This window comes from Pseudoalteromonas sp. MB47 (assembly GCF_011319765.1).
In the GTDB taxonomy this organism is placed as follows: domain Bacteria; phylum Pseudomonadota; class Gammaproteobacteria; order Enterobacterales; family Alteromonadaceae; genus Pseudoalteromonas; species Pseudoalteromonas simplex.
In genome coordinates, this window is the sequence record NZ_VFBD01000011.1 from 111,695 (window position 1) to 169,365 (window position 57,671).

The window sequence follows — 57,671 nt, forward strand, 5'->3', positions numbered from 1 at the left end:
ATTTAACTTAGGGAAAACCCCAGTTAGCTTTCCTGACATTCTGACCCTAATGGATATTAACTTACTGTATCGAAAAGAAATCGAATCGGCGGTTTTAAAAGCTGGTCAAGAACTAATACTGAGCTTTATGAATCAACGCTTGGTTTTAAAAGCAAAAAGTAATGACTTAGTACTCAGTTACTATAAATTTACCCAGACTGGTGACGAGTTAAGAAAGCTAATCGCATCACCAATAAACAAAGCTTATAAGCAAATACTGGCAACATCATTAGAAGATGAATTTGAAGTTAGCTGGCAAGCTTTAAAGTAAAGCCGCCAGCTAAAAATAAATCGAAAAATTCGATTAGAAATGAACTTGAATACCTGCAAACGGGCCCGATGCATCTAAATCTGTGTAGATATCATCAATATCATCAAGCTCTAACGTCATTGAGCGGTAACCCGCTTTAATATCCATATCGATTGCTAAGTTATCAAGTAAAGCGTATGCAATACCCGCTTGGTAATCTTGGACTTTACTATCGTCAATAGCCAGTAGGCTACCTTCAAAGAAAACGCTTAAACCCGTTAATGGTAAGCCAACTTCAGCCCGGCCATACACTAAAGGTACGAAACCAGAAAAATCAACACGCTCAGTCGTGTTTTGGCCACCTTCTTGAGATGTACCAGTCACAACAATTTCACCATCAAATTGTTTAGCATTTACACCTAAATCAATTGAAACCAAATCATTATCAAAGATTTCGTAGTATAGAATGTAGTCGACATGCGATAAATCACTCACAGTGCCTACTTGTGTGCCTACAACGTAATCAGAACCACCAAAACTAAACGTTTCATCAAGTGTTGTATCACCATTTAACTCAAGTTCAGTGTATTTTAGTTTAATGTTTGGTATTAACGGCACTGGGTGCTCAAGTGCTGCGTAGTAGCTCGTGAACGTTTCATCATCAAATTTAAAGCTTTGTAGATTTCCATCTTGAGCAAAACTACCACTGTTATCTGATTGCCAACCATCAACACCTAGGTATAAACCTAATAATGTATCAGCTTGTGCTGTTGGAGCTAAACAGGCCATTGAAAGGGCAGCTGCTAAACAGTACTTTTTCATCATTTTATCCTTGCGCTAAAAGTTCGCTAAGTTCAATTAGAGCCGCATTGGCTCGAGAAATATAATTCGCCATGACCAGTGAGTGGTTAGCTACAAAGCCAAAGCCACTGCCATTTAAGATCATTGGGCTCCACACTGTTTCTTGCGTAGCCTCTAATTCACGAATAATTTGTTGCAGACTAACACGAGCGTTTTTCTTTTCTAAGACATCGGCAAAATCATATTCAACCGCTTGCAAAAAGTGTAGTAATGCCCACGTTGCACCACGCGATTCATAAAACACATCATCAATTTGCCACCAAGATGTTTTCACTTGGTTCTGTAAAGGAGCATAAGTTGCTTGATGAGCCGCGGTATCACCTGCTAAATCTGTATTCAAACGATCTTGACCAACACTTGCACTTAAACGCTGGCTCAAGCTGCCAAGACGTTTTTCTGCTTCTTTTAGCCAGCCACGTAAGTTATCTGCACGCGCATAAAATTGACTATCACGATCGTTCTGATCGGCAATTTGAGTGCGGTACACAACGAGTAAATCAATGCCTTTTTGATACTCAGTTTCAGCACTTGGCCATGCCCATGCTACCGAGCTAATATTAAATTGCGGTTGTGCTTTTTTTAACGCTTCGTGTTCAGTTGATTGAGACTGCGAACGGCTGAAATCTTTACGCATCGACAAGACTAAATCGCGGGTCATTTCAAGCGCGCCATATTCCCACGCAGGCATGTTATCCATCATTACGCTCGGTGGCATCATATCGTTAGATAAATAGCCGCCAGGCTTATTTAATAATGTACTTGCTACATTGATCAACGTTGTGGTTGTTGTATAGCCTGTTACAAACTTTTCACCACGCATCTGCGCTTCTTGTTTAGCCTTACTTACAACATCCATACGAGCTGGTTCACTACTCCAGTAAACAGCAATCGCGTAAAAAATAATTAATATAATAAGTAATGCACTGGCTATTTTTCCTTTATGCTCAGACATAATATCTCCTAGTGATGTGAGTGCCCTTGACTTTTTTGTGATGCCTGTTCAGACATTTCTTGTAAAGACACAACTTTAGCTTGAGTAAAAACTCGATTGCCGTCATTAAAATATAGCGTGAGTTTGCGCTCTTGCCCTGCTTTTAGCTGCTCTTCAGGTTCAAACACCATTAAGTGATAACCACCTGGTTTAAATTCAACACTGCTGTGACCATCAATTTTTAATGATAAAACCTGTTCCATTTTCATCATGCCATCAACATGAGTATGTTGATGAATTTCAACACGACCTAAACCATCAAGCTCTGCTTTAGTTAACACTGTTGCGTGTTCACTTGGGTTAGTAATGGTCAAATAAGCAACACTTGCTTTACTGGCTGGTAAAAATTCACGTACCTGCGCGTTACTTACAGTAACTTCGGCAACATCGCTGTGGTCATGACCACTATGGGCAGATGAAAAAGTACTAAAGAATAAGCTTGCGGTAAGAAAAGAGAGTGCGGGCCACAGTTTCATTATGTTTTAATCCTTGTTAAGACATTAACTTACCCGCTAAATTTAGCATATTTTATGTATTAAGGCAGTTTATTCGTACCTTAAGCTGGCGATTTTTTGTTATCGGCAATCAACCAGCATAATGCCGCGATAAGTAAAAGTGGCCATGCAATCATTACTGAGCCAAATAAAAACGCAAGCACAACACCAATCAAAGCAACAACACCTGCGCCAAGTAGGCCAATTGTAAATAACGCCACACCTGCAACGACGGCAATGACTGCCACTATTGCACCGATGACTTCAAGCCCAGCCCAACTCATGTCAGCAATTGACAATGGTAATTGCCATGAGTCAAAGGAAACAAATGAAACTGCATCAGTGCATAGTAATAACATTGCCAAAATGATGATAGCTAACGTTTTCATGCTCTACTCCTAATAACCTTTCAATGGTAAAGTGCAATGAGCCACTAAATAACCCACGCCGATTAACAGCGGCATTTGAATAAGTAGTATGATCATGACCAAGCGTGTCGACCATACTGGGAATCCCAAGCGCGCAGCGAGTCCGCTACACACACCCGAGATCTTTTTGTTACTTAGATCACGGTACCAACGTGTCGATGTGTGATAAGTATTCATCATTAACCTCCTAAGCCGACTGCTTCATCATTGCTTTTAAATCAGCAAGCTCTTTATCGATTGCTTCATCTTTCTCAAGGGCTGCGATTTGTGCTGCTGTTGAATTTGCAGCATCACCTTGTGTAAGTTCATACGCTTCCACTTGCGACTCAATGTTTTCAACACGCTGCTCTAAGTAGTCAAAACGTGCTAATGCATCTTCAACTTTACTGCTATGCAGCTGCTCTTTTACTTTTAAGCGTGCTGTAACAACGCGTTCTTTTTGCATGTAAGTCAGCTGTTTGGCTTTTGCATCTGCAAGCTTGTTTTGTAAACGCTGACAATCCTCTGTCAATTTAGCGAGTGACTCTGCCACTTTATCCATTTCAGCTTGTTGTGCTTCGATTTCTGTCGTTAAACGCTGCTTTTCAACTAATGCTGCTTTGGCAAGATCATCACGATCTTTACTCAACGCTTTTTCTGCTTTCGCTTGCCAGTCTGCTACTTTCGCTTGTTTCGCTGCAATTTCACGCTTCATTTGTTTTTCTTGCGTTAAAAATGTCGCAGCAGTTGCACGGCATTCAGTCAGTGCATCCTGCATTTCTTGCACGAGTAGATTAAGTAACTTTTCAGGATCTTCAGCTTTGTCTAATGCTGCAGAAAGGTTTGCCTGAATAATGTCATTTACGCGATTTAATACACCCATGTGACTCTCCTGTTGATTATTGGGTTAATACAGCTAGGAGATTCCAATTCTTGTGCCAACTAACGAATAAATTAAATTTGTTATTTAGATACAATGAGTTGAGTCTATTAAATTTAGATTTAGGCTGACCAGTGACTGAATGAAAAATAACTAATTTGACTAAAAAATTAACTTTTTCACTAAATTTTAGGATCAAAAAAAGCCACAAAATGTGGCTTTTTTAATAGGCTTTGTGATTAGGCTTCTGGGACAAAACTTAAGGCTTTATCCATAACAGATAAATCGGCCGCTTTACCATGGCCTTTTTCTGAAAGGTGGCGTCTGAAACCACGCGCACCAGGTTGGCCTTGGAAAATCCCCAACATATGGCGAGCAATATGCCAAAAGTTAGCGCCTTTGCTCATTTCATCTTCAATATAGTCATACATCGAGCGTACAACCTGATGACGACTTAGCGTAAAGGCTTCATCACCATAAATATTTTCGTCAACCTCAGACAAAATAAACGGATTACTATACGCCTCACGACCAATCATGATGCCATCAACATAATCAAGGTGAGCCACACTATCAGCAATTGTTTTCACGCCACCATTTAAGCTTAAGTGCAGTTGCGGATAATCTTTCTTCAACTGATAAACGCGCGGGTAATCCAGAGGTGGGATCTCACGATTCTCTTTTGGGCTTAAGCCATTTAACCACGCTTTACGCGCATGAATAATAAAGTCATCACAACCAACATCATGACTCGCTTCAATTAAAGCACATAAAAACTCATACGAGTCTTGCTCATCAATACCAATGCGCGTTTTAACTGTAACAGGAATAGTCACTTCGGCCTTCATTGCAGCAACGCAGTCAGCAACCAGTTTAGGCTCAGCCATTAAACAAGCACCAAAACGACCATTTTGCACACGGTCAGACGGACAGCCAACATTTAAATTTACTTCATGATAACCGCGCTCTGCTGCTAACTTTGCACACTTAGCCAACGCTTCAGGATCTGAGCCACCAAGTTGCAATGCCACTGGACCTTCATACTCATTAAAATGTAAGTAATCGCCCTTACCAAATAATATAGCGCCGGTTGTCACCATCTCAGTGTAAAGCACAGCATGCTTAGTCATTTTGCGGTGAAAGGTTCGACAGTGACGATCTGTCCAATCTAACATGGGTGCCACGGAAAAACGGCGGTTTAATGTCGTTGTGCTCATAACATGGCCCCTTTAAAGATCAATGCATTTACTTGCAACTTAAATTACCTAATACGATTAACGCTTAATATAGCGATGACACATACCCTTTAGGTATGCACCGAAATGAAAAATTGCAGCCATTATACCACCGAAGCTAACTCCCGGCATGGCTTAATCGAAGATCAGATGATGAAAAGAGACGAAGAAGTGTACTGCAATCTCACTTCTTTGAAGAATAAGCAAAAATGGAAAGGTTACATCTTCACTTCATTTAGAAGATGTTCAAGATTTTGGCCCGTAAGCTCTAAAACAGTAATTTCGAGCTCTTTGTAATCCTCATTTTTCAGGTTAACTAGCTTAGCACCAACAGCAATTCGTGCGATTTTCTCAACGGGGTCTATTTCTACAATTTCAATTGATGCTCGCGTGTCGTGATCTTTTGATTGCACATAATACTCGCTAAAGAAGGTACCATCAGCACGGACATTTGGATTACTGTCAGACACAGACTGCAGGAGCGTGCCTTTCTTTAAATCACTTTTACGAAGTGAGAAACTATATTCTGCCACATTGGCATGACCAACAATTACAGTTACGGCGCTTTCACCATTAATTTTAAAATCATGGTCTGTTACTTCGATGACTTTTAGCTTACCACTATCATAGGTCGGCTCCATGCAAGCACCTAAACTAAAAATCAGAAAGACAGATAAAACAACGTTTTTGATTAGCATTCTTTGTTCCTTAAAATTTATATTGCCTTCTTTAAAGTTAGATAAAAGAAGGCAATTATTCAAAATTTAAATCACTGAAAATGCACTTTAAATTAAACTACGCGACGACACTTAAACCAAAATAGTGAGCAATACCACCTAAGATATTAGTCACCGCCACTGACGATAGAATTAAACCCATCACCCGGCTAATGATACTTGCGCCACTATCGCCTATTAACTTATGAACATGCGTAGCAAGTAGTAGTAAAACCAACACAATTACTAATACCAAAAGCATGATTGAGGAAGTTATAAGCTGTTCATACCAAGTGTATTCGGTATTTCGGGTCATTAGTACTGCACCAAGCATGGCACCCGGACTGGCAATAGAAGGAATCGCCAAAGGAAAAATAGCGGTTTCAGTGCTATCACGAACGCTTTTTATCTCGGTTTCAGGTTTACTTTCACCAAATATCATCGACAGTGCAAAAAGTAATAGCACAATTCCTCCAGCAATCTGAAACGCCGAAAGAGGAATGTTAATCGCGTTTAAGAGTAGCTCACCTGCAACAACAAAAAATAATAAAACCAGCGCCGAAACGCCAACCGCCTTTAAAGCAACTTTGCGTTTGAACTTAGCATCATCCCAGCGCGTAACAGCAATAAAAACGGGAACTGTGCCTATTGGATCGATTACCGCAAAAAAGAAAATGAATGCCGCTAGCAATTCACTCATTAATCAAACTCCCTAAAAACGTGTTAGCGAATAAAAACACTGCAACTACAATACAGTATGTTAGTATATCACGGTAGCGTAAGGATAAGAGAAGATGAATATAGAATCACTCGTCAGTAAAGCAAAACAAGTATGCGATAATCGTGGTGCTCGTTTCACACCCATCCGTGAAAAAGTATTCCGCCTATTAGCTAGTGCGCAAGGTGGTGTGGGTGCTTATGACCTATTAGAACAACTTAAATTAACTGAATCAGGCGCAAAACCAGCCACTATTTATCGAGCGCTCGATTTTTTATCGGAACTTGGCTTTATTCATAAAATTGAAAGCACCAACTCATTTATGTTGTGCCATCATTTTGATCACATCCACCCTGTACAATTATTAATTTGTGATAGCTGTGGTTATGTAAAAGAATTACATTCAACAGTAATTTCTCATGAACTTAATAACTTAGCAGCAGAAAGTGGATTTATTGTTTCTGGACAAACAATCGAAGCGCATGGTAAATGCGAAAAATGCAAAGAATAAGTGCGGTGTTTGAAACAACCACTACACTTAAAGTATGATTAACGGCATTTCGAAACCTAAGGGAAAATAAATAATGAATGTGGAGTTCATCAACCCTTTTTTATCATCATTATTAAATGTATTGAGCACCATGGCTCAAACAGAATTAAAGCCGGGCAAACCTAGTTTAAAGAAAGACGAATTAGCCCGTGGCGATGTATCAGGTTTGATTGGTATGGTTGGCCCACAAACTAAAGGTTCACTTTCAATCACCTTTGATGAAAATCTAGCTCTGACCATTATGGAAAGAATGCTAGGTGAACGCCCTGATACGGTAAATGAAGAAGTAACCGACATGGTAGGTGAAATTACTAACATGGTAACAGGTGGCGCTAAAAACCTACTCGGTGAAAAAGGTTATGAGTTTGATATGGCAACGCCAGTTGTAGTGTCTGGTAAGGGACATACAATTGCTCATAAATGTGAAGGCGCCAAGGTATTAATTCCATTCACGTCAGCTGATGGTAACGCCAATATTGAAGTTAGCTTTGATAAACTATGAGCTGGCAGCAAAAAACCATTCAATTGAAGCCTCGCTCACGAGGCTTTCACATCATTGATGACGAGCTTCTTCGGCAACTTCCGGAGATAACACAATACAAAGTCGGCTTATTACACCTATTCATTCAACACACTTCTGCAAGCTTAACTATTAACGAAAATGCAGATCCTACAGTTAGAATGGATATGGAAAGTCACTTCAATCATTTTGTGCCAGAACGACAAAGTTATTACCGCCATGATTATGAAGGTGATGACGACATGCCTGCCCACATAAAAAGCAGTACTTTAGGTACTGAACTCACTATTCCAATTAACCAAGGCCGTTTAATGCTTGGTACCTGGCAAGATATCTATTTAGGCGAACACCGAGATCATGGCGGTGTAAGACGCATTGTCGCGACGATTCAAGGTCAGATCTAAAACTAGCTGTAAGCTGTAAGCTGTAAGCTGTAAGCTGTAAGCTATAAGCTGTAAGCAAATCTTGCTATTAACTAAATTATTTAAGAAAGTGTTTTTGGGATTTTTTAGAGATTGGAGCGGCACACGAGGCTCGAACTCGTGACCTCAACCTTGGCAAGGTTGCGCTCTACCAACTGAGCTAGTGCCGCATAAATAAGTTGTAAGCTGCAAGTTTCTAGTTTCAAGCTAATGCTTTCAACTTTCCCCTTGAAACTTAAGCCAATTTCTTTTGGTGAGAAATTGGAGCGGCACACGAGGCTCGAACTCGTGACCTCAACCTTGGCAAGGTTGCGCTCTACCAACTGAGCTAGTGCCGCATTCAAAAGTAGTCAGTAATTTGTCCGTTGTCGCACAACCTGAAGGTTGCGGTGAAACGTTCTGGCAACTGAGCTAGTGCCGCACAATAAGTTACTAGTTTTAAGTTACAAGCTTCAAGTTAGTTACTTTCCCCTTGAAACTTATATCAATTTCTTTTGGTGAGAAATTGGAGCGGCACACGAGGCTCGAACTCGTGACCTCAACCTTGGCAAGGTTGCGCTCTACCAACTGAGCTAGTGCCGCATTCAAAAGTAGTCAGTAATTTGTCCGTTGTCGCACAACCTGAAGGTTGCGGTGAAACGTTCTGGCAACTGAGCTAGTGCCGCACAATAAGTTACTAGTTTTAAGTTACAAGCTTCAAGTTAGTTACTTTCCACTTGAAACTTAAGCCAATTTCTTTTGGTGAGAAATTGGAGCGGCACACGAGGCTCGAACTCGTGACCTCAACCTTGGCAAGGTTGCGCTCTACCAACTGAGCTAGTGCCGCAAATTTCAACTATAAAAGTTTAGCTAAAGACATACCAACCCCGCGGGGGTTAACGTCTTAAGCGGGGCAGGATTCTACAATAATCCGATGTGTTTGCAAATGTTTTTTACAAATTAAAGAATTTTTCTTGGTAAACCTTTAATTCCATGATCGAATCTTTGATATCGTCGAGGGCTAGATGTGAACCTTTTTTGTTCACTTGCGCTAATACGTCAGGCTTCCAACGACGTGCAAGTTCTTTAACGGTACTCACATCAAGGTTACGGTAGTGAAAGTAGTCTTCCAATTCAGGCATGTACTTATTCATAAAACGGCGGTCTTGGCCGATAGAATTACCACACATAGGTGAAGCACCCGCAGGTACCCATTGCTTTAGAAATGCCAAAGTTTGATCAATAGCATCTTGTTCAGTGAATGTGCTTGCTTTACAACGAGCTGTTAAACCAGATTGACCGTGCTGAGTCGTGCACCACTCGTCCATGCCATCAAGCAGTTCATCGCTTTGATGAATAGCAATAACAGGGCCTTCGGCCAAGATGTTTAAATCACTGTCGGTGACAACAGTGGCAATTTCGAGTATTTTATCTGTTGCTGGTTCGAGGCCTGTCATTTCTAGGTCGAGCCAGATAAGATTTGATTTATGAAAAGACATAGTTACCTTAGCGGTGCTTTCCTTTAGATCCAACGCATTTAGATATATCATATTAGTATCATCAGTCGACCTAAAGCTTTTTTTTCAAAAAGCCCGACATTTACTCAAGTTATAGGCCAAAAGTGGCAAAACAAAAGAAATTAAGTAAAGGCCAATCGCGTCGAATTAAGGCCAATCATCAAAAACGCCTCTCTAATGCAGACAAAAAGCAACAGAAAGGGGCAACTGTGCAATGGCAAAATGATAATTTAGGCCCTGCTGAAAATGCGGTTGTGATCAGTCGTTTTGGCCAACACGCCGATATCGAAACCGAATCAGGCGAAGTGCTACGCTGTAATATACGTAGAACAGTATCGAGCCTTGTTTGTGGTGATGAAGTTATTTTTCGCCGTGCAAAAGTTAGCGAAGGCGACTTAGCTGGCGTTATTGAAGCAACCCATGAGCGTCGCTCACAACTAACGCGCCCTGATTTTTATGACGGGGTGAAAGTCGTCGCTGCCAATATCGACCAAATTTTAATGGTCTCTGCGGTATTGCCTGAGTTTACACCAAACATTATCGACCGCTATTTAGTTGCCTGTGAAGACATGGGGATTGAGCCAATTTTAGTGCTTAATAAAATAGATTTGATTGACGATGAAGGCCTTGCTTTTATTGATGAAATTCTCGATATCTATCGTGAGCTAGGTTATCAAGTACTATTAGTCAGTAATAAAACGGGTCAAGGCATTGATGAGCTTAAACAAAAACTGGTCGATAAAAACAGCATTTTTGTTGGTCAAAGTGGTGTGGGTAAATCAACCTTAGTGAACACTGTACTGCCTGATGCTGACATCTTAACCCAAGAAGTATCTGAGAACAGCGGCCTTGGTCAACACACAACAACCGTATCGCGATTACACCATCTACCAAGTGGTGGTAACCTAATCGACTCACCGGGAATTCGTGAGTTTGGCTTATGGCATTTAGATGTTGAGCGCGTTACATGGTGCTTTAAAGAGTTCCGTGATTTTATTGGTGGCTGTCGTTTTCGCGATTGTAAGCATTTAAACGATCCAGGCTGTATAATTCGCCAAGCTGTTGATGATGGTGAAATTTCAGAACTTCGTTTTGACAGTTACCACCGAATTTTAGAAACTATGGCCGACGGCCGTGCTGGTGCACGCGCTCCTCGCGTATAACTATTTAGGAAAAAACAAGTGAGTTTAGATAAATTCAAAATTGCTATGCAATATGCCATGCCAAAACATTTCATTTCGCGCATGGTTGGCAAGTTAGCAGCAGCAAAAGCGGGTGGCTTAACAACGGCCTTAATTAAATTGTTTATCAAACAATACAAAATTGATATGACTGAGGCTAAATACCCAGATCCAGCTCATTACAAAACTTTTAATGAGTTTTTCACTCGCCCGTTAAAAGAAGGTATTCGTCCACTTGCTGAAGAAAGCGACATTATTACTCACCCAGTTGATGGTGCAATTAGCCAATTAGGCGATGTAGTAGACGGTCACATCATCCAAGCAAAAGGCCATGACTACAGCTTACAAGCACTCCTTGGTGGCAAAGAAGAAGACACAGCGCCGTTTTTAGGCGGTAAGTTTGCAACTATTTATTTAGCGCCTAAAGATTACCACCGTATTCACATGCCTGTTGATGGTACGCTGAGCAAAATGATCTACGTACCGGGTGATTTATTTTCGGTAAACCCGTTAACAGCGCAAAATGTACCTAACCTATTTGCTCGTAACGAGCGTGTTGTAGCTATCTTCGAAACCGAAATTGGCCCGCTAGCCATGGTACTTGTCGGTGCGACAATTGTTGCTAGCATCGAGACTATTTGGGCAGGCACAGTAACGCCACCAGCAGGTAAAGATGTATTTAGTTGGAATTACCCAACTGAAGGTGACAATGCGATTACTCTGAAGAAAGGTGAAGAAATGGGTCGCTTTAAATTAGGCTCTACCGTTATTTTAGCCTGGGGCGCAAATCAAGCTGAGTTCTTATCAGATCAACACCCAGAAACAGTGACGCGAATGGGCACACCATTTGCGAAAATTAACGACTAATAAGTTCAATTTAGCAAACCACTTGAGCAAAAGTGGTTTGCTTAAAACTCTCTATAAATCGCGCCTACACTCCACGATTACACTCTGAACACTCCCTGTCTTTTTGAATATTAAAGCGCTCTTGTTTTAGTGTTAGCCCATCAAATTGAATAAACTCGCTGCCCGTTTTATGGCCAAGCAATATATTGATAGCCAATAAACTTTGCATGCTGCCCATAACACCCAGTAACGGGCTCAATACCCCAGCATTGTCACAATTAAGTGCTGTTTGCTCCTCCGTTTGCGGGAATATACAGCCATAGCAAGGGCTTTGTTCATCACGAAAATCAAAACTCATCACCTGCCCCTGTGTTGCAATAGCCGCAGCTGAAACAAGCGGAATAGATTTAGCTAAACAATAGCGATTAACCAAATAGCGGGTAGCAAAGTTATCACTGCAATCAAGAATGATGTCAGCATCTTCAAGTAGCTCAGCACAGTTACTTTCATCAAGCTTTTGGCATAGAGGTTTAACCGTAATTTGATTATTTAAACTGCCTAACACCTTGGCAGCCGCCTGTGTTTTAGCCTGCCCCATGTGGTTTACTTTATAGAGTATTTGTCGCTGTAGATTTGAAAGCTCAACTTTATCGTCGTCAATCAAAGTGAGTGTTCCGATTCCTGCAGCCGCTAAATAAAACAGTGCTGGTGAGCCAAGCCCCCCCGCTCCGATAACCACAATATGTGCAGACTTTAACTTATGCTGACCCGCATGCCCCACCTCTTTTAATAGCAAATGGCGGCTATAACGAATTTGCTCTTTGTCGCTTAACGCGCTCATATTATGGCTGACCTTCGACCAGCTGTTTTAACGTGGCAATGGCTGCTTGGTAGTCTTCGGCTTCGGTAATCGCACGCACTACTGCAACACTGCCAACACCCGTTTTCGCAACTTGCTCAGCACGAGATAAGTCAATTCCACCAATTGCCACTGTAGGATAATCAGCCATTAACGGCACAAATTTTTCGAGCTTTTCTAAGCCTTGAATTTGCCCAGTCATGTCTTTGGTGGTGGTTGGATAAATAGCACCAAACGCCATATAACTTGGTCTGTAATTATGTGCACGCAGCATCTCATAAAAGCCATGAGTCGACACACCTAAGCGTAACCCCGCCTCTTTTATGGCAATTAAATTAGCGGTTTGTAAGTCTTCTTGCCCTAAATGCACACCATAAGCGCCGTGCTTAATCGCCAATTGCCAATAATCATTGATATACACCTGCGCATCGTACTTCTGCCCCAGCATAACCGCACTTGCAATCGACTCATCAAGTGCTGCATCGTCTGCATTTTTCATTCTTAATTGAACGGTTTTAACCCCTTCGGCTAAACACTTCTCTAACCAATCAACCGTATCAACAACGGCATATAGCCCAAGCTGTTTAGAGTCGCACTCAGCAAAGCCTGCTGCCATGGTAAAATCAACCGGGCAATCAAAGTCGAGTTCATCACCTAGCCAACTTCCCGCTTCGATGACTTGTGGGTAATCAGCTAGATTTGTTGGAAAGCAAGTGTGTGCAACGGGGCCAATCCCCTCACCATATCGAATGGCTGCTTTTAATCCTTGGTTGATATAGGCTTTCGCTAAAATAAAGGCATCTTTGAGAGGATACTGTTTGGTTAAACACGCAGCAATCACAGAGGCCATACTGCATCCAGTACCATGACTATGCGGAGTTTGAATTTTTTCGTTACCAAGCCAATATTCCTGCTCACCTTGCACGCAGTAATCAATGCAATAGCCACTTGGGTAATCCCAGTGACCCCCTTTGATGATCACCGCTTTTGCACCATAGCCTGTTAACTTCTTTGCGGCCTCTTTCACTGCGCTTGGGCCAATCAGGTAAACACCAGTTAATAGCTGTGTTTCGTGGGTGTTCGGTGTTACAACATCGACTAATGGCAATAAACACTCTTTGATAGCACTAACAGTATCTTCTTCTGTTAATAAATCACCACTTGAGGCAATGGCAACCGGATCATAAACAACCAAAGGCGGCTCTGCCCAAGTTGCTTTGTAATGTTTTAAATGCTCACTAATAAGCTGTATTTGCTGCACATTGGCAAGCATGCCAATTTTAATCACGCTGGCAGGCATATCACTGGCTAAGGCTAATAGTTGCGACTCAATCACTTCTGTTGAAATCGGGTTAAGTGCTTCTACACCTAAACTATTTTGTGCCGTTAAAGCAGTAATAACCGTACAGCCATGTACATTAAAACTTTGCATTGCCTTGATGTCGGCTTGAATTCCTGCACCGCCGCCCGAATCTGAGCCAGCTATGGTCCATACAACCTGATTCATGTTATTCCTCACATTTTATTCTTGATGCCAAAATGGCATTCCAAGCGTCGGCGTTGATGGGCTTGCTACGTCTTTCTCTGGCATCGCTTTAGCCACATAGCTAGATCGCCCCGCTTCAACCGCACTCTTAAACGCTTTACTCATCGTTACTGGGCAACCTGCACCTGCAATTGCCGAATTTAATAATACGGCATCATACCCTAATTCAAGCGCTTGACAGGCATGAGATGGTAAACCTAAGCCCGCATCAACAATTAACGTATGGTTTGGCAAGCGCTCACGGATCATTTTTAAGTTATAAGGATTCAGCAAGCCTTTGCCTGTGCCAATCGGTGCGCCCCAAGGCATAAGTACTTCGCAGCCTAAATCAGCGAGGCGCTGACACAGAACTAAATCATCTGTGCAATAAGGTAAAACTTTAAAGCCATCGGCCAATAAAATTTTAGTGGCTTCGAGCAGTGCGAATGGATCTGGCTGTAAATTATATTCGTCACCAATCAACTCTAACTTGATCCAATCAGTGGCAAACACTTCGCGGCACATTTGTGCCAAGGTCACTGCTTCTTTCACACTATGGCAACCCGCCGTATTTGGCAGCACCTTTAACCCAGTGTTTTTTATCAATTGCCAAAAATCATCACCGGCAGCAGCGCTTTGCTGACGTCTTAATGAAACCGTGACAATCTCAGCCTGTGAGGCCACTATCGACTCTGTCATAACACTTGGCGAAGGGTACAGTGCTGAGCCAATCAGTAAACGACTCGTAAATTGCTCACCATAAACTGAAAAACTATCCATCTTAGCCTCCTTGAATTGGCGACAATAGCTCAATGCTGTCGCCTTCATTGAGGGGTTTAGCATCGCATTGGCTGCGCGGTACAAAGTCACCATTAACGGCAACGGCAAATGGAGGTCTTGCGCCAAACTGGCTCAACGCCTGAGTGAGCGATGTATTGTCGTTCACTGTAACTGACTGACCATTAATTAAAATATTCATTTTTATCCTTAAGCAATTAAGCTCACTGCATCATCGACCACCTGAGGCGCAAGTAAATAGCCATGACGGTACAAGCCATTAATACTGATCACTCGACCTTGTTTTGTGACTTTCGGGCGGTTGTCTGCAAACGCTGGACGAAGCCCCGACTGCAAGCTCTCGATACGCCCTTCAGCAAAGCCGCTATGCACCGTATAAGCAGCAGACAATAATTCCAGCGCCGAGCGCACGGTGACTTTACCGCGGTCTTGCGATTCGATTTCAGTCGCACCAATCACAAATTGATGGTTTGGCTTAGGAGCAATATAAATTGGATAACGCGGATGCATCAGTCGTATCGGTCTGGTTAGGTTCACCTCCGGTGCATATAAACGCGCCACCTCCCCTCTTACTCCACGCAGTAAGGGTTCAGCCTGTTTTGCACCTAAACCGCGACAATCAAATACATAATCAAAGCTTTGGCCATTCACTTGATGGGTGTTCAATGCAACTTTACAGCTAAAGTTAAATTGCACTCCTTGCGAGGTAAGCTTTTTAAAACTAGCGCTATAAAATGCCTGATTATCGAGTTGCCCTTCACAAGGTAAATACACACCTTGATGGAAACGCCCAGCTAGTTCTGGTTCAAGATCAGCGATTTGAGTGCCAACCAATGCCTGTGCCTGATAGCTTTCAAGCGGTTTTAAGCGGCTCACAAAACTTTGTAAATCGCCCTTATCTTGCTGATGAGCAACCACTAAACTGCCTGTTTGTTGAAAATACACAGCGTCATCGAGCTCACTTAAAATTTGCTGCCAACGAGTGATGCTATTAAGCCCTTGTAGGGCTAAATCCTGTTCACACAAGACTGATTCAGCAAGGGGGGCTAACATTGCTGCAGCAACGCTGCCAGCACTGTTGCTAGCATGTTCATCATCTTGCTCAAACACACTTAACTGATGCTCTTTAGCAAGTGCTAATGCAGTTAAACGACCAGTTAAACCAAAACCCAGTATCGCTATCTTTAATGACATAAACTTTCTAGGCCCTAGGCTCTAGGCCCTAGGTAAATACCCAGAGCCTATCGCTGATGCCTAGCTCCATCAATTAAACGGCTTTGTGGTAAATCTCAGAGCCTGTTTTTTTGAACTCGTCTGATTTCGCTTTCATTTCGGCTTCAACATCAACCATTTTGATTTCGATAGTATCGCCTACGTTATTTGGATCAATGCCTCTAGCTTCAAGATCTTTGGCGTAATCACGTACTTCTTGAGTGATCTTCATCGAGCAGAACTTAGGGCCACACATAGAGCAGAAGTGTGCAATCTTGCCTGATTCTTGTGGCAGTGTTTCATCGTGATATTCGCGGGCGCGTTCTGGGTCTAAACCTAGGTTAAATTGGTCGTGCCAACGGAACTCAAAGCGTGCTTTTGATAATGCGTTGTCACGCTCTTGCGCACCCGGGTGGCCTTTTGCTAAATCGGCAGCATGAGCAGCAATTTTGTAAGTGATTAAACCTTCTTTAACGTCTTCTTTGTTTGGTAAGCCTAAATGCTCTTTAGGGGTTACATAACAAAGCATAGCGCAGCCGTACCAAGCAATTTGCGCAGCGCCAATACCTGATGTGAAATGATCGTACCCCGGTGCAATATCCGTGGTTAATGGACCAAGAGTATAAAACGGTGCTTCTTCACAGTGTTTTAGCTGCTCTTCCATGTTCTCTTTGATCATATGCATTGGCACATGGCCTGGGCCTTCAATGAACACTTGCACATCATGTTTCCAAGCAAGTTTTGTCAGCTCACCTAAAGTACGTAATTCGCTGAACTGGGCTTCGTCATTAGCATCAGCAATAGAGCCCGGGCGCAAGCCATCACCTAATGAAAAACACACATCGTACTGTTTTAAAATTTCACAAATTTCTTCAAAGTGCGTGTATAAGAAGTTTTCTTTATGGTGCGCTAAACACCATTTCGCCATAATTGAGCCACCACGCGAAACAATACCGGTAACACGCTTTGCTGTCATCGGCACGTAACGCAACAATACCCCAGCATGAATAGTAAAGTAATCAACCCCTTGTTCTGCTTGTTCAATCAAGGTATCGCGGAAAATCTCCCACGTTAGGTCTTCAGCCACGCCGTTTACTTTTTCAAGCGCTTGGTAAATTGGTACGGTACCAATTGGCACTGGCGAGTTACGTACCACCCACTCACGGGTTTCGTGAATGTAGCGACCCGTTGATAAGTCCATTACCGTGTCGGCGCCCCAACGAGTCGACCACACCATTTTTTCTACTTCTTCTTCGATTGATGAAGTCACCGACGAATTACCAATATTCGCGTTCACCTTAACTAAGAAATTTCGGCCGATGATCATCGGCTCAGTTTCCGGGTGGTTGATGTTGTTAGGAAGTACAGCGCGACCACGGGCAATTTCATCACGCACAAATTCAGGGGTAATAAAATCAGGAATACTAGCGCCAAACGATTCGCCTTTGTGCTGGGCTGCAAGTAACTCTTCACGAATTTTAGCGCGTCCCATGTTTTCACGAATTGCCACATATTCCATTTCAGGCGTCACAATACCTTGTCGCGCATAATGCATTTGCGTTACGTTTTTGCCTGCTTTTGCACGGCGGATCTTTGGTAGATGTTCAAAGCGGATATGATCTAACCCTTCATCTGCCATTCGTTGTTGAGAAAATTGCGAAGTCACTGAGTCTAATATTTCAGTGTCGCCGCGGCTTTCAATCCACTTTTCACGGTATTTCTCAAGGCCCTTGCGCACATCAAGTTGAAAATCTGGGTCAGTGTATGGGCCCGAGGTATCGTAAACACGAATTGGTGCGTTAGATTCAAATACAGGGTTCTCTTCAGTGCCTCCGATGAAGGTATCGCTGAGAGTGATTTCACGCATCCCTACTCGTACATTGTCTTGTGTACCTTCTACATAAACTTTATGAGAATTAGGAAAGGGTTGACCCGTTAAGTTATAAATATAATCTGATGCTGCCGCACGAACTTCGCGGCGAGATGGTTTAGTTGTTGTGTTTGACATGACTTACCTCATTGCTTTAAGGGTTGTCTTGTCAGATATTGCAAATGCAATAGAGAGTGGCAAACGCCATTGGATCGTTAATAAGCTAAATGCTTACTAGTGCAGCCTGCGCCGCTTATGCCCCATAAATTTGGCGCACAAGCGCCCAGTGAGGCAGCTTGTTCCCTACGCAGGTGTTAGCCTGATCAGGTTCACGGATCCCGCTTTCGCGATCTCAGCCTTGTTAAAGGCACTCCGACAAGTATAAATTCGTTTCTTTAAAACGCCCTGAGTGTACGCCAGTTAAAAAATTGCTGCAAGCTAAGCCACTTTAGTTTTTTGCAATGAAGGTAAAGTGATGCTCGCCTTGCAGAGTTAGTTTCTCACCTGTTAGCGTAATTGCCGCACCTTCTTTTAGCGCTGACAATAATTGCTGCTCAAGCTCATTAACTTGCTCGCCACATGATTTACGAGTCATACCTAACTTATTTACCGTTAGCGTATCTTCGCTGAGCGCACCTTCACCAAAAAATTTATTACAGCCAGCAAAGCCGTTAACCTGCATCGCTTCTATAAAGCGTATAGAGGCTTTTTGAGATACAGGAATAGCTAAACCATTCACTTTTGATAATTGCCACTGTGTATATTTTAATTGCTCACTAGTGACTGTCCCTGTCGATGAGCAGCCCATGCAAAATAATACAAAAAGAAGAGGCAAGGCTACTAACTTCATATTTTTTAACTATTCAAATTTCAATGTAGTAATAATAACAACATTTAACGCAATTGATCGTTAAAAAAACATGTTTTATCTGTAAAAAATTGTTCTAAGTTAGCTTATCAAAGAACAACGCAGACTATTTGAATAAGTTATCGACTTCTTCTGGTAAAAAAGGACGACCTTTTTCATTTACTGACGTGCCAATCACTAACGCTTGTAGCATCACTTTATGATCATGTTTACGATACACTGTTTGCCTAAAAGCAAACTTTAATCGGCTGATACGCTCAGGCTCAACGGCAACGTAAAATTCATCACCCGGCATAAGTGATGCCTTGTAATCCATTTCGCTACGCAGTACGACAAGGTTTACTTTTTCTCTTGCGAGCTTTGCAAAATCGATACCTTGGGCATGTAAAAACTCATGGCGTGCATGTTCTAAATAATTAAAATAAACACTGTTGTTTACAATTCCTTGTAAATCACACTCATAATCACGCACTTTAAAGTCTACTTTAAAGGTCATAGTCGTATTCCTAATCAATTTACGTATAATTGCCTGCGTTTATATCATAAAAATTGATTTTATAGCCATTTGGCTAGCTAGGTTGCTAGAATAGCAGTCCCGAAAATGGAGTTAAGAATCCGCATGAAACGACGTTTATCATTATTATCTGCTGCCATCCTGCCTTTATTCGCAGCATCTTCGATTGCTTACGCTGAAGACGGTGAGCTTGAAAAAATTGAAGTTACCGGTGATTTCAAAAGAGAAAGCATTCAAACCCTTAGTGCCAGCGCAAGCTTGTTTTCAGACCATGAAATCAATCAACGCGGTGCAAAGTTTTTAGATGAGATGCTTGCTAGTGCAGCGAATGTAAACTTTACCTCAGGGGCATCTCGTGGTCGTTTCGTGCAAATTCGTGGTGTTGGTTTACGCTCACAGTTTGTTGACCCTATTAATCCTTCGGTTGGCTTAGTGATCGACGGTATAAACTACTCTGGTTTAGGCGGCAGTTCACTGTTATTTGATATCGACCAAGTTGAAATTTATCGCGGCCCACAAGGAACTCGCTTTGGTGCTGATGCCTTAGCTGGCATGATTCAAATGGAATCTGCAACCCCCACTCTTGACCCAAGTGTGAAAATACAATTAGGTGCGGGCAACTACAACAGCTATGAAGCAGGTATTGCCGCAGGTACCGGTATTACCGACGACACAGCAGTACGCGCTAGTATTTATCAACGTGAGTCTGATGGGTATGTAGAAAACCGTTATTTAGGCAAAGATACCCAGCAACAAGACGAGCTTGTCTCTCGCTTTAAATTACACAGCCAATTGACCGAGCATTTACGTACTGAACTGAATGTACATTACATCGATATAAATAACGGCTATGACGCATTCACATTAGATAACAGCCGTTACAGTGTTGCTGATGAACCAGGCCAAGACAACCAAGAAAGCATTGCGGTTGGCCTAGCAAACATATACACCGGCTTTGACTTTTTTGATGTTAGCCTAAACCTATCTGGTATCGACAGCGAGCTGGTATACAGCTATGACGAAGACTGGGTGTGTAATGATGAAGCCCAACCTGAGTTATGTGCTGCTGGCTTGCATGATTGGGGCTATAGCTCAACAGATGCTTACTTTCGCGATCGTCAAGATCAGGCTGCAGAGCTGCAATTTAGCGGTAAATCAGGTGAGTGGGTCGCTGGCATTTACTATCAAGGCCGCGAAGTTGATTTAGAGCGCCAATACACTTGGCTTGCACAGCCATTTACCTCAAATTATGAAACCAGCAATATTGCAGCGTATGGCCAACTAGCAACAGCTATTGGTCCAAAAACAACCTTAATTACGGGTCTGCGTGTTGAGCAGTATCAAGGCGACTACATCGACAATAACGGTTTTATTGAAGAAACGGATGATGTCATGGTGGGCGGTAAGCTTGCACTTGAATACCAAGTGATTGATCGCACTATGATCTACACCAGCATTACTCGTGGCTATAAGGCTGGCGGTATTAACTCTGAAGCTTTAGCAAAAGCAAAAGACGAAGGCTTAAATCTAGATGCTGATTTCTTCGCTAATCACACATCATTTGCCCCTGAATACCTTTGGAGCGGTGAGTTTGGTGTGAAAGGCAGCTCTTTGGACGATAAGTTTGTGTTACGTCTTGCCGCTTTCTACATGTACCGCGAAGATATGCAGTTAAAATCGTGGCAAGTTGAAGGTCAAAAATTCACAGGTTATATCGATAACGCCAGCTCTGGCGAAAACTATGGTTTAGAAATTGAAGGCAGCTTCCAAGCTACTGACAATTTACTACTAACGGGTAGTGCAGGTTATCTACATACAGAAATCAATGACTTTGTTGCGCAATCAGGCCTAGATCAAGATGGTCGAGATCAAGCACAAGCTCCTAAATACCAATATGCATTCACTGCACGTTATAACTTTACGCCAGCACTTTACGCATCAATTGGTATAGAAGGCAAAGACGATTACTACTTCTCTGATAGCCATAACTCAAAAGCACCTAACAGCAACTTAGTGAATGCTTCATTTGGTTATGAAAGTGATAATTGGAGCATTAATGCGTGGGCACGTAACTTATTTGACGAAGACGTACCAACTCGTGGTTTTGAGTTTGGTAACGACCCATTAGACGGTTACACCACTCATACATACACACAACTTGGCGAACCTATGGTTGCCGGTGTGACATTTATTTTCGAGCTATAAGTAATTGGGTGCTAGGTTTTTACCTAGCACCCAAACACCTAGAGCCAAATCAGTTAAGCCCTTTCAACATCAAAGGCGAGTACGTCTTTAATCTTTTGCTTATTCGTTGCCAGCATAATGAGTCGATCAATACCCAGTGCGACACCCGCACATTGCGGTAAGCCATACTCTAGTGCAGCTATTAAGCGTTCATCCATTGGCACTTGCTTTAAGCCATTTGCTTCACGGTACTGATTATCTTCACTAAAACGAGCTGCTTGCTCTTTACCATTGGTCAGTTCATTAAAACCGTTTGCCAGCTCCATATTTTTAAAATATAACTCAAAGCGCCCTGCTACTCGCTCATCATGTTGGCAAATTTGGGCAAGAGCGGCTTGCGATGCAGGAAAATGATAAACAAAACAAGGCTTTTCTTGGCCAATCGTTGGTTCAACTTTCATACAAAATAATAGCTGTAACAAGGTATCGCGATGCGTTTCATTCGCGGCAATATCGGCAAAGCCCTGTGCTGTTGCTAGTTGCTGCAATGTGCTAATATCAGCAGTTAAAGGGTCTACACCTAAGGCGTTCATAAAGGCTTGCTGATAAGTGAGTCGCTCTGCGCTTTCTACGCCGAGCACTAATTGCATAAGCTCATCCATTTCATCCATAAGCGCAAACTCATCGAAGCCTGGGCGGTACCACTCAAGCATTGTAAATTCAGGATTATGATGACTACCCGCCTCTTCATTACGAAAGGCTTTGCACAGCTGGAAAATAGCCCCAGAGCCCGCCGCAAGTAAACGCTTCATGGCAAACTCAGGCGACGTTTGCAAATAAAGTGGTAAGCCACCAGCATGGCCAGGGCCAACAAACTCGGTACTAAAAGTCACTAAATGCACATCGGTTACACTGGCCGCGCTTAAGCTTGGCGTTTCAACCTCCATAACATCACGGACATAAAAGAACTCGCGAATACGGCGGATGATGACGGCACGCTCTCGTAAAGTTTCAATATCGGCGCTTGGTTGCCAAAGGACATTAGACATAGCGTTTCCCAAAAAAAATCCCAGCAGAAGCTGGGATTTTATAATAAATTGCTTAACAATGCCTATTACTTAACACGGCTCACGTATTCACCGCTACGTGTATCAACTTTGATCACTTCGCCGATTTGTACGAATAGAGGAACACGAACAACAGCACCTGTGCTTAATGTTGCTGGTTTACCGCCAGTACCCGCTGTATCACCTTTTAGACCTGGATCTGTTTCAGTGATTTCTAATTCAACGAAGTTTGGTGGAGTCACGGCGATTGGGCTACCGTTCCAAAGCGTGATAGTACAAACGTCATTTTCAACTAACCATTTTGCATTGTCGCCAAGCGCTTTTTCGTCAGCAGCGATTTGCTCAAATGTTTCGTTGTTCATGAAGTGCCAGAACTCACCGTCAGTGTATAGATACGCTAAATCTGTATCCATTACGTCTGCACCTTCAACTGATTCACCTGACTTGAATGTTTTTTCTAGTACTTTACCTGTGATAAGTTTACGAATACGAACACGGTTAAACGCCTGGCCTTTACCTGGTTTTACCATTTCATTTTCTAAGATGCTGCAAGGTTCGCCGTCTAACATAATTTTTAGGCCGCCCTTGAACTCATTGGTGCTATAATTCGCCATCGTTTCCTCTGTCTAAATAATTTCGAGTAATCTACGTGTCAATGATACAAAGAAATGAAGTAAATTTGCATAAAAACTGGCAAAAAGAATTGGCAAATGTTGTCACTTGTCCTGAACGCTTGCTAGAAATGCTAGGATTATCAAGCAAAGTAGACGAAAAAGACCTCAAAGCACGCAGTCTTTTTCCTGTCCGCGTGCCGCTGCCATTTATCAAAAAAATGCGTTATGGCGACATAAACGACCCTCTTTTGCTACAAGTGATGCCAAGGCACCAAGAGTTTTTAGCAAAAACAGGTTACGACAAAGACCCTCTAAAAGAGCAAGATAACAACCAACCTGGCTTGTTACACAAGTATCGCTCTCGCGTTTTAGTGATGTTTAAAACCGGTTGTGCCGTAAATTGCCGTTATTGCTTTAGACGCCATTTTCCTTATCAAGAAAACCAATTAAACAAACGCAGTTTAATTGATGCACTGGCTTATATAAAAGCCGACAGCAACATCAACGAAGTCATTTTAAGTGGTGGCGATCCATTGATGGCTAAAGACGATGCTGTTAGTTGGTTTATGGATGAGTTAGAGCAACTTCCGCAAATTAAACGCATGCGTATTCACAGCCGCTTACCTGTGGTGATCCCAGCAAGAATTACCGATGAGCTATGTGCACGCTTTGCTGCATCGCCCTTAAAGGTGGTGTTTATAAATCATATCAATCACGCTAACGAAATTGATGATGACTTTAAAGCGGCCATGCAAAAGTTAAAAGCTGTAGGGGTGACGTTACTAAATCAGGCGGTGTTACTAAAAGATGTGAATGATTCTGTCGAGTCGCAAGTTGCATTAAGTGAAGCGCTTTTTGAGGCAGATATACTTCCTTACTACTTACATCTACTAGATAAAGTTGAGGGTGCTAGCCATTTTGATATAGCTGAGAGTCAGGCACGGGAAATCGTAACAGCTATGCTGGCAGCATTGCCGGGTTTTTTGGTTCCTAAGCTGGTGCGTGAGATCGGCGGCGAAAAAAGTAAAACGCCTATCGATCTCAATCTAAGTTAAACGTATACGTTTACGTTGTTACCTAGTGTCGCAGTTACCGACTTAGCAGGTGTTTGTGCAGCACTGGTATTCATTGCTGCGCCTTCGATAAGTGCAAGTGCCGCAGCACCATCAGCCTTTTGCTGTTTTTTAGCAAGTGATGCGCTGTAAACTTCTGCGCTTTCGCCACCGCCACTCATCGCTGGTAAGCTTGATCCTGATATATTCATAGTTCATTACCTGACTTTTTATGACAATCCACGTACTATATCGGCATTGCAGTCTAAAGCTTTAGGAAAAAAATGGATTCAATTATTGAACAACTCAATGCTAACCTAAAAATCGTTTATCGTCAGGCACTTGATGCTGATAAAAAATTAGATGATTTACAGCAGCAAGGCCATGGTAAATTCAAAGCCTTATTTGCAAAAGATGCTGGCTTTGATTTTGAAGCGAAACGCTTTAAACCCTACGTTCTCGATGTTGCAGCTGATGTAGAAAGCTTAAGCAACGACGGTATGGACGAAGAAAAGCTGAAAAAAACCGTTATTAAACTGCAACAGTTATTACAGTTGCTAGCAACCTTCAAATAAACACTTAATCACTACAACGTGCTGATGATTTTTGAGGAGCACTGAGCTCTACTTTGTGCCCTCTTAAATCTCTCTTAACATGGTGCTTTTTAACACTTACAATCCTTATTAACAGCCGTTGCTCGAATATCAAAGGTTCTGGTACACTTTTCCTTTGTTCATCTTATTACTCGCGCAATGACTCATCATTCTCTAACCTTAATCGTATTAGCTGGCGGACTCGGTAGTCGCTTTGGTGGAAACAAACAAATTGCTGATATTCCAGGTCTTAACAGTACTATTATGGAACTAAGTATTCGAGATGCTGTTCAAGTAGGTGTAACTCAAGCTGTTATCATCATAAATGCTAATATTCGAGCCGAATTTGAAGCAAGAATTTTACCCCGTTTGCCTAAATCACTAGAAGTTATCTTAGTTAATCAAGAAATCACTGCAATTCCAGAAAAGTATCTTTCTTTAGCTAAAGAGCGGCAAAAGCCTTGGGGAACAGGCCACGCTCTTTTATGTGCAAAACCCTATGTAAAGAACCCTGCAATTGTAATTACAGCCGATGATTATTATGGGGCCTCTTCGTTTAAAATTATCGCCGAACATTTTAAGCGTAGTAATGATTGGGCTATGGTTGGTTACCCTGTAGTTGATACTTTATCGGCTCAAGGAGGGGTAAATCGCGGAGTGTGTAGCATCGATGAGCAACAACATTTAATCGATGTTGTTGAATATCTTGATATCAAGCTAGAGCAAGATATTTTGTTAGGTAATAACTCTCTAGGTGAGCGTCAGAGTATTGCTAAGGAAGCTCTTGGTTCAATGAGTTTTTGGGGGATTACAGATGATTTATTCATGGTTCTAGAAAAGGGCTTTGTACAGTTTTTAGAAAATACTGACAACGGTGTCACGAAAGAGTATTATTTACCAAATCAGATACAACTTGCGATTAAAGATTACAATCAAACTGTCGCCGTTTATACCGCACAAGAGCCATGGTACGGCGTAACCTACAAAGCTGAATTGGATGCAATAGCAAGTACATTACGTCAGTTACGCCTCGGGCTTAATGAATAAATCTACACCTCTTCTTACAAAAAGTAATGGAAAATTAATGAAGTCGAATCCTGTTGCAACTTATCTTTCTGAGCATTTTGGCTTAAGTTCAGATCACGTGACACTGAAACCTATTGGCAACGGCCATATAAACACAACGATGCTTCTTAAGTCACAAGATAATGCTGTCGTTGTGCAAAAACTAAATACTGATGTATTTCCTAACCCTGAGCAGCTTGTAGAGAATGCAAGGCTTATCGAAAAGCACCTAAACGACAAACATGTGAAAGGTGAATATAGTCTCGAGATCATTCGTCATGTACCGACAATAAAAAATGATTTTTTGGTGGAATGTGACCAAGGCGTGTGGCGTGCACTCGAATTTATTGGCGGCAGTTACAGTGAGGATGTTGTAGCAAACATCTCTCAAGCACAAACTGCGGCCAATGCATTTGGTCAATTTGCGCTTGCTTTACAAGACTTTCAGGCTGAGCAACTACATCATGTTATCCCAGATTTTCATAATTTAGCAATGCGTTTTGATGCTTTCAGAAAAGCAATCGAAAATGACCCTGTAAATCGTATCGAACTTTGCCAACCAGATATCGAGTTCTGTTTAAATCAGCAATCGCTAATTGATGAACTACAGAAACTGGAAGGTAAGATCCCATTAAGACCCTGTCATAATGATACAAAAATCAATAACATGCTTTTTTGTAAAGATTCTGATGATGCAAAAGCAGTTATCGATTTAGATACCTGTATGCCTGGCTATTGGTTATTTGATTTTGGTGACATGGTGCGCACTTTCTGTTCACCTGAGCAAGAGGACTCAACTAACCTGAAAAATGTAACAGTTCGCGAAGAAATTTTTGCAGCTATTGTTAAGGGCTATGTAGAACCATTAAAAAATGTAATCACTGATGCAGAAAAAGAGAGCTTTTGGCTTGGCACAAAAGTAATGACATTTATGATTGGCTTGCGCTTTCTTACTGATTTTATTGATGGTGACAATTACTTTGCGACTAAACATGCTCACCATAATCTCGAACGAGCCCGAAACCAGTTCGCACTGTATCGCGATATTCTTGAAAAAGAGAATACCCTAAAAGCTATTTTAGAAATAAATAAGTAACGAGCTTACAATTAAAGTTTGGGGTTAAACTTTTGGAGCAATTTCACATCAAGCTATGGGGATGATAGGAGCTACCGACCACTCCTTAACTAATCAGACCGAGCCACTCGAATTGTTCTATCGGTGGCTCTTAGTTTAGATATTAGTGAGCTTGTTGCCAGTTGTCACCGCTGTCGGCTTCAACAATCAGAGGCACATCAAGAGTAGCGGCTTCTGACATTAACTTACAAATTTCAGCTTTATAGTCGTCCACAGATTCTTCTTTAATTTCGAACACTAATTCATCGTGCACTTGCATGAGCAGCTTAACTGAACCTGCAGCTTGTGCGTTCACCCATTGATGAACTTTTAGCATCGCTTTTTTGATGATATCTGCAGCAGTCCCTTGCATTGGTGCGTTGATCGCAGCACGCTCAGCGGCTTTACGACGAGCACCGTTACGGGCATTGATTTCAGGTAAATGTAAGCGGCGGCCAAAAATCGTTTCTACATACCCTTTATCAGCTGCTTTTTCACGGGTTGTTTCCATGTACTCAAGTACGCCAGGGAAACGCTCGAAGTATTTATCAATATAATGCTGTGCTTCATGACGTGGTACATCTAATTGACGTGATAAACCAAACGCCGACATGCCATAAATTAAACCGAAGTTAACCGCTTTAGCTTTACGGCGCATATCGCTGGTAACCTCTTCAAGGCTAACCCCGAAGACTTCTGCCGCTGTTGCACTGTGAACATCTAAACCATTCGCAAAGGCAGTTAATAGGCCTTTATCTTGAGATAAATGCGCCATGATACGTAATTCAATTTGGCTGTAATCGGCAGCCACAATTTTATGGCCAGGTGCAGCAATAAAGGCTTCACGAATTCGACGGCCTTCTTCTGAACGAATTGGAATATTCTGTAAGTTAGGATCCGTTGAACTTAAACGACCTGTTGCTGTTACAGCTTGATGGTAAGAGGTATGCACTCGCTTAGTGCGCTCATCAACCATTAGCGGAAGTTTATCTGTGTAGGTTGATTTAAGTTTAGATAAACCACGGTGCTCAATAATCACTTTTGGTAACGGATAATCATGAGCAAGTTCTTGTAACACCTCTTCTGCTGTCGAAGGTGCACCCTTAGGTGTTTTCTTGATAACAGGCAGCTCAAGTTTTTCAAACAAAATAGCTTGCAGTTGCTTAGGTGAGCCTAAGTTAAATTTTTCACCTGCAATATCATAAGCTTCTTGCTCAAGCTCTAACAGGCGTTCACCTAAACGTTGACTATGAGCTGCTAGCATGTTGCTATCAATTGCAACACCAGTACGCTCAATATCAGAAAGCACTGTGACAAGTGGTAACTCAATCTCTTCGAATACCGATTTTAATTGGCTATCAGCATCAATTTTTGGCCATAATACTTGATGAAGACGTAGCGTTATATCAGCATCTTCAGCAGCATAAGGCGCAGCTTTTTCTAGCTCAATTTGGTTAAACGTTAACTGCTTTTTACCTTTACCGGCAATATCTTCAAAGCTGATATTTTTGTGACCAAGGTATTTCAGTGCCAACGAGTCCATATCATGGCGGCTGCCTACACTATTAAATACATACGACTCCAGCATGGTGTCGTATTTAATGCCTTTTAATTCAAAGCCTGCGTTAGCTAACACGCTTTTATCGTACTTAAGGTTTTGCCCCACTTTCGCTTTGTTTTCGTCAGCTAAGATTGGGCCAATTTTTGCCATTACGGTTTCTAAGCTTAATTGCTCAGGCGCATCTGGGTAATCGTGACCAACCGGAAGATAAGCCGCTTCACCGGCTTTAACCGCAAAGCTCATACCAACCAATTGCGCTTGCATATAATCAAGGCTGGTTGTTTCAGTATCAAAAGCAAACAATTCGGCGTCATTTAACTGCGCCACTAAGGTATCAAGTTGCTCTTCAGTTAAGATTGTTTCGTAGTGTGCATCAGCAACTTTTGGTAGTTCGTTAGCTTCAGTTGGCACATCTAAATGCGTGTCAGCGTCTTTAGGGTTATCAAGTAGCTCAGCTAACCAACGGCGGAACTCACACTCACCATAAAGTGCAATCAATTCGTCACGATTAGGCTCTTGCAGCTTAAAGCTTTCAAGATCTGACTCAACCTCAACATCACACTTAATTGTTGCTAACTCATAGCTAAGTGGCAAATGATCAAGTGCTGTAGCAAGTTTTTCACCAATCTTGCCTTTTATTTCACCTGCATGATCAATGACACCTTGTAATGATCCATATTTTTGCAGCCACTTCACCGCTGTTTTTGGACCACAGCCATCAACACCTGGGATGTTATCGACTTTGTCACCCATTAGGGCAAGGTAATCAATGATCAATTCAGGACCAACGCCAAACTTCTCAACCACGGTTTCTGGATCTGAAATGCTATCTGTCATGGTATTGATCAGCGTAACATGCTCATTAACAAGCTGCGCCATATCTTTATCGCCAGTCGAGATCAGCACATGACGCTGCTGCTCTGAGGCTATTCGCGCAAACGTACCGATAACATCGTCAGCTTCAACACCTTCAATACTAATCAGCGGAAAACCCATTGCTTTAATAATGTTATGCAGTGGTGCGATCTGTGTGCGTAAGTCATCCGGCATTGGCGGACGATTCGCTTTATATTCGCTGTACATATCATTTCTGAAGGTTTTACCCTTGGCATCAAATACCACCACCATGTGCGATGGATCATATTGCTTGATCAAACTCTTAAGCATATTAACTACGCCATAGATTGCGCCTGTCGCTTCACCTTTTGAGTTAGTAAGGTGCGGTGGCGAATGGTATGCACGGAATAAATAAGAAGAACCATCTACAAGAATAAGTGGATTTTCAGGGATCTGAGCCATGGTGAAATTGGATCCTAATTGAATAACATTAAATTGTTTGTAAGCATGCCATAAGGTCATGAAGAAAACGACTGTGAATTATTAACCAATAAAGCTTTATGACAGAGCAAGCTGTGGATAACTTTGTAGATAACAGACACAGTTAATTCTCCCAAAATGAAAAAACATTTAGGAAAATTAGATAAGCTTATGTTTTTATTTAAAAAAGATATTACGGCGTTCTTTTTTTATTATTTTTGTCCGATGTGGAAAACGGTTTTAGTAGCGATAACCTTTTGCTTATTCGATACCGAATTAACATCCCTTTTCATAACCGGAGGAGTATTCTAGCATAATGGATCAAAGATCATAGCGATCCTTTATACTTTTTTTTTCGTTAGTAATTTATAAAAAGGCATAAACAGCTATTCATCATGCTTTGCGAGTTATCAAGCGACGAAAATTTTTTATTTTGTCGCCATGCTCGTATCCTTGTTAAACTTAAGCTAGTCGCATTAAGGAGAGTTCAAAAATGAAAAAAGTTGCTGTAATTTTAGCTGGTTGCGGTGTTTACGACGGCGCAGAAATCAATGAAGCTGTGTTAACCTTATTACATATCGCTAAAGCAGGCGCGAGCTATGAATGCTTCGCACCCGATATCGAACAAATGCACACCGTTAATCACCTAACAGGTGAAGAAATGACACCTAATCGTAATGTGCTAGTTGAAGCTGCACGTATTGCCCGCGGTGAAATTAAAGCGCTCACTGAGCTAAATGTAGATGAGTTCGATGCCTTGATCGTACCAGGTGGCTTTGGGGCCGCGAAAAACCTATCTGACTTTGCAGTAAAAGGTGCAGATGCCCAAGTTCAAGGTGATGTACTGACAACAGCGAAGGCTTTTGTCGATGCCAACAAAGCAGCAGGTTATATATGTATTGCGCCTGCCATGCTGCCGCTTATTTATGGTAAAGGTGTAAAAACAACCATTGGGAGCGATGCAGAGACCGCCGCAGCTATAGAACAACTTGGTGGAGCACACCAAAGCTGTGCTGTGAACGATATCGTTGTTGATCAACAACATAAAGTGGTCACTACCCCAGCCTATATGTTGGCCCAAAGTATTTTAGATGCAGATGCGGGTATCGAAAAATTAGTTAACAAAGTATTAGAGCTTGCTTAAGCATCAAGCTAAGAGCCAGTATTTTATGCTGGCTTTTCTTGCGCTAACGCAAAAAAATGACGGTTTTTCTCAAGAAAAAGCCTTTTAGATCATTTTATAAATTGTGGCTTAGCGTTATAATCGTTCTAATTTCCGTCATATATATCGTGATTGATCACGTTCAAATCGAAGTGAGCAAGGCAAAATGAAAAAACTATCAGCTGCATTATTACTGCTAGCAACAACGGCATATGCACAAGCGTATGACAACTCTTTGACTGAAGATGCTATCAAAAAGCGTCTAGCGCCAATTGGTTCTGTCTATCTAGAAGGTGATAAAGCTGCAGTCGCTGCTGAACCTACAGGCCCTCGTTCTGGTGAACAAGTTTACCAAGCAGCATGCTTTGCTTGTCACGGCACTGGTGCACTAGGCGCACCAAAATCAGCTGATGATTGGGCTCCTCGTATTGCTAAAGGCATGGACACTTTACTTGACCATGCAATCAATGGTTTCAACGCGATGCCTCCTAAAGGTACGTGTATGGACTGTTCTGATGAAGAGATCAGCGCTGCTATCGATTTCATGACTAGCAAGTAACAGTTTAAAATCTAATACTAAGGGCTTATTTTTATAAGCCCTTTTTTTATGCCTTTATCAGGGCGCGAGGCTAGCTCTGTAGCCAAATATGACCATAATAAATTACTATTTTGTTAACAGCTGTTACTTGACGATCTAATAAAAAAGTGGAACTATTAAGGACGATATTTAAACAATAATAAAATGAGTTCTAAATCATTGGAAGATTCAGCAACACACTTTGATAAGCTTGCACGTAAAAATGTTCGCTTAAAATCGCTTTTACAAAAGTATAAGCAATCACATCACTTGCAACATGCTCTTTTACAATTATCAGAGCAAGCGAGTACTGTTGCCGAATTAACCTTGCTTTACCCTGCTATCCACAACATCCTGCAAGACTATATTCCAAGTAAAAACTTCTTCGTGGTTTTGCATAACCCTGTTTACGATAACCTTGAGTTATCTTATTTTGCCGACGAAAAAGATGGCCTCTCTGTGCCATTGAAGTATGAGCAGTACTTTAAAGAAGGCCTGACAGGTTACGTATTTAAGCAAGGTAAAACCAGCTACTTCACCAAACAACAAACAGAGCTAGCGGTTGAACAAGGCTTACTCAAATGCTTTGGCACACCTGCCGAGCATTGGGTTGGAGTTCCTGTATACCGCGATAAGTCAATAATTGGAGTGATGGTCGCGCAAAGCTATGAAAAAGACCTGAGTTATTCTGAGCAACAAATTGAGTTGCTAGAAGTAATGTCACTTTATTTGGCAACGGCCATCGAACGAGTTAAGAAACGTGAACTGCTCGAATCAGAAGTTAAAATTCGCACTCGTGCACTGACACAAAGTAATCAAGCTCTCAATGAAGAAATACAGCAACGTAAAAAAGCGTTAGAGCGTCAACAGATCCTTTTTAAAATATCAGAGCTGGCAACCTTAAGTGAAAATCTTGACGACGTTTATAAACATGTTCACGAAATTATTAAAACCATTACCTATGCAGACAACCTATATATTGCCCTTTATGATGAGCAAACTCACTGGTTAAGTTTTCCGTACTGTGTCGATGAATACAATGACACAGGCAGGCCGAGACCTTTTGCAAAAGGTTTTAGTGAACTTGTTTTAAGCTCCGAAGAATGCCAAGTCATCGATATTGATAAAGCAAATAATCTAATTAAGTTAGGCGTTGTTGAAAGGCCCGTAGACGTCCCGGCTGAACGAACAGCAACTAGCTGGTTAGGTGCACCACTTAAAACATCGCAAGGTGTCATTGGTCTAATAGTTTGCCAAGCGTATAATAATAAACACGAATTCACGCAAGATGACTGTGAGTTAATTACCTTTGTATCGCATCAAATAGCCAACGTCATTCAAACCCATTTAGCAAATCAAGAGTTAAAGCTAAATCATCAAAAGCTGGAAAACAGAGTTGCAGAGAAAACGAAAGAGTTACGCCAAGCAAACCTGCACTTACAGATGCAAATTGAAGAGCGTAAAAAAATAGAACAACAGCTGTACCACGATGCACACCATGACTCATTAACCAGTTTACCTAATCGCAGTTTATTCCTAACACAGTTAGAAAAAACATTGCAGCATTATCAGCGCTATCCAGAGCAGCAGTTTGCAGTGTTATTTATTGACCTTGATAAATTTAAAGACATCAACGATCACCTTGGTCACCAAGCAGGCGATCAATTTTTAATTGGTGTTGCTGAATCTTTCTCGCATTGTATCCGTGAGCATGATTTACTTGCACGTTTAGGTGGTGATGAGTTTGTGGTATTGCTCACTCACTTAACTGAGCAACAGCAAGCTCAAGATGTTGCCAAACGTATCATCGAAATAATGAGAAAACCTTTCTGTATGAAGGGTCAATGCATTCAAAGTGGTGCCAGTATTGGTATTACTTACTCAAAACCAAGCTACAAGCACACCGATGAAATTATACGTGATGCCGACGCCGCCATGTATTACGCTAAAAATGCAGGCCGTAATCGCTTTGAATGTTTCCATCCGCTGCTTAATGCCAGTAATGTGCAACATGATGCTGACAATATGCATCACTTAGATGACTTGCCTATGCACTTTAGAAGTGCCGAAATCATTACCTTGGATGAGCAAACTCGCGCAGAGTCTTTACTCGAAGCATTTGGTGAACACCCAGTACTTGGCAGCACCAGCTTTGAAGTACTTAAGAAGTTTGCGACCGATAGAGTACAGCACTTTGAGGTTGAACTTAACTTACTAAAACAAGCATTCAGCTTAGTAAGTGACAGTAAGAAAGAAAAAGTATTGTTCCCTTGCTCTGGCTTAGTCCTTGAACGTATTAATTTTCAAGCACTATGTAAGCTATTAAAAGCCCACGATGCGAATAGAATGTGTCTGTTATTCAACGAACAAGAAATTCGTTACGCATCAGCGGTACAAATTGAAAATTTAAAAAACTTAGTCGCACAAGGATTTTCGATTGGGTTGAATGAATTTGCTAAAGATCGCTGTGAGTTAAACTTACTGACTGAGTTTCAATTCGATTACTTGTTATTAAGTTCAACATTTAGCAAGCGCGTATTACAGCAAGAAAACTATCACTTACAACTGCAAGGTGTACTGGCGATTACTAAGCTGCAAAATATCAAAGTAATCGCGAAAGGACCGTCGATTTTTAACTACCGCACGTTACTCGATAAGCACGGGTTGTCGTTGTTTATTGGTAAACAGCATGCGCTGGCGCCCTTCGAATACGAAACACCAAGCGCACAAATAATTACTTCTTAAGCATCGCTCTTAGATTAGCTACACGGGCTTGGCCTTTTTCCATACGCTCAGCCTGTGAAGACGGTGGCTTTTTCGCTTCAAAGGCTAAGTCATCTTGTGGTAACTCCTGCACAAAGCGACTGAGCTCAGTATCTGACGTTTCACCAAATTGACGACGTAACTTAGCATAAGTCATTACCAACTCTTGTTGAGCACGGGTTATACCTACATAAGCAAGACGACGCTCTTCTTCAACGTTATCTTCATCGATACTTACTTGGTGTGGTAGTAACCCCTCTTCCATGCCAACCATGAACACATACGGATACTCCAAACCTTTTGAAGCATGCAGTGTCAGTAATTGTACCGCATCAGATTCGTCTTCCTCTTCGTTACGTTCAAGCATGTCACGTAAAGTCAGTTTACTAACCACCTCAGCAAGGTTCAGCGGCGGGTTGTCTGCGTCCCCTGTTAGCATGTCGGTGATCCAACGATAAAGCTCTGAAACGTTCTTCATGCGCATTTCAGCAGCTTTTGCACTCGGTGATGACTCATAAAGGTATGCTTCGTAGTTAATTTGCCTAACTAACTCTTTCACAGCTTCAAGGGTATCGCCGCGTACCGCATTATCAGAAAGCTCAACCACCCAGCGGGCAAAACCAGCTAAGGCATTAAAACCACGGCCTTTTAAGCGGTGTGCAAGTTCAGGTTCAAAACAGGCTGCAAATAAGCTGATATGCTTTTCATTAGCAAGGGTGCCAAGTTTTTCGAGTGTGACCGTACCAATCTCACGGCGTGGCGTATTTACAATACGTAAAAAGGCATTGTCATCATCTTGGTTCACCAATAAGCGTAAATACGCCATGATATCTTTAATCTCTGAACGCGAGAAAAACGACATGCCACCGCTTATCTTATAAGGAATACGGTTGCTCATAAGTGCTTTTTCAAACACGCGCGCTTGATGGTTACCACGGTATAAAATCGCGTAATCTTTGTAGCTGGTACGCTTCATGAATTTATGAGAAATGATCTCTGCCACCACTCGCTCTGATTCATGCTCTTCATCACGACAACCAATCACTTTGATTGGCTCACCATAACCAAGTTCACTGAATAGCTTTTTATCAAACTCGTGAGGGTTATTGGCGATCAAAATATTCGCCGCTTTTAGAATTCGCCCTGCGCTTCGGTAGTTTTGTTCAAGCTTAATTAAACGTAAGCCCGGAAAATCTTTACTCAATAGTACAAGGTTTTGAGGCTTAGCACCGCGCCATGAGTAAATTGATTGGTCATCATCACCTACCACTGTAAAACGAGCTCGTTCACCCACTAATAGCTTAACCAGCTGATACTGACTGGTGTTGGTATCTTGATACTCATCCACCAGTAGGTAACGAAAACGCTGCTGCCAACGCTCACGCGCAGTAGCATTTTGGCCTAACAATAAAGTAGGGATCATGATCAGATCATCAAAATCAAGGGCATTATAAGCACGTAGTTGATTTTGGTAACGCGCATACAGCTGAGCAAATAAGGCTTTTTGTGGCTCACGGGCTTCGCGAACAGCACGCTCTGGCAGAATCAATTCGTTCTTCCAGCTACCTATTTGCATCTTCAGTAGGTTAAGTAGATCTTTGTCTTTTTTAAGTTCTTCTTCGGTCAGCTCAGCTAGTAACTGGTTGGTATCTTGATCATCAAACAACGAAAAGCCGGGTTTAAACCCTAGCGTCGTTAACTCTTTTTTGATGATCTCAAGCCCAAGGGTATGAAACGTTGAAACCCATAAGCCTTTCGACTCTTGTTTACCCAGTGTTTGCGTTACACGCTCGCGCATTTCTTTTGCCGCTTTATTGGTAAAAGTTACCGCCGCAATATTGCGCGCTTGATACTCACAGTTTTGCACCAAGTAAGCGATTTTATTAGTAATAACACGCGTTTTACCAGAGCCCGCACCGGCTAATACCAGACACGGTCCACTGATATACTTTACCGCTTCATCTTGTTTTGGGTTGAGTTTCATAAGCCCCTAAAGAAATTATCCAAAGACAGGACGGGCAATTTTACCGTAATCACTACACTACGCCTAGCCAATAAGGTAAGATTGTTTTTTTACGTGACTCAAGGGACGAAGATGATCAACCCAGCAAAACTTGAAGAAATCGCTAAGCAAATTACTGACAACATGCCGCAAGGCGTGAAAAACCTTGCCGAAACAGTTGAAGGCAAAACAAAGCAAGCTATTCAAAACAAACTTGCTGAGATGGACTTTGTAAGCCGTGATGAGTTTGATATTCAAAGCCAAGTACTTATTCGTACTCGTGAAAAACTCACTGAGCTTGAAGAGAAAGTTGCATTACTCGAGCAGCAACTTGCTAGCAAACAAGACGAACAATAAAAAAGGAGAGCAAATTAGCTCTCCTTTTTTACCCAGCTAGTTTTAGGTTTTAGCTTTTTTCTGCCACACGTTCAAATACGCGCTTAACGGCAATACCGTAAGTATCGCTAGCTTCTTCAGCACAGGTCACAACCGACTCAAGATCATTAAGGTGACCATTCGCTAAGCCATACACCCAACCATGAATTGTTAAATCTTGGCCTTTCGCCCAAGCATCTTGCACAATGTTAGTACGGCACACGTTACGTACTTGTTCGATAACGTTTAGTTCAATTAAGCTATTTAAACGCTCTTGCTCAGGTAATGCATTGAGTTGTTCGATGTGTTTTTCTTTTACATCACCTACATGGCGTAGCCAGTTATCAATTAAGCCAAAACGCGCTTCGTTTAATACTGCTTGAACACCACCACAGCCATAGTGACCAACGACCATGATGTGCTTCACTTTCAGCACTTCAACAGCGTATTGCATTACCGAAAGACAGTTATGGTCAGTATGCACAACGACATTTGCTACGTTACGGTGAACAAATAGCTCACCCGGTAATAAGTCTACAATTTCGTTTGCAGGTACACGCGAGTCAGAACAACCGATCCACAAATACTCTGGATTTTGCTGCATTGATAGAATTTTAAAAAACTCAGGATCATTTTCACTCGTACGCGCTGCCCAACGTCTATTATTTTCGAATAAATTTTTTAACTTTCTCATTGCGCCTCTTTACGGTTTTTAATAATTAGCTTGGATCAAGATATTCCTTGGTGTCAGCTGCTTTTCGCAAAACGTACTAACTGTTACTTGATACCCTTGTTGTTGCAAATATAAAGCACGATCGAGCACGAGCCAAACTTCAATTGCCCTTCTGAACACATGTCGGACGAGTTCAACTCGCTCGGTGACCCTTTTGCGCTTTTTACCTATCTCTAAAAACTTATTGTAATCAATGCCTTCAGGTAAATGTAATGATTTTTTCTCAGCAGCCCATAAACAAAATGAGTTAAACGAATCAGAGAAGATCGCTTTGTTCACTGACGGTACACTCACATAGTGCATTTCACCGGTCAGTGATTTACGTAACGCATCAAATCCAAGACGCCATTCAACCTCTGTTTTTCTGACCTTATCAACTCGGCTCGGTGCGGTTACCGTTTCTTGCAGCGCCAGTTTTAAATCGCGATGAGTAAGCGCAAGTTGGCTTTTTTTTACGGGCTCGCTCATTGCTTGATAAGCGTTATCAGTGAATAAATGATAACAGCACGGTGAAAAACTAATTTGCTGGGTTTTCGCTTTACTTGCTTGCTGCATAAATGTTTGATGCAAACGACCACAGGCATGCAATGCAACTGCATGCTGCTGGCTTTCAAAAAAGCCATCTGTGTCATCGGTTAATACATCAGCTTGTGAAAACTGCATCGCCAATTGCTGTTGCTTAGCACTGTGTTGACCTTGATCGCACAAGTGTTGTTGTAGCTCAATGCTATGGACACGTGGTGCCCCATTAAATGCCAACATACGACCTAAATGCCCTTTACCTGCACACCATTCTAAAACAGGCTGGTTTAATGACTGCTGACTAATGGCCGCGACAAAGTCTTGTAGTTGTTCAAACTTACGGCCCTTAATGCCATTACTTACCCAAAATGGAAATTCATTACGGGCAGCACTTATAGCAGGCAAATTACACAACTCAGCCAACTGGTCGATACCCTCTATTGCCTCAGTAAAATAACGATATAAAGCTTGCTGATCGGCATCAAGTTCACTCACTTGTTGGTCATCAAGCGCCCATAATAAGTTGGCTAATTCAGGCCAAGGAAGATCATCAAAATCAAATGCGGTACATTGCCAGTATTGGCGGGTTGAAAATAGCAGTGCATCTAAAGCTGCAAAGTGCTCGGCAAGTGTCATAACTACTTAGCGACAAGAAATAAAGAGCAGTATAACAGCTTTTAGCTTATTTAACGTCGGTTACTGCTGATCAAGCGACTGTACAATGGCACACACGCAATACTTAAAATGATGGCGAGGATCAACATCCACGACAGCTCAATAGCTTCAGCTTGCTGCTGATCATACATAAAGCCATCAAAAGCCTGATCAAAATCAGCTTGCTCGATGCCATATAGATCTGCAATTAAACGCCATTTTGCCATCGACATATTGCCTAACTTAATCCCTGGAGGTTGAATATAGCTTGCCAAAACATGTGCTTCATAAGCCAGCTCCTGTACGCTTTTATGTTTAGCATAGTGCTGCTTGGTCACATCGATGCTTTCTTCTAAGTGCAATAAAGCATATCGCCACCCTTTTAGGCTCGCGCGGTAAAAACGCTCTACAACCTCAGGCTTCTTCGCTAAAAACTGCTCAGAGGTATATAAAATATCACCATACACATTCAAGCCGAACTTTTGCGGGCAAATGAGTCGATAGCCAACCCCTCTAAGAGTCATGCTGTAAGGCTCATTGGTGACATACACTTGCACCGCATCTAAATCACCGGCAAGCCACTCTTTAACGCCGCCTTCATGGCTAGCTGCCATCAAGCTTTCTTGGCTCAATCCAGCACGCTGTAACATGACCAAGAGTTCTGCATTTTCTAGTGAGCTAACTTTGCTGAGTTTCTTTCCAACAAAGTCTCTGGGCTGAAAAATATCGGAGTTATTCTTTACCATCCAGCAGTAAGGCGAAAACTGCAGAATGGCTCCAAGGGCAACAACCGATGCGCCTTGCTGGCGTTTTTGTAATATGCCTGAGTGAGTAATGGCAAAGTCGGCTTGGCCGTTTAACACTTTAGGAAAGGTATCAGGATCATTTGGGTCGGCAGGTATAATAGCAACATTAAGGCCCGCTTCCTTGTAAAAGCCTTTTTCTGCAGCCATATAATAACCTGCAAATTGAAACTGGTGAGTCCATTTTAATTGTAAGCTAACGTTATCAACGCTCTGTGCGCTCATAGAGAGCATTAGACAGATTAACCCAAGTAGACTTTTCATTCCTTGCACGCATCATCCTTGATTGAGAACCGTGCAATAACTATAGGAAAAATAGACAAAAAAACAAGGCTACTAATTAGCAGCCTTGATTATATTAAGCTACTGATTTGCCGCTTTAACCTCACTTAATTCTTGACCTTGGCTAGTTAAGAACTGGGTGAAACATGGATTGTTCGTTTCATCTTGAACGTTGTATCCCAAACGGTTCAAATGCTCATTGAATACCTCATAATCACTCGGTTCAATAGCAAAGGCCGCCAGCACATTACCAATCGCTCCACCATGATTACGATAATGGAATAAAGTGATATTCCAATTACTACCAAGGGTATCTAAGAATCGCGCCAGTGCGCCTGGGTATTCAGGAAACTCAAAGCGTAGTAAACGCTCATGAAGTTGAGCAGGCGCTTTACCACCCACCATATAACGAATATGCAATTTAGCCAGCTCGTTATCTGATAGATCGCAAAACGTGTAGTCGTTTTCTGTCAGTGCCGCTTTTAATTCATCAAGCTCTTGCTGCCCTTGTCTTAATGCAATACCAACAAAAATTTGTGCTTCGCCGGGGCCTGCGTAACGGTAATTAAACTCGGTGATAGCTCTGCCACCTAGTGAATTACAAAACTGCTTAAAGCTACCCTTTTCTTCTTTTATGGTCACAGCAAGGAGTGCTTCGTTCTTTTCACCAAGAGCAGTCCGCTCTGCAACATAACGTAAGCGGTCAAAGTTTAAGTTTGCACCCGATAAAATTGCAGCAACGTTTAAGCCTTTAACACCATTTTGTTGGCACCATTTTTTCAGCCCTGCTGTTGATAGCGCCCCTGAAGGTTCTGCTATCGCACGAGTCGAAACAAAGATATCTTGCATTGCGGCGCAGATTTCATCGCCCGTTACAGTGACCACTTCATCACAAAACTTTTGCGCTAAACGAAATGTTTCTGTGCCGATGACTTTTACGGCTACACCATCTGCAAAGCTGCCAACACGGTCAAGCTCAACGGGCTTGCCCGCTTCAAGCGCTGCTTTTAGGCAAGCACTCTCGTCAGCTTCAACACCAATGACTTTGATATCAGGACGTAACGACTTAATGTACACCGCCATGCCTGCAAGTAAACCACCACCGCCAACAGGAATAAAAACAGCATCAAGGTCGTTCAATTGCTGCATTAATTCACGGGCAACGGTACCTTGGCCAACAATCACATCAGGATCATCAAACGGTGGCACAAACACCCCGTTACGCTGCTCTGTCAGTTCTAAAGCATGGGCTTTTGCCGCATCAAAATGATGGCCGTGTAATACCACTTCACCACCGAGTGAACGTACTGCATTCACTTTAATTTCTGGTGTTGTAACTGGCATCACAATCGTTGCGTTATGCCCTAAAAATGAGGCACTGAGTGCAACCCCTTGCGCATGGTTACCCGCTGAGGCTGTGATCACATCAGACCCTTTTGGCAACTTGCTCAGTTTATGAAAAGCACCACGAAGCTTAAATGAATAAACCGGTTGTTGGTCTTCACGCTTTAACCACACATGGTTGCCTAACCGTGCACTAAGATCAGCCATTTCGCTGACCTCAGTGACTTTTGCAAGCGGCTCCATGTTCGCTTGGATGATAGCGCGAAAATAATCGAGCTCTTGAGAAACCATAATTAACTAAGCTCCTCAAGTTTTGCTAAATCGCGAACAGCTCCTTTGTCTGCACTGGTTGCAAGTAATGCATAGGCTTTAAGTGCAGATGAAACATAGCGGTCACGATCAAGTGGTTTATAAGCGTCTTTACCACGTGCAAGTTGCTTTTGTTTACGTGCTTCAAGCTCTTCATCTGACAGCGCTAAAGTGATTTCGCGGGTTGCAATATCAATTACTATTTTATCGCCATTTTCAACATAGGCGATTGCACCACCACTTGCTGCTTCTGGTGAAACGTGACCTATTGATAAACCCGATGTACCACCCGAGAAACGACCATCGGTGATAAGCGCACACTTTTCACCTAAGCCCATTGATTTTAAGTAACTCGTTGGATACAGCATTTCTTGCATGCCAGGGCCGCCTTTTGGCCCTTCGTAACGAATTACAACAACATCGCCTGCTTTTACTTCACCATTAAGGATGCCTTCAACCGAATCATCTTGTGATTCGTATACAACAGCAGGGCCTTCAAAGTGCAGCATTTCTTCAACTACGCCAGCACTTTTAACAATACAGCCATCAAGGGCTAAGTTACCTGAAAGTACAGCTAGGCCACCATCTTGACGAAAGGCATTTTCAACACTGCGGATACAGCCGTTTTCACGGTCATTATCAAGTTCTGGCCAGCGACATTCTTGGCTCATTGCTTTTGTAGTACGGATACCCGCAGGACCTGCTTTATAGAATTTTTGCGCCACTTCATTACTCGGATCGGTCGCATCCCATTTAGCCACCATTTCAGCCATACTGTGGCCTGCCACGTGATCAACAGATAAATCAACAAGGCCTGCTTTACCTAACTCACGGATAATTGCCATCATACCACCAGCGCGGTGCACATCTTCAATGTGATATTTATTGGTTGCGGGTGCCACTTTACAAAGGAAAGGAGTTTTACGGGAAAGCTCATCGATGTGCGACATGTCAAAATCGACACCCGCTTCTTGCGCGGCAGCTAATAAGTGTAAAACCGTATTTGATGAACCACCCATAGCAATATCAACTACCATTGCATTCATAAAGGCAGTGCGATTAGCAATCGCACGTGGTAATACTGCTGCATTATCTTTTTGATAATACTCACGGCATAAATCAACAATGCGCGCACCTGCTTCAACGTAAAGTTGTTTACGGTCTTTATGCGTAGCAAGTGTGGTACCGTTACCCGGCAGCGCTAAACCAATCGCTTCTAATAAGCAGTTCATTGAGTTGGCAGTAAACATACCCGAACACGAACCACAAGTAGGACACGCAGAGCGCTCTACTTTTTCAGAGTCTTCATCGCTTACTGTGGTATCAGCGCCTTTCACCATGGCATCCACTAAATCAAGTTTAATGTCGATATCAGCAAGGCGTGTTTTACCCGCTTCCATTGGACCACCTGATACGAAAATAACCGGAATATTTAAACGCAGTGCAGCTAGCATCATCCCTGGGGTGATTTTGTCGCAGTTAGAAATACAGATCATGGCATCAGCACAGTGTGCATTAACCATGTATTCCACTGAGTCAGCAATTAAGTCACGCGATGGTAGTGAATACAGCATGCCGCCGTGACCCATTGCGATACCATCGTCGATCGCAATAGTATTAAATTCTTTTGGTACACCACCGGCTTCGGTGATGGTTTCAGCCATCAGCTCACTAAGTTGGTTAAGGTGAACATGACCCGGTACAAACTGAGTATATGAGTTAACAACAGCGATAATTGGCTTACCGAAGTCTTTATCTGTCATCCCTGTTGCACGCCACAAAGCACGCGCCCCTGCACGTTTGCGACCTTCTGTTGTTGTTGCACTTCTTAATTTAGCCATAATTACCTCAGTTGTTGCAGTGGCATGCCACTGACTTCCTCATTCCGAATTTATTTCTCACTAAAGCATCACTCTGACTGCTCTAGTTACCTGTTGATTTTTTACTAGATTGCTTGTTGTTGAAATTGGTTTTCAACATTAACGTGTTTAACATCAACCAATTTATTTAACTGTGATGTTAGTAGATAAATTGGCTTATCGCTGTCTACCGTCATGGTGACGTGAAACGCTTCATCAGCCATTTCTAAATTCATGGTTGTTAGGTCAAAGCCGCGATGACGTGCAACGCGTAAAAAGCGCTCTACAGCGACACTTTGATTCTTTAGTGCAATCGTTAGGGTGTGTTTCATTTTACTGTCTCCGTCATCATTTCATCATTAGCTGCACCCGGTGGTACAAGCGGCCATACATTTTCTTTATCATCAATACAGGCATGAAGAATGTATGGACCTTCACTATTAACTAACGCATCAACCGCAGCATCGACTTCATCTGCTTTAGTGATGGTTTGACCTGGAATGCCAAACACCGCTGCTAACTGCACGAAATCAGGATTATCTGAAAGGTTTGTTTCAGAATAACGACCTTCAAAAAATAGCTGCTGCCATTGACGTACCATGCCTAAGCGCTGGTTATCTAAGATTAGAATTTTAACTGGCAGATTGTTACGGCGAATTGTAGCCAGTTCTTGAATGTTCATCATGATTGAGCCATCACCCGACACCGTGATCACAAAATCATTTGGACGAGCAACTTGAGCGCCGATAGCGGCCGGTAAACCAAAGCCCATGGTACCTGCACCACCACTACTTAAATGATTGCTTGGGTGGCTAAACTTCATGTGCTGCGCCACCCACATTTGGTGCTGACCCACATCACAGCACACAACACCCGTTGCTGGCATTTTTTGGCTTAGTTGGTTTAATAAATATGGGGCAAATACTTTCTCGCCTGGATAGTCATAACGCCATGCATGCTCTTTCATCATGCTTTCGATATGCGTTAACCATTCATCAGGCGTTACAAAACAATCAAGTTGCGGTAATGACGTTTTTAAATCTGCCACTAATGACGCTTTTGCAGGCTTACGCTTACCAACCTCTGCTGCGTCGATATCAAGGTGTATCACTTTTGCTTTTGCGGCAAACTTGCTTAAATTACCAGTAACACGGTCGTCAAAACGGGCACCGATACAAACCAAAACATCACACTCTTGCACTGCTAAGTTAGCTGCTTTACCGCCATGCATACCTAGCATACCCAAATCATATTCATAATCAGGTAATACACTGCCTAACGCTTTCAACGTTGATACCGCAGGCATATGTGTTTTTTCTAAAAACTGCATAAGCTCGTTTTGTGCATCAGCAGCTTGTACACCACCACCGATATACGCCACAGGGCGCTGCGCTTCACTTAAGATTTGATTAGCTATTGCAACTTGGCTCGGGTCTAATTTTGGTAAATGATCTTCGGCGGCTAACCAAGGGTGGAATGGCACTTGTGCCATTTGGATGTCTTTCGGGATATCAACTAACACAGGACCTGGGCGGCCGCTTTGCGCTAAGTGGATGGCTTCTTGTAGGATTTCGGCTAAATCTTCTGCTCTTTCAACCATGTAACTATGTTTAGTACATGATAACGACATACCTAACACGTCCACTTCCTGAAAGGCGTCGGAGCCTATTGCGGCGGTAGGTACTTGCCCTGTGATGGCAAGTAACGGCACTGAATCCATCATTGCATCAGCAAGAGCGGTTATTAAGTTGGTTGCACCAGGGCCTGATGTTGCAAAACACACACCTAACTTACCTGTGCTGCGGGCAAACCCCACTGCTGCAAAACCCGCTCCTTGCTCATGACGCGTCAAATAATGTTTGACTGGCGCACCGTACAAGGCGTCGTAAATAGGCATGATGGCACCGCCTGGGTAACCAAAAACATCCTTAACGCCATGTTTGGCTAATAAATCGATTGTTAACTCTGCGCCTGTCATCGTAAATCCTCATTCCTCAGTGACATTGTGTATTTGCTGCGACTCAAACCTTAAAACAAAAAAGCCCCCCGGACTGTTAAGTGCGGGGGGCTTTTTAAATGCTTCACTTTTCTCTAAGCACTAACTAGCCCCCGCGGTAATAATAATCACCACGACGTTAATTAGAATTAGAGAAAGTTTGTTTGTAAGCATTTATCTGTAACCAAATTCTGTTCATTTGTAGCGGAAATCTAGCCATCCCGCTGTCTTTTTCTATTAGTACCGCGCTGGGGGCGTTAAGTCAACATAAAATTCAATTCAAAAAACAAGCAAAAAAACGACTTTATAGAAATAAATATCTAAACTTTACCATTAATAAGATTTATTTTTCGCCATTTGCTTAATATTGAAATTTCATACCTCTTTATCTGCCATTCTATGATTGATTAATTTTTGGCAATTAAATGTAATTTTTTCTGCTTAAAGCCGATTTAATTTAACGCATCAAAGAAGAATTAGTTTAGTATTGAAAATAACCACGTAATGAAAAGGAAAGTTATGAAATTCGTCCAACGTATAAATGCCCTGTTTTTTATGGTGCTACTGCTTGGTTTTAGCCAACATGCACTTGCCGAGCCGGGATTATGGAAAGTAGAAAAGAACGGCGTTGCTTCATATTTATTTGGTACCGTACATGTTGGCGATGACAGCATGAAAGGCTTACCGAGCAAGGTAAAAAAAGCACTCGATAACTCAGATAAAGTCATTGTTGAGGTGGATATCAGCGCTATTTCACCGATGGAAATGCAGCGTCGCTCATTACCATTTATGATGCTGAAAAATGGCAAAACCTTACAATCAGAATTATCACCAGAAAACTATGCAAAACTGCAAAAGTACTTTGCGGATAAATCAATTGATATTGCGATGTTTAAGAACTTAGCACCGTGGGCGGTGATGGTCACCATGATGCAAATGGAGTTCCAAAGCGTTGGTTTTTCAGATCAATACGGCATAGACAAGCAAGTACTTGCTTATGCTCAAGAACATAAAATTTCTGTTGGTGAGCTAGAAACTCTTGAACGCCAAATGGAAATGTTTGAGCACTTAGCAATCATGAATGACAAAATGATCGAAGAAACGTTCGACCAACTTGCAGATGTAGACACCTACTTTTTTGGCCTGATCAAGGCTTGGAAATCAGGTGACATGAAAACACTTACACAGTTTTATAACGAAAGCTTTGATGACTCTCAGTATGGCCAGCTAAGCGAGCAAGTGATGTTGATAGACCGTAACAACAATTGGGTTAATCAACTATCTACTCGCATCGGTAAAGAAAAGCTGTTCATTGCAGTGGGCGCTTTGCACTTACCAGAGCAACACGGCTTATTGAAGCAATTAACAGATAAGGGTTTTACCGTTACCCGTATCTAAATGATTTCAATCGTTTAAAAAGCGCCTTATGGCGCTTTTTTTGTGAAATCAGCCATCTCTAAATAATTGTTGATACCGACTATTTTGTCACTCGCGTGGTGATTAACATACACCACGGTGCTGGTGCCTGCAGCACAGATTTTTTCTATTAGTAATAACACGCGCTGCCTATTCGCTTCATCAAGACCTAAGCAAGGCTCATCAAGAATCAATAAGTTAGGGTGTTTAACCATAGCCCGAGCAATCAACAATAAGCGCTGATCACCAAAAGACAGTTGGCTAAATGAACTGCTTTGTTTATCACTTAAACCTAATAACGCTAACCACTTTTTGGCAATGGCAAGTTGCTTATCAGTGGCTTTTTGGTAAAGACCAATGCTGTCATAAAAGCCCGAAACAACCGTATTGAGTGCGGTGATACTCACTCGATAATCCATATGCAGCGCGTTAGAGATATAACCAATGTGTTGTTTAATTTGCCAAATACTCTCACCGCTGCCGCGCTGGTAGCCAAACACCTTGATATCGTTGTTGTAACACTGCGGGTTATCACCCGTGATAAGGTTCAGCAAACAGGTTTTACCTGAGCCATTTTTACCTGTTAACTGCCAATGTTCGCCTTGGTTAATTTGCCAGTTTAGTTTTTCAAATATAGCCTCGCCGCCATAACTGACTGATGCGTTGTTTAACCTTACCAGCATAGAGTCTGTGAGCGGAGGCGCTTGATGGTCAATATCTGCCTCAGGTATTTGTAGCTGAGTATGAGTAAGGTGCAATAGCTTAAGTAAATCATCGCGCTGCTCGGCTGTAGGCTTTGCTAATTGCTGAGCCACATGACCCTCTTTAACGTAGGCGTAATGATCCACAAAGTCAGGGATCTCAGTTAAGCGATTGAGCACAAAAATAAGGGTCGTTGTTTTACTAAGCTCAGTGAGTAGCTGATTAAGTTCAGCCATTGCCGTAACATCTAAACCATCAAAAGGCTCATCAAGCACAAGTAAATCTGGTCGACCGATTATGGCTTGAATCAGCATTAGTTTGCGGGTTTCGCCGGTCGATAAATCGCGAAATGCCTTGCTAAGTTTGTCACTAAAATCAAATAGGCTTATTAGTTGCTGTAGCAAATCACTATCAAGCTGTTGCTCGTCTCGACCTGCAATAATCAGCTCATAAACTGTACTCGTAGCCGTAACACCCTCAATAATATCATCTTTATCTTTAGTTAACTCGACCGCGAGGAGCTGCTTTTGGCTATCTGGCGATACCAATGCTATACGCTCAAAGCTATTCTCATAGTGGCCTTGCTCTATTTTCGCAAAACCAGCAATGGCAGCGGCCACAGCCGATTTACCCGCCCCATTAGCGCCAAGTAAAACCCATTGCTGCAATGGCGATACATTGATATTGAGCTCATCTAAATAATAAACGTCATTGCCTTGGCCCTTCAGGCTGGCTCGAACATTAACCAACTGCACTTGTTGCACTTTGAATCCTCATTCTAAGTTACCGTTAGCTTGACGTTACCGCATTCGATAAAAAATTAAAAATCGTTTAAACCTTTTTTGAACACGGCTGCGACTAAGGTATAAAAGGTCATTAACAGGAATCAGACAATGAAAAAATTACTTTGTGTAGCAGCAATAGGCCTAGCACTTACAACAACATACGCAATGGCAAAAGACTCACGTGAGCTAAGTCATAACTTTACAGTGAATGGCGCAAGCCAGCTTGATATTGATTTTCCGGTGGGCAGCTTAGAAGTCGAAAGTTATGACGGCAGTGAAGTCGTGGTTACGGTTCGCATTGAACCAAAAAATGACAATAGCTGGTTCAGCTCTGATGTTGATTTATCAAATATTGAATTAAGCCACTCGCAAAGTGCCAGCTCACTTAGCTTAAAATTAGATAACGATGACATTCAACAAAACTGGCATGTAAAAATGCCTAAATCAATGGCAATTGATGTTGAGCTAGGTGTAGGTGATATTGAAATTAACGACGCAAGTAATTCAGTTGAGATTGAACTTGGTGTGGGCGCAGTAAGAATTGATAGTGCGCTTGACGATTACAGACGCATCGAACTAGATACCGGTGTGGGCGACACCAAGATTCGCGGCTTGAAAAAAGAGGCTAACACCAGCCGCAAAGTCGTTAGCTCTCACTCAAGCTACCGAGGCAATGGGCTGCATGATATTGACGTTGAAGTAGGTGTTGGCGACATCAAAGTAACAAACTAATTTAACGCTTTGGTTATCCCTGTGAGCTCTCGGTAAATAAAATACTGAGAGCTTTTTGCACTGAATCTAGCGAGATCGGTTTGTATACATGTAGGTTAGCCCCAAGTTCATACACACGTTGTAAATCATCATTTGATGTATTGGCCGTCACCACCAAAATTGGCACCTGTTGCCCCTGCTCATTACGAATAATATCAATCGCTTTAAAGCCATCCATAACTGGCATATTCAAATCCATAAAGATTAAATCATACTGCTTATCTGACGCTTTATCTGTGGCGATTAAGCCATTTTCAGCGATATCAAAGCTGTAATTTAACTGCCCTAAAATACGACCTAATATAGTGGCATTCAACTGATTATCTTCCACAATTAAGCAGTGTAACTTATTGGGTAATAAAACCTCTGCGTCATCACCAGCGGCATTACTTAACTCTAAGCTGAGCACTACTTTAACACCTTGCGGTTGAGCACTTAAAAACTCAATATTCCCCTGCAAAGCTTTAACAATATGCACCACCCTCAACAAACCAGTTTTAAGGCCTTGAAAATGTTGCTCGCTATCATTTTCCAAGCTGAGTATATCGGTCGGTGGCTTTTCAAACCCTTTGCCGTTATCTTGCACTTCAATAATATAGTTTTGTTCGCCTTGGCTTCTTGCTGTGATCGCAATTCGACCTTGTTCAGCAGTAAACTTTACTGCATTGTTGATGAGTTCAGCCAAAACTTGCTGTAAACGAGCATGATCAGTAAGTACATCTTTGTTAAGAGATTCTGGAATAGCGATACTAAGCAGAATATTCTTTTCGTCGCAAACATATTCAAATGGGGTGATCGCGTGTTTTAGAGTCGACTTTAAATTTCCACGACTCGGGTTTAATTGCCAATTTCCTGTTGTGAGCTGTTGCAAATCAACAAGTTCATCTAACATTGCGACTAATCTATTCACACAATAAACAGCTTGTTTTTTAGTTGCGAGCTGTTGTTCATTGATATCAAGCGCTTCAATAGAGGCTGTAAGGCCTTGTATTGGTGTTCGAAATTCATGACTTGCGCGAGCTATAAAGCGCTCTTTATTTTTGCTTATTTGCTCCGCATATTCTTTTTGAGTTTGATACTTATTAATTGTTTTAGCGATTAATGATTCCATTGGCTTAAAGACAAAAAATAGTTCAATCAATAACAACAGCAAAGCCGTTAACCAAAATATTAATTCAACTGTTGCAATAAATGTGACTTTTTTTACAGACTCTTGCTCAAGCAACTCAACAGCTACATCTAATTCATTTAATAAGACTTCAACTTGTTGAGTTTCGAAAACAGGCCCGTCAAAATCTGTGTAGTCGTCACGGCTATTTAATAGCTTCTGTGCTTTACTTACATAGCGCTTAACACGCGCATCAAGCTTATTTGGAGCAGCAAAGTAATGTGCCTCTAACTCCTGATTTAAATGACGAAACGTATTTGGACCATCGCGAGCAACCAAAAACTGGTGACCTGCAATAAACTGCTCAACGGTGTCTTGTAGCAGCTTGCGATGCTGTTGCTTTACAGGCAGAGACTTGTCATAAATTAATGCGTTACCATGCAAAGCAATCTTTTGAGAGAGCATTCGTTGCTTGCCGGCAATATTGATCACCTCGGCATCACCCTTTTGGATATACAACAAAGATTGAATCAAGGCCGCTGAAAAGGATATTAGAAGCGCTATCGCTAATAACCCCCAGCGATATCTTTTACGGATATCAATAACTAGGTTTAACATGCATTTCTCTGATCTTTTTTATTTTATTCTAGTCTAAATTAAGCAGTAAAGCCCACTATTAAGTGGGCTTTATCAACAAACAAAGCTGTACTTAAAGACTACCTATTTTCGAGGCGGTTATAATCAAATAACCCAAATTCGACACCTCGGTATTCTTTAGCTACACGATGCAAAATATCGCTGTATTGCCAAAACTGAGGATGCGTTCGACGAATCGCAAATTCGCTTTTCAGGTCTCTATATGCCGTCTCATCAGTCACTTTAGCAAGCCCAGCTGCAAATGCAGCAACCTGTTGTTCGTTATGTAGATACCAAATTGCTTCTGGGTAATCACCAATAAACCCCGGTACAATTGTTACAGTATCTTCGTCATAAGCTCGCTGCCCTTCTTCATTCAATAAACTCGAAATATTGTAATGAGCATTGTGATGAATAAGAGTATAGGCTTTGTGCTGTTCATCGCCCTCTTTGACTAACACAAACGAAATTTGCGGCAGTAGATTAATTGCTTTGACAGGCAAATCATTTATTTGTGCAAGCGGTTCTGGCACTTTGGTGTAGTCATAACGAGGACTCAAAATTGGTTTGAGCTTCTCTTTAAGCATGTTATACAGCTCAGACTGCTGATCTGCTGTTTTGAATTCAATGCCAGTAGGTTGACTAAATGACAGTTCATCTTCAAAGAAACTGGTTAAACTAGGTGGTGATTTACGATACCACTGAGCTTTAACTTCTTTACGTTTAGCTTCTGGTAATAACGCCAGATAATTTGCTTCGCCTTCTAAGCGTAAAAAGTCCATATACAAACGAGTTAAAAGCTGATGACCTATATTGCCGTACACATCAAACCCCGCCACCAGCAAGTAATGAATACGTTCAAATAAGGCATAATCGAGTATCCAAGCAGTCTTTGGTTGCTGGCCTATCCACCCTTTTACAACCGTTGCACTATCGAAATGACGGAACACCGTCAGCGCTGCATTTTGGTTATGACCATCACCTTGCCAAAGTAAATCGGTGGTAAGGTGCTGACCGTTCTCAAACATCTTATTTGCCAGTGCAACTTTTGCTGATAAGTATTTGTTTTGGCGTTTTGAGTACTTTACCCAACTAGAAATCGGTAAAGCGTTACTTTCTTCTTCTGCAGGTAAAGCTAGCGCATCTTCATGTTGTAACAACATTTCACCGACTTTAGGTGTCGCCGCCATTTCAGGCTTAGCAAAACCAACCCAAAACTGATCGTTAATCACGTTTAACGCGATTTGACCACGACAAACAGGACCTTTAATAAAGCCCATGATTATAAGCTCTGCTTCATCAAGCATAAATTGATAACGCGAGTTTACTGGAATTGCTGCAAAAGCTTTAAACGGATTTGATGCTACTTCAGGCTTATAGCTTGGCAATTTATTTACTTGATAATCAGCTTCAATAAATTGCGAATGTAAGCGGGCAAGTTTTTCATCATTTAATGCTAAAGGTAAATGTGTTTTAGCTAAAATAGTCGAGCGGTCATGCATTAAACGATAGTAAACTCGTTCAACTTTAGGGTCTTCATAAGGGCGACGCGTGCTAATATGCTTGATCTCTTCTCCCGGCGGAGTCGAAGAGCGAACTAGTTTAAAGTAGCTGTGTTTATCGCCATGCTCAGGAAAATAAATATGCGCTAAGTACCAGTGCTCGTAAATATAACGAGCAGCTAGTTGATGCTTTAAACCATCTTGATTTAAGAAAGCTTCCCAGCGCTCCACTTGCTTAAGTACGCCTTTTTCTGGGGGCTCAATATGAGCAAGATATCCGCCTTTTCTGAGCCATTTAGCAAGGTGCTGAAACTCTTCGCTTGAGATCCCCGGTAAACCATATGGCATACCACTGTGTGGATTATCTTTAGCAAATGAATCAAACTCATTCATTGTGGTGCATGTTTGTTCACGATCGAGTGAAAAATCAAACTCATCGCCTAAAATAGCTTGCTTAGGCAGAGGGCTGCTTTGCTTAAGCACCAAAGAGTTATAAAGCACACTACCGGCAAGGTTCGCTTCTTCGGTTTGTACTCGCTCGTTAAGCACTGGCGTAAAGCCTTTTTCACGCCACTGAGCTGTGGTTGTCGCATCAAATAGTAAACGACTTGGCTCTTGTGCAAGCAAACGTGTGCCATCATAGACACGCTCTTTACTTAAACCTCGGTCAATTCCTTCCACAGAAGATAACTTAAGCTGACAAGGTGCATCATAACAGCCGTGACAAACCACACAACGAGTGTCAAGAACAGGTTTTACGTCACTTAAAAACTCGGCGCCTTCAAGTGTTGATGCAGCAACAACACGCTCTCTAGGTTGCTCTTCACCAAACAATTCATCGTAATGAGCAGCGCCTAAATATGCACAGCCACTTAAAAGAATAAGGCCGAATACGGTCGTGAGGGTTTTTCTCATCCTTCCTCCTCGATATCTTCAACGTCATCACCTAAATCGAAGGTTGGCATCATATCTACTTGCGGCGACACAAAAGTTTGATCATTGTCACAGCTAAGCATTGCGCTCAATAATGGCCCGCGAACTAAAGTTAACTGCGCGTCGTGCTCACTATTAATCAATACTTGATAATCATCATTTAACGCTTCAAGACGATATTCATTAATAGCAATAGCGACACTGCTATCAGCAGCTGGGTTTTGGCAAAGCTGCGCAAGTAACTCTTCGCTTAACGTTACATGTAATAATAGATCTGGAGATTCAATATCGCGGCTATGAAGGTTTTCATCGAAATAAAAAAGAGGAAGGGTTAATTCGCTATTTTGCTCTAATTCCATGTGCTGTTCTCTACATCAAAATGACTTTTAATTGTACGAGTATAGCAAACTATAAGTTCAAAAATTAGCGAAACTTATCAGCAGTTAGCAGCTTTTTAGCTACTAACTAACCGAGTTATAAAAACAGTGAAAAAAGTATTACCAAGGTAGCGCTTCACCATTTGAATGCCAAAACCCACCTGTGTTGCTAAGGTTTAGTTCATCAATACGTTTGATGAGACGCTCTGCTGCAGTTTCAGGGCTGATATCGCCAGCAAAATTAACCATTTGCGTTTGTACAAAGCCTGGGTGAAATAAGCCAACAGCAATTTTTTTATCTTTTAACTCATAGGCTAAACTAACACTCGCAGCATTAAGGGCCGCCTTTGACATGCGATAACCAATGTAACCGCCCGAGCCGTTATCAGCAATTGAGCCCATGCGCGATGTAATCATCGCCACTTTAGCATCAATACCTAAACTTTGCTGTAATGCATGCGTAATACGAATAGGCGCGATACTGTTCACGCTAATTTGCTTTTCGATGGCAGCAAAGTCCATATCAGCGAATGTTTCGTTGTGAAAAATACCGGCGTTATTAACCAAAATATCAATTTTGTCGCCGTGTAAGTAATTGGCAAGTGTTGCAACATCATCGGCGTTAGATACATCAATGTCGCTAATAATTTTCACATCGAGTGCTTGAAGTTCTTCGCTTGGGGTGCGAACCACCGCGGTAACACGGTAACCTTGGGCTGAATATTGTTTACATAAATTAAGGCCAATACCTTTATTGGCCCCTGTAACCACCACATGCTTAGTCATCAATCTGCTCCTTAGTTGGGGGTATTTATACCTAAACCACCTCAAGGTGCGAGTTTCTGCATCTTGATGAGGCTTAGGTGTATACTTTGGGACAGATTGGCAAAAACCAAGAGCTTAAGTTAATTCATCAATGGTTGACTTAAGAATAGAAAAAACGGCCCCTTGTGGGTCGGTAATCACACTAAAACGCCCAACATCTGGAATGTCTGTTGCTGGTACACAAATAGCGCCATTAAGCTGCGTTGCTTTGGCAACCGCCTGATCGCAATCTGCTACCGCAAAATACGGCATCCAATGCGGTGGAATATCATCTGGCCATTCATCGGTCATTTCGAGCATGCCTGCTATCGGTTGCTCATCAATAGTGAATAAGGTGTAGTCCATACCTTCCATGGGTTTCACCTCAAACTGCCATCCGAATAACTGACAATAAAAGTTGCGACTTTTTTGCATGTCTTTCGACACAAGCTCAAACCAATAAAGTAGGTTAAGCTCTTGCACTCTTTTAGCCCCGATATGCTCACCCGCTTGCCACAAGGCAAATGTTGCGCCGCCAGGCTCTTGCAGCATCACCATGCGACCTGCCGTCATGACATCATGTGGCCCTGCCAAAACCGTTGCCCCCAATGATTTTGCCAGCTCAGTGCTTTGGTCAACATCATCAACAGCAATATATAATAACCAATGGGTTGGCATCTCACTCATACTTGCAGGCAGTTGATACATAGCGGCAATATCATCACCTTGCTTTTGCAGCATGGTGTAATACATGTCTTCACCTATTGGCTGATCATCAAAACCCCAGTCAAAAAGTTGCGTGTAAAATTGCTTTGCAGCTTGCCAGTCTTTTGCGCATAACTCGGCCCAACAGAAAGTACCCGCAGGGTGTTTTGTATTTATTTTTGTCATGACTGTTCCTCCTTCATTAACGGTAATCAACAAGCGGCTTTTTTACCAATTATTTTTTAAATTAATTAAATAACCGTTTAGAAAAATTAAATAATCATTATCAGTCACTTACAGAAAAACCAAAGTAAACCAAGTTTTTATAGCCTTTACACAATATTGATTGCAGTAATAAACACATGTATAAATACGAACAATTTTTAATAACAATTATATAGCGATTTAACGATGTCAATGAAATTTGCGCTTCCTTTTTTACTTACTCCTATCGCTGCGTTAGCAAATCAGGCTCAAGATATTGAGCGTATTACTGTTTCTACAACGCGTAGTACGGCACCTGTTAGTACTGTACCTGCAACTATCAGCGTTATTACCAGTGAAGACATTGCTGAGCAACTTGCTCACACTCAAGATCTATCGCAAATTTTAGGTAATTTATTACCGAGTTTTTCACCAAGCCGTCAAAAGATGACTAGCGCAGGTGAAACACTACGTGGCCGTGAACCGCTATACATGATTGATGGTGTACCTCAGTCGAACCCGTTGCGTAATGGTTCTCGTGACGGCAATACAATTGATCCTGCTATGATCGAACGCATCGAAGTGATCAGTGGTGCTAATGCAATCCAAGGCATGGGCGCAAGCGGCGGTATTATTAATATCATCACAAAATCAGCAGGCGATTTTAATCACCAAATGAGCGCGGGGTTTAGCACTCCGACAGACGGTGGCAGCGACAGCCAAAGCTATAAAGCCAGCTACTTATTCAGCCAACAGCTAGATGATATTAGCTTTATTGGTGGTGTATCGGCTCGTAGTACAGGTATGTATCGCGATGGTAACGGAGACTTTGTTGGGTTAGATGGCACACAAGGTGATACGCAAGACTCAACCAGCCTAGACCTATTTTTAAAAGTTAAATATCAGCTTGATAATGAACAAAGTATTCAAGCGATGCTGAACCACTACAAAATTGAGGGTAATGGAGATTTTGTTGCTATTAATGGTGACCCAACAACAGGCCTTGCCACATCAGCTGAAAAAGGCGATATAGAAGGTGATGCACCACGCAACCGTGTAACAACTTTCACCCTTGATTACAACCACACTAATATCGCTGGCGGCAACCTTGCAGTTCAGTTATTCACGCAAGATTTTGCGGCAATGTATGGCGGCGGTACATTTGGTACTTTCCAAGATCCTGAATTTGGTGAAAACCTTTACGACCAATCTCAAAACAAGTCACAAAAGTTTGGAAGTCGCGTTACTTATAATAAAGATAACCTATTAAGCAGCCAGTTTGATATTGCGACCGGTATCGATTTACTTTCTGACGAAACATACCAAGAGCTTGCGCAAACAGGTCGTCATTGGGTGCCAAAAACCAAGTTTAATAACATCGCACCATTCGCTCAGCTACGTTATGACGGCTTAGAAGATTGGACTTTCAATGCCGGTGTTCGTTACGAGTACGGCAAATTAAAAGTAGATGACTTTACTACCCTAGCATCTTACAACAGCAGCTTTGTAGAAGGCGGTGAGCCAAGCTTTAACGAATTATTAGAGAACTTAGGTGTTGTCTACCAAGTGACTGATGACCTTCGTTTCTACGCAAGCTACAGCGAAGGCTTTAGCATGGCCGATGTGGGGCGTGTACTGCGTGGTATAAACCAAGCTGGCTTATCGGTTGAAAGTTTCTTAAACCTAGAACCTGTGATTTCTGATAACCGCGAATTAGGTTTTGAATATGCAAGCGATAGCTTCAATATTAAAGCCAGCTACTTTGAATCTGACTCAGACTTAGGCTCTCGTTTACAAGCTGATGCTGATGGTATTTACAGTGTAAAACGTGAACGCACTGAGATCTCAGGTTTTGAAGCCAATGCACAGTATTACCTAACTAACAGCACAACATTCGGTGCAAGTTACGCTGATACAGAAGGCCAATATGACGGTGATGGCGACAATAAAGTAGAGAGCGACTTAGGCGGCAGCAATATTTCACCGACACGGTTAAACCTTTACTGGCAGCAACAATGGCCAGCAAGTTTGTCTAGCCGCTTACAAGTTAATAAAGTGTTTGATCGCGACTTTAATACTGGTGAAGAATTTGACGGCTACACAACCGTTGATTTATCAGTGCAATATCAAAGTGCTGAGTATGGTGCATTTAGCCTAGGTATCGATAACCTGCTAGATAAGTACTACATCACTTATTATGGCCAAACAAACCCATCGGCAACTCGCTATTTTGCAGGCACTGGCCGAACTGTAAATCTAACTTGGAACTATGCATTTTAGATTTAAGCTAAAGTAATTAAACAACAAAAAAGGCACCAAGGTGCCTTTTTTAATTAGTGATGATGACCATGCTCACCTTTGAGCTGATTACCTTGCGCATCATAAAATCCACTTGCACCATGCTCAACAAACCCTAAGTTGATCATTTTAGCTAAAAATGGATCGCTTTCATTATCACCGATATCTGCGTAATCGGTCGTTTGATAGTTATCCCATTTCGCAAATTCTGCCTGAATCTTTTGCTGGTT

55 protein-coding genes, 4 tRNA genes and 1 riboswitch (2 of these 60 running past the window's edge) are annotated in these 57,671 nt (G+C 42.0%); of the genes, 18 read left to right on the forward strand and 41 right to left on the reverse strand.

The genetic code is table 11. The features are described from left to right. On the forward strand, window positions 1–310 hold the end of the coding sequence (locus tag IMPJCBKJ_RS07335) for a TIGR03899 family protein (protein ID WP_138601923.1). Its footprint begins 578 nt before the window's first position; 310 of the gene's 888 nt are visible here — the last part of the coding sequence; the start codon falls outside the window, past its left edge; its stop codon occupies window positions 308–310. 33 nt (window positions 311–343) lie between these two features. On the opposite strand, the gene IMPJCBKJ_RS07340 is transcribed toward IMPJCBKJ_RS07335, so the two are convergent. From IMPJCBKJ_RS07340 to IMPJCBKJ_RS07380, 9 genes are all read right to left on the reverse strand, one after another. Further along, on the reverse strand, window positions 344–1,111 hold the full coding sequence (locus IMPJCBKJ_RS07340) for a TIGR04219 family outer membrane beta-barrel protein (protein WP_138601926.1): 768 nt from the start codon (window positions 1,109–1,111) through the stop codon (window positions 344–346). Window positions 1,112–1,115: 4 nt separating this feature from the next. Beyond that, complete coding sequence (locus IMPJCBKJ_RS07345) at window positions 1,116–2,102, reverse strand: DUF2333 family protein (RefSeq protein WP_054554148.1); 987 nt, start codon at window positions 2,100–2,102, stop codon at window positions 1,116–1,118. A gap of 8 nt (window positions 2,103–2,110) precedes the next feature. After that, window positions 2,111–2,617, reverse strand: a complete 507-nt coding sequence (locus IMPJCBKJ_RS07350) for a copper chaperone PCu(A)C (RefSeq protein ID WP_166339589.1) — start codon at window positions 2,615–2,617, stop codon at window positions 2,111–2,113. Window positions 2,618–2,697: 80 nt separating this feature from the next. Beyond that, window positions 2,698–3,024: a hypothetical protein gene (locus tag IMPJCBKJ_RS07355; RefSeq protein WP_054554146.1), complete on the reverse strand. Its 327-nt coding sequence runs from the start codon at window positions 3,022–3,024 to the stop codon at window positions 2,698–2,700. A gap of 9 nt (window positions 3,025–3,033) precedes the next feature. Next, entirely contained in the window at window positions 3,034–3,240 is a 207-nt protein-coding gene (locus tag IMPJCBKJ_RS07360) for a PspC domain-containing protein (protein WP_166339652.1), read from the reverse strand. A 10-nt stretch (window positions 3,241–3,250) separates the two neighbouring features. Then, on the reverse strand, window positions 3,251–3,925 hold the full coding sequence (locus IMPJCBKJ_RS07365; protein WP_166339599.1) for a PspA/IM30 family protein: 675 nt from the start codon (window positions 3,923–3,925) through the stop codon (window positions 3,251–3,253). A gap of 236 nt (window positions 3,926–4,161) precedes the next feature. Beyond that, a complete protein-coding gene (dusA, locus tag IMPJCBKJ_RS07370; protein ID WP_166339602.1) occupies window positions 4,162–5,139 on the reverse strand; it encodes a tRNA dihydrouridine(20/20a) synthase DusA in 978 nt (325 codons plus the stop codon). 236 nt (window positions 5,140–5,375) lie between these two features. Beyond that, window positions 5,376–5,855 carry a hypothetical protein gene (locus IMPJCBKJ_RS07375; protein ID WP_138601919.1) on the reverse strand — a complete coding sequence of 160 codons (480 nt, stop codon included), beginning with the start codon at window positions 5,853–5,855 and terminating at the stop codon, window positions 5,376–5,378. A gap of 97 nt (window positions 5,856–5,952) precedes the next feature. Then, window positions 5,953–6,573 carry a MarC family protein gene (locus IMPJCBKJ_RS07380; RefSeq protein ID WP_138601917.1) on the reverse strand — a complete coding sequence of 207 codons (621 nt, stop codon included), beginning with the start codon at window positions 6,571–6,573 and terminating at the stop codon, window positions 5,953–5,955. Window positions 6,574–6,667: 94 nt separating this feature from the next. Between IMPJCBKJ_RS07380 and IMPJCBKJ_RS07385 the strand changes: the two genes are divergently transcribed. The 3 genes from IMPJCBKJ_RS07385 (at window position 6,668) to IMPJCBKJ_RS07395 (ending at window position 8,065) form a co-directional block, all read left to right on the forward strand. Beyond that, a complete protein-coding gene (locus tag IMPJCBKJ_RS07385) occupies window positions 6,668–7,102 on the forward strand; it encodes a transcriptional repressor (RefSeq protein WP_054554141.1) in 435 nt (144 codons plus the stop codon). Window positions 7,103–7,175: 73 nt separating this feature from the next. After that, complete coding sequence (locus tag IMPJCBKJ_RS07390) at window positions 7,176–7,643, forward strand: chemotaxis protein CheX (RefSeq protein WP_054554140.1); 468 nt, start codon at window positions 7,176–7,178, stop codon at window positions 7,641–7,643. Next, window positions 7,640–8,065, forward strand: coding sequence for a secondary thiamine-phosphate synthase enzyme YjbQ (locus IMPJCBKJ_RS07395; protein ID WP_166339604.1), 426 nt, complete (start codon window positions 7,640–7,642; stop codon window positions 8,063–8,065). The genes IMPJCBKJ_RS07390 and IMPJCBKJ_RS07395 overlap by 4 nt, the downstream gene beginning before the upstream one ends. Window positions 8,066–8,177: 112 nt before the next feature. Here IMPJCBKJ_RS07395 and IMPJCBKJ_RS07400 read toward each other — a convergent pair. The 5 genes from IMPJCBKJ_RS07400 to orn form a co-directional block, all read right to left on the reverse strand. Next, window positions 8,178–8,253: transfer RNA gene (locus IMPJCBKJ_RS07400), tRNA-Gly, on the reverse strand. Between the two features lie 92 nt (window positions 8,254–8,345). Beyond that, window positions 8,346–8,421 (reverse strand) — tRNA-Gly (locus IMPJCBKJ_RS07405). A gap of 168 nt (window positions 8,422–8,589) precedes the next feature. After that, window positions 8,590–8,665, reverse strand: a tRNA-Gly gene (locus IMPJCBKJ_RS07410). 168 nt (window positions 8,666–8,833) lie between these two features. Continuing rightward, window positions 8,834–8,909, reverse strand: a tRNA-Gly gene (locus IMPJCBKJ_RS07415). Window positions 8,910–9,015: 106 nt separating this feature from the next. Next, window positions 9,016–9,561, reverse strand: coding sequence for an oligoribonuclease (gene orn, locus IMPJCBKJ_RS07420; protein ID WP_054554138.1), 546 nt, complete (start codon window positions 9,559–9,561; stop codon window positions 9,016–9,018). A 122-nt stretch (window positions 9,562–9,683) separates the two neighbouring features. On the opposite strand from orn, the gene rsgA reads away from it, so the two are divergent. Together rsgA and asd are read left to right on the forward strand one after the other, a co-directional pair. Then, window positions 9,684–10,742, forward strand: a complete 1,059-nt coding sequence (gene rsgA / locus IMPJCBKJ_RS07425; RefSeq protein WP_054554137.1) for a small ribosomal subunit biogenesis GTPase RsgA — start codon at window positions 9,684–9,686, stop codon at window positions 10,740–10,742. Window positions 10,743–10,760: 18 nt separating this feature from the next. Continuing rightward, on the forward strand, window positions 10,761–11,627 hold the full coding sequence (gene asd, locus IMPJCBKJ_RS07430) for an archaetidylserine decarboxylase (protein WP_346774156.1): 867 nt from the start codon (window positions 10,761–10,763) through the stop codon (window positions 11,625–11,627). Window positions 11,628–11,691: 64 nt separating this feature from the next. Here the strand turns inward: asd and IMPJCBKJ_RS07435 are convergent, their stop codons facing one another. The 8 genes from IMPJCBKJ_RS07435 to IMPJCBKJ_RS07470 all read right to left on the reverse strand — a co-directional run bounded on the left by IMPJCBKJ_RS07435 (window position 11,692) and on the right by IMPJCBKJ_RS07470 (window position 19,234). Next, entirely contained in the window at window positions 11,692–12,447 is a 756-nt protein-coding gene (locus IMPJCBKJ_RS07435; RefSeq protein ID WP_166339606.1) for a HesA/MoeB/ThiF family protein, read from the reverse strand. A 1-nt stretch (window position 12,448) separates the two neighbouring features. Next, on the reverse strand, window positions 12,449–13,972 hold the full coding sequence (gene thiE / locus IMPJCBKJ_RS07440) for a thiamine phosphate synthase (protein WP_166339608.1): 1,524 nt from the start codon (window positions 13,970–13,972) through the stop codon (window positions 12,449–12,451). 15 nt (window positions 13,973–13,987) lie between these two features. Further along, window positions 13,988–14,770, reverse strand: a complete 783-nt coding sequence (locus tag IMPJCBKJ_RS07445; protein ID WP_054554134.1) for a thiazole synthase — start codon at window positions 14,768–14,770, stop codon at window positions 13,988–13,990. A gap of 1 nt (window position 14,771) precedes the next feature. Continuing rightward, window positions 14,772–14,969, reverse strand: a complete 198-nt coding sequence (gene thiS, locus IMPJCBKJ_RS07450; RefSeq protein ID WP_054554133.1) for a sulfur carrier protein ThiS — start codon at window positions 14,967–14,969, stop codon at window positions 14,772–14,774. Between the two features lie 8 nt (window positions 14,970–14,977). Beyond that, on the reverse strand, window positions 14,978–15,982 hold the full coding sequence (locus IMPJCBKJ_RS07455) for an FAD-dependent oxidoreductase (RefSeq protein WP_166339610.1): 1,005 nt from the start codon (window positions 15,980–15,982) through the stop codon (window positions 14,978–14,980). A gap of 73 nt (window positions 15,983–16,055) precedes the next feature. Continuing rightward, complete coding sequence (gene thiC, locus IMPJCBKJ_RS07460) at window positions 16,056–18,008, reverse strand: phosphomethylpyrimidine synthase ThiC (protein WP_138619830.1); 1,953 nt, start codon at window positions 18,006–18,008, stop codon at window positions 16,056–16,058. 145 nt (window positions 18,009–18,153) lie between these two features. After that, window positions 18,154–18,255, reverse strand: a riboswitch (TPP riboswitch). A 63-nt stretch (window positions 18,256–18,318) separates the two neighbouring features. Next, window positions 18,319–18,720, reverse strand: coding sequence for an META domain-containing protein (locus IMPJCBKJ_RS07465; protein WP_054554130.1), 402 nt, complete (start codon window positions 18,718–18,720; stop codon window positions 18,319–18,321). A 124-nt stretch (window positions 18,721–18,844) separates the two neighbouring features. Further along, window positions 18,845–19,234, reverse strand: coding sequence for an acyl-CoA thioesterase (locus IMPJCBKJ_RS07470; RefSeq protein WP_138601160.1), 390 nt, complete (start codon window positions 19,232–19,234; stop codon window positions 18,845–18,847). A gap of 123 nt (window positions 19,235–19,357) precedes the next feature. Here IMPJCBKJ_RS07470 and IMPJCBKJ_RS07475 point away from each other — a divergent pair, with 123 nt between their 5' ends. Further along, window positions 19,358–21,457, forward strand: a complete 2,100-nt coding sequence (locus IMPJCBKJ_RS07475; protein ID WP_166339612.1) for a TonB-dependent receptor — start codon at window positions 19,358–19,360, stop codon at window positions 21,455–21,457. A 53-nt stretch (window positions 21,458–21,510) separates the two neighbouring features. On the opposite strand, the gene epmA is transcribed toward IMPJCBKJ_RS07475, so the two are convergent. After that, window positions 21,511–22,485 (reverse strand): elongation factor P--(R)-beta-lysine ligase, encoded by a 975-nt coding sequence (epmA, locus tag IMPJCBKJ_RS07480; protein WP_166339614.1) that lies wholly within the window; start codon window positions 22,483–22,485, stop codon window positions 21,511–21,513. A 65-nt stretch (window positions 22,486–22,550) separates the two neighbouring features. Continuing rightward, entirely contained in the window at window positions 22,551–23,117 is a 567-nt protein-coding gene (gene efp / locus IMPJCBKJ_RS07485; RefSeq protein WP_054554126.1) for an elongation factor P, read from the reverse strand. A gap of 41 nt (window positions 23,118–23,158) precedes the next feature. Between efp and epmB the strand changes: the two genes are divergently transcribed. After that, on the forward strand, window positions 23,159–24,172 hold the full coding sequence (gene epmB, locus IMPJCBKJ_RS07490; protein ID WP_166339616.1) for an EF-P beta-lysylation protein EpmB: 1,014 nt from the start codon (window positions 23,159–23,161) through the stop codon (window positions 24,170–24,172). Here the strand turns inward: epmB and IMPJCBKJ_RS07495 are convergent. After that, the gene (locus tag IMPJCBKJ_RS07495) at window positions 24,169–24,381 is read right to left on the reverse strand and encodes a hypothetical protein (RefSeq protein ID WP_054554124.1); all 213 of its coding nucleotides are present in this window, start codon (window positions 24,379–24,381) and stop codon (window positions 24,169–24,171) included. The two genes, epmB and IMPJCBKJ_RS07495, sit on opposite strands and share 4 nt — an antisense overlap. A 72-nt stretch (window positions 24,382–24,453) precedes the next feature. Between IMPJCBKJ_RS07495 and IMPJCBKJ_RS07500 the strand changes: the two genes are divergently transcribed. From IMPJCBKJ_RS07500 to IMPJCBKJ_RS07510, 3 genes are all read left to right on the forward strand, one after another. Beyond that, entirely contained in the window at window positions 24,454–24,744 is a 291-nt protein-coding gene (locus IMPJCBKJ_RS07500; protein ID WP_054554123.1) for a hypothetical protein, read from the forward strand. A 177-nt stretch (window positions 24,745–24,921) separates the two neighbouring features. Then, on the forward strand, window positions 24,922–25,809 hold the full coding sequence (locus IMPJCBKJ_RS07505; protein ID WP_166339618.1) for an NTP transferase domain-containing protein: 888 nt from the start codon (window positions 24,922–24,924) through the stop codon (window positions 25,807–25,809). A gap of 37 nt (window positions 25,810–25,846) precedes the next feature. Next, complete coding sequence (locus IMPJCBKJ_RS07510) at window positions 25,847–26,923, forward strand: aminoglycoside phosphotransferase family protein (protein ID WP_054554121.1); 1,077 nt, start codon at window positions 25,847–25,849, stop codon at window positions 26,921–26,923. A 142-nt stretch (window positions 26,924–27,065) separates the two neighbouring features. Here the strand turns inward: IMPJCBKJ_RS07510 and polA are convergent, their stop codons facing one another. After that, window positions 27,066–29,801: a DNA polymerase I gene (polA, locus tag IMPJCBKJ_RS07515; RefSeq protein WP_166339620.1), complete on the reverse strand. Its 2,736-nt coding sequence runs from the start codon at window positions 29,799–29,801 to the stop codon at window positions 27,066–27,068. A gap of 511 nt (window positions 29,802–30,312) precedes the next feature. On the opposite strand from polA, the gene elbB reads away from it, so the two are divergent. The 3 genes from elbB (at window position 30,313) to IMPJCBKJ_RS07530 (ending at window position 34,303) form a co-directional block, all read left to right on the forward strand. Then, window positions 30,313–30,963 (forward strand): isoprenoid biosynthesis glyoxalase ElbB, encoded by a 651-nt coding sequence (gene elbB, locus IMPJCBKJ_RS07520; protein WP_054554119.1) that lies wholly within the window; start codon window positions 30,313–30,315, stop codon window positions 30,961–30,963. Window positions 30,964–31,147: 184 nt separating this feature from the next. After that, the gene (locus IMPJCBKJ_RS07525; RefSeq protein ID WP_054554118.1) at window positions 31,148–31,540 is read left to right on the forward strand and encodes a cytochrome c5 family protein; all 393 of its coding nucleotides are present in this window, start codon (window positions 31,148–31,150) and stop codon (window positions 31,538–31,540) included. A gap of 183 nt (window positions 31,541–31,723) precedes the next feature. Continuing rightward, window positions 31,724–34,303, forward strand: a complete 2,580-nt coding sequence (locus tag IMPJCBKJ_RS07530) for a diguanylate cyclase (protein ID WP_054554117.1) — start codon at window positions 31,724–31,726, stop codon at window positions 34,301–34,303. Here IMPJCBKJ_RS07530 and rep read toward each other — a convergent pair. Then, complete coding sequence (gene rep / locus IMPJCBKJ_RS07535) at window positions 34,293–36,305, reverse strand: DNA helicase Rep (RefSeq protein ID WP_166339622.1); 2,013 nt, start codon at window positions 36,303–36,305, stop codon at window positions 34,293–34,295. The genes IMPJCBKJ_RS07530 and rep overlap by 11 nt on opposite strands. Window positions 36,306–36,416: 111 nt before the next feature. Between rep and IMPJCBKJ_RS07540 the strand changes: the two genes are divergently transcribed. Continuing rightward, complete coding sequence (locus IMPJCBKJ_RS07540; protein WP_054561163.1) at window positions 36,417–36,680, forward strand: accessory factor UbiK family protein; 264 nt, start codon at window positions 36,417–36,419, stop codon at window positions 36,678–36,680. A gap of 49 nt (window positions 36,681–36,729) precedes the next feature. Here the strand turns inward: IMPJCBKJ_RS07540 and can are convergent, their stop codons facing one another. The 7 genes from can to ilvG form a co-directional block, all read right to left on the reverse strand. Further along, window positions 36,730–37,392, reverse strand: a complete 663-nt coding sequence (gene can, locus IMPJCBKJ_RS07545; protein ID WP_054554114.1) for a carbonate dehydratase — start codon at window positions 37,390–37,392, stop codon at window positions 36,730–36,732. An 18-nt stretch (window positions 37,393–37,410) separates the two neighbouring features. Next, a complete protein-coding gene (locus IMPJCBKJ_RS07550; RefSeq protein ID WP_138619836.1) occupies window positions 37,411–38,589 on the reverse strand; it encodes a methyltransferase in 1,179 nt (392 codons plus the stop codon). A 50-nt stretch (window positions 38,590–38,639) separates the two neighbouring features. Then, a complete protein-coding gene (locus tag IMPJCBKJ_RS07555) occupies window positions 38,640–39,674 on the reverse strand; it encodes an ABC transporter substrate-binding protein (protein WP_138601214.1) in 1,035 nt (344 codons plus the stop codon). A gap of 99 nt (window positions 39,675–39,773) precedes the next feature. After that, complete coding sequence (ilvA, locus tag IMPJCBKJ_RS07560) at window positions 39,774–41,327, reverse strand: threonine ammonia-lyase, biosynthetic (protein WP_138601184.1); 1,554 nt, start codon at window positions 41,325–41,327, stop codon at window positions 39,774–39,776. 2 nt (window positions 41,328–41,329) lie between these two features. Further along, complete coding sequence (gene ilvD / locus IMPJCBKJ_RS07565; RefSeq protein WP_166339624.1) at window positions 41,330–43,186, reverse strand: dihydroxy-acid dehydratase; 1,857 nt, start codon at window positions 43,184–43,186, stop codon at window positions 41,330–41,332. Window positions 43,187–43,290: 104 nt separating this feature from the next. Then, window positions 43,291–43,536 carry an acetolactate synthase 2 small subunit gene (gene ilvM / locus IMPJCBKJ_RS07570; protein WP_054554110.1) on the reverse strand — a complete coding sequence of 82 codons (246 nt, stop codon included), beginning with the start codon at window positions 43,534–43,536 and terminating at the stop codon, window positions 43,291–43,293. Then, window positions 43,533–45,182, reverse strand: a complete 1,650-nt coding sequence (ilvG, locus tag IMPJCBKJ_RS07575) for an acetolactate synthase 2 catalytic subunit (RefSeq protein ID WP_166339626.1) — start codon at window positions 45,180–45,182, stop codon at window positions 43,533–43,535. The genes ilvM and ilvG overlap by 4 nt, the downstream gene beginning before the upstream one ends. 537 nt (window positions 45,183–45,719) lie before the next feature. Here ilvG and IMPJCBKJ_RS07580 point away from each other — a divergent pair. After that, window positions 45,720–46,598 (forward strand): TraB/GumN family protein, encoded by an 879-nt coding sequence (locus tag IMPJCBKJ_RS07580; RefSeq protein ID WP_166339628.1) that lies wholly within the window; start codon window positions 45,720–45,722, stop codon window positions 46,596–46,598. Between the two features lie 26 nt (window positions 46,599–46,624). On the opposite strand, the gene modF is transcribed toward IMPJCBKJ_RS07580, so the two are convergent. Further along, window positions 46,625–48,082 carry a molybdate ABC transporter ATP-binding protein ModF gene (gene modF / locus IMPJCBKJ_RS07585; RefSeq protein WP_166339630.1) on the reverse strand — a complete coding sequence of 486 codons (1,458 nt, stop codon included), beginning with the start codon at window positions 48,080–48,082 and terminating at the stop codon, window positions 46,625–46,627. 129 nt (window positions 48,083–48,211) lie between these two features. On the opposite strand from modF, the gene IMPJCBKJ_RS07590 reads away from it, so the two are divergent. Continuing rightward, entirely contained in the window at window positions 48,212–48,835 is a 624-nt protein-coding gene (locus IMPJCBKJ_RS07590) for a hypothetical protein (RefSeq protein ID WP_166339632.1), read from the forward strand. Between the two features lie 13 nt (window positions 48,836–48,848). Here IMPJCBKJ_RS07590 and IMPJCBKJ_RS07595 read toward each other — a convergent pair whose 3' ends face one another. From IMPJCBKJ_RS07595 to IMPJCBKJ_RS07615, 5 genes are all read right to left on the reverse strand, one after another. After that, window positions 48,849–50,600 (reverse strand): response regulator, encoded by a 1,752-nt coding sequence (locus tag IMPJCBKJ_RS07595; RefSeq protein WP_166339634.1) that lies wholly within the window; start codon window positions 50,598–50,600, stop codon window positions 48,849–48,851. 98 nt (window positions 50,601–50,698) lie between these two features. Then, window positions 50,699–53,035, reverse strand: a complete 2,337-nt coding sequence (locus IMPJCBKJ_RS07600; protein ID WP_166339636.1) for a fatty acid cis/trans isomerase — start codon at window positions 53,033–53,035, stop codon at window positions 50,699–50,701. After that, a complete protein-coding gene (locus tag IMPJCBKJ_RS07605; RefSeq protein WP_054554103.1) occupies window positions 53,032–53,412 on the reverse strand; it encodes a hypothetical protein in 381 nt (126 codons plus the stop codon). The genes IMPJCBKJ_RS07600 and IMPJCBKJ_RS07605 overlap by 4 nt, the downstream gene beginning before the upstream one ends. Window positions 53,413–53,550: 138 nt before the next feature. Further along, entirely contained in the window at window positions 53,551–54,216 is a 666-nt protein-coding gene (locus tag IMPJCBKJ_RS07610) for an SDR family oxidoreductase (protein ID WP_166339638.1), read from the reverse strand. Window positions 54,217–54,330: 114 nt separating this feature from the next. Then, window positions 54,331–55,125: a VOC family protein gene (locus IMPJCBKJ_RS07615; protein ID WP_166339640.1), complete on the reverse strand. Its 795-nt coding sequence runs from the start codon at window positions 55,123–55,125 to the stop codon at window positions 54,331–54,333. A 231-nt stretch (window positions 55,126–55,356) separates the two neighbouring features. Here IMPJCBKJ_RS07615 and IMPJCBKJ_RS07620 point away from each other — a divergent pair, with 231 nt between their 5' ends. Beyond that, the gene (locus IMPJCBKJ_RS07620) at window positions 55,357–57,423 is read left to right on the forward strand and encodes a TonB-dependent receptor (protein WP_166339642.1); all 2,067 of its coding nucleotides are present in this window, start codon (window positions 55,357–55,359) and stop codon (window positions 57,421–57,423) included. 53 nt (window positions 57,424–57,476) lie between these two features. Here IMPJCBKJ_RS07620 and IMPJCBKJ_RS07625 read toward each other — a convergent pair whose 3' ends face one another. Continuing rightward, window positions 57,477–57,671, reverse strand: partial view of a hypothetical protein gene (locus IMPJCBKJ_RS07625; protein WP_166339644.1) — the 3' end only. 522 nt of this gene lie beyond the right edge of the window; the window shows 195 of its 717 coding nt (coding positions 523–717); its start codon lies beyond the right edge, outside the window — the gene reads right to left on this strand; it ends in the stop codon at window positions 57,477–57,479.

Coding starts and splice junctions, on each gene's coding strand:
- IMPJCBKJ_RS07340 (WP_138601926.1), bottom strand. CDS start 1,111: ATGAAAAAGTACTGTTTAGCAGCTGCCCTTTCAATGGCCTGTTTAGCT.
- IMPJCBKJ_RS07345 (WP_054554148.1), bottom strand. CDS start 2,102: ATGTCTGAGCATAAAGGAAAAATAGCCAGTGCATTACTTATTATATTA.
- IMPJCBKJ_RS07350 (WP_166339589.1), bottom strand. CDS start 2,617: ATGAAACTGTGGCCCGCACTCTCTTTTCTTACCGCAAGCTTATTCTTT.
- IMPJCBKJ_RS07355 (WP_054554146.1), bottom strand. CDS start 3,024: ATGAAAACGTTAGCTATCATCATTTTGGCAATGTTATTACTATGCACT.
- IMPJCBKJ_RS07360 (WP_166339652.1), bottom strand. CDS start 3,240: ATGAATACTTATCACACATCGACACGTTGGTACCGTGATCTAAGTAAC.
- IMPJCBKJ_RS07365 (WP_166339599.1), bottom strand. CDS start 3,925: ATGGGTGTATTAAATCGCGTAAATGACATTATTCAGGCAAACCTTTCT.
- dusA (WP_166339602.1), bottom strand. CDS start 5,139: ATGAGCACAACGACATTAAACCGCCGTTTTTCCGTGGCACCCATGTTA.
- IMPJCBKJ_RS07375 (WP_138601919.1), bottom strand. CDS start 5,855: ATGCTAATCAAAAACGTTGTTTTATCTGTCTTTCTGATTTTTAGTTTA.
- IMPJCBKJ_RS07380 (WP_138601917.1), bottom strand. CDS start 6,573: ATGAGTGAATTGCTAGCGGCATTCATTTTCTTTTTTGCGGTAATCGAT.
- IMPJCBKJ_RS07385 (WP_054554141.1), top strand. CDS start 6,668: ATGAATATAGAATCACTCGTCAGTAAAGCAAAACAAGTATGCGATAAT.
- IMPJCBKJ_RS07390 (WP_054554140.1), top strand. CDS start 7,176: ATGAATGTGGAGTTCATCAACCCTTTTTTATCATCATTATTAAATGTA.
- IMPJCBKJ_RS07395 (WP_166339604.1), top strand. CDS start 7,640: ATGAGCTGGCAGCAAAAAACCATTCAATTGAAGCCTCGCTCACGAGGC.
- orn (WP_054554138.1), bottom strand. CDS start 9,561: ATGTCTTTTCATAAATCAAATCTTATCTGGCTCGACCTAGAAATGACA.
- IMPJCBKJ_RS07435 (WP_166339606.1), bottom strand. CDS start 12,447: ATGAGCGCGTTAAGCGACAAAGAGCAAATTCGTTATAGCCGCCATTTG.
- thiE (WP_166339608.1), bottom strand. CDS start 13,972: ATGAATCAGGTTGTATGGACCATAGCTGGCTCAGATTCGGGCGGCGGT.
- IMPJCBKJ_RS07445 (WP_054554134.1), bottom strand. CDS start 14,770: ATGGATAGTTTTTCAGTTTATGGTGAGCAATTTACGAGTCGTTTACTG.
- thiS (WP_054554133.1), bottom strand. CDS start 14,969: ATGAATATTTTAATTAATGGTCAGTCAGTTACAGTGAACGACAATACA.
- IMPJCBKJ_RS07455 (WP_166339610.1), bottom strand. CDS start 15,982: ATGTCATTAAAGATAGCGATACTGGGTTTTGGTTTAACTGGTCGTTTA.
- thiC (WP_138619830.1), bottom strand. CDS start 18,008: ATGTCAAACACAACAACTAAACCATCTCGCCGCGAAGTTCGTGCGGCA.
- IMPJCBKJ_RS07465 (WP_054554130.1), bottom strand. CDS start 18,720: ATGAAGTTAGTAGCCTTGCCTCTTCTTTTTGTATTATTTTGCATGGGC.
- IMPJCBKJ_RS07470 (WP_138601160.1), bottom strand. CDS start 19,234: ATGACCTTTAAAGTAGACTTTAAAGTGCGTGATTATGAGTGTGATTTA.
- IMPJCBKJ_RS07475 (WP_166339612.1), top strand. CDS start 19,358: ATGAAACGACGTTTATCATTATTATCTGCTGCCATCCTGCCTTTATTC.
- epmA (WP_166339614.1), bottom strand. CDS start 22,485: ATGTCTAATGTCCTTTGGCAACCAAGCGCCGATATTGAAACTTTACGA.
- efp (WP_054554126.1), bottom strand. CDS start 23,117: ATGGCGAATTATAGCACCAATGAGTTCAAGGGCGGCCTAAAAATTATG.
- epmB (WP_166339616.1), top strand. CDS start 23,159: ATGATACAAAGAAATGAAGTAAATTTGCATAAAAACTGGCAAAAAGAA.
- IMPJCBKJ_RS07495 (WP_054554124.1), bottom strand. CDS start 24,381: ATGAATATATCAGGATCAAGCTTACCAGCGATGAGTGGCGGTGGCGAA.
- IMPJCBKJ_RS07500 (WP_054554123.1), top strand. CDS start 24,454: ATGGATTCAATTATTGAACAACTCAATGCTAACCTAAAAATCGTTTAT.
- IMPJCBKJ_RS07505 (WP_166339618.1), top strand. CDS start 24,922: ATGACTCATCATTCTCTAACCTTAATCGTATTAGCTGGCGGACTCGGT.
- IMPJCBKJ_RS07510 (WP_054554121.1), top strand. CDS start 25,847: ATGAAGTCGAATCCTGTTGCAACTTATCTTTCTGAGCATTTTGGCTTA.
- polA (WP_166339620.1), bottom strand. CDS start 29,801: ATGGCTCAGATCCCTGAAAATCCACTTATTCTTGTAGATGGTTCTTCT.
- elbB (WP_054554119.1), top strand. CDS start 30,313: ATGAAAAAAGTTGCTGTAATTTTAGCTGGTTGCGGTGTTTACGACGGC.
- IMPJCBKJ_RS07525 (WP_054554118.1), top strand. CDS start 31,148: ATGAAAAAACTATCAGCTGCATTATTACTGCTAGCAACAACGGCATAT.
- IMPJCBKJ_RS07530 (WP_054554117.1), top strand. CDS start 31,724: ATGAGTTCTAAATCATTGGAAGATTCAGCAACACACTTTGATAAGCTT.
- rep (WP_166339622.1), bottom strand. CDS start 36,305: ATGAAACTCAACCCAAAACAAGATGAAGCGGTAAAGTATATCAGTGGA.
- IMPJCBKJ_RS07540 (WP_054561163.1), top strand. CDS start 36,417: ATGATCAACCCAGCAAAACTTGAAGAAATCGCTAAGCAAATTACTGAC.
- can (WP_054554114.1), bottom strand. CDS start 37,392: ATGAGAAAGTTAAAAAATTTATTCGAAAATAATAGACGTTGGGCAGCG.
- IMPJCBKJ_RS07550 (WP_138619836.1), bottom strand. CDS start 38,589: ATGACACTTGCCGAGCACTTTGCAGCTTTAGATGCACTGCTATTTTCA.
- IMPJCBKJ_RS07555 (WP_138601214.1), bottom strand. CDS start 39,674: ATGAAAAGTCTACTTGGGTTAATCTGTCTAATGCTCTCTATGAGCGCA.
- ilvA (WP_138601184.1), bottom strand. CDS start 41,327: ATGGTTTCTCAAGAGCTCGATTATTTTCGCGCTATCATCCAAGCGAAC.
- ilvD (WP_166339624.1), bottom strand. CDS start 43,186: ATGGCTAAATTAAGAAGTGCAACAACAACAGAAGGTCGCAAACGTGCA.
- ilvM (WP_054554110.1), bottom strand. CDS start 43,536: ATGAAACACACCCTAACGATTGCACTAAAGAATCAAAGTGTCGCTGTA.
- ilvG (WP_166339626.1), bottom strand. CDS start 45,182: ATGACAGGCGCAGAGTTAACAATCGATTTATTAGCCAAACATGGCGTT.
- IMPJCBKJ_RS07580 (WP_166339628.1), top strand. CDS start 45,720: ATGAAATTCGTCCAACGTATAAATGCCCTGTTTTTTATGGTGCTACTG.
- IMPJCBKJ_RS07590 (WP_166339632.1), top strand. CDS start 48,212: ATGAAAAAATTACTTTGTGTAGCAGCAATAGGCCTAGCACTTACAACA.
- IMPJCBKJ_RS07595 (WP_166339634.1), bottom strand. CDS start 50,600: ATGTTAAACCTAGTTATTGATATCCGTAAAAGATATCGCTGGGGGTTA.
- IMPJCBKJ_RS07600 (WP_166339636.1), bottom strand. CDS start 53,035: ATGAGAAAAACCCTCACGACCGTATTCGGCCTTATTCTTTTAAGTGGC.
- IMPJCBKJ_RS07605 (WP_054554103.1), bottom strand. CDS start 53,412: ATGGAATTAGAGCAAAATAGCGAATTAACCCTTCCTCTTTTTTATTTC.
- IMPJCBKJ_RS07610 (WP_166339638.1), bottom strand. CDS start 54,216: ATGACTAAGCATGTGGTGGTTACAGGGGCCAATAAAGGTATTGGCCTT.
- IMPJCBKJ_RS07615 (WP_166339640.1), bottom strand. CDS start 55,125: ATGACAAAAATAAATACAAAACACCCTGCGGGTACTTTCTGTTGGGCC.
- IMPJCBKJ_RS07620 (WP_166339642.1), top strand. CDS start 55,357: ATGAAATTTGCGCTTCCTTTTTTACTTACTCCTATCGCTGCGTTAGCA.